The following is a 57,671-nucleotide window of genomic DNA, read 5'->3' as shown; positions in this document are numbered from 1 at the left end:
GCTCCCGACGGACCGGCCGCGGCCCGCGCTGCGCACCTCCGCGGGCGCCGAGCACCGGTTCCAGCTGCCCGCCGGCCTCACCGCACGGCTCGGGTGGCTCGCGGAGGCGGCCACGACGACGGTGTTCACCGTCCTCGTGGCCGCCTGCCAGGTGCTGTTCGCCCGCTACAGCGGTCAGCGCGACGTGGTGGTCGGCACGGCTGTGTCCGGTCGCGGCCGGGTCGAGTTCGAACAGCTCATCGGCTGCTTCATCAACACGGTCGCGCTTCGGTCCACAGTGGATGCCGCGCTGCCGTTCACGGAGTTCCTGGGGCACGTGCGCACCACCGTGCTGGAGGCGTTCGCTCACCAGGACGTGCCGTTCGAGCGCGTCGTCGCGGAGGTGCGCCCCGAGCACGACCCGAGCCGCACGCCGCTGGTGCAGGCGCTGGTGGTGCTGCAGAACACCCCAGCCGAGCCGCTGCGGTTCGCGGGTTCGCGGGTCGAGCCGCGGGTGTTGCCGCACGTGTCGTCCATCTTCGAGCTGACCGTCGAGTTCACCGAGCACGACGAGGGCATGGACGTGATGGTCGAGTACAACACCGACCTCTTCGACGCCGCGCGGATCGAACGCATGGCGGGCCACCTGCACGTGCTGCTGGACCAGCTCACCACCACGCCGGACCTGCCGGTCGGGGAGCTGTCCGTGCTGACAGCGGGCGAACGCAGGCAGCTCGCGGAGTGGAACGACACCGCCGCGAGCCACGACCTCGCTGTGCCCGTGCACGAACTCGTGGCCCTGCAGGCACAACGCGACCCCGGCGCCGTGGCGGTGGTCTGCGGGGATGGGGTGCTGACCTTCCGGGAGCTCGACGAACGGGCCAACCGCATCGCGCATCACCTCGTCTCCCTCGGCGTCGGCCCGGACGTACCCGTGCCGGTGTTCCTGGACCGCGGTGCCGACTTCGTGGTGGCACTGCTGGGCGTGCTCAAGGCCGGTGGCGCGTACGTGCCGCTCGACCCGGACAGCCCGGCGGCCCGGCTCGCGTTCGTCGTCGCGGACACCGGCGCTCGTGTGGTGCTGACTCAGCGCTCTGTCGCCGCACGCATGTCCGAAGTGGACGTCGAGGTCGTCCGGCTGGACGAGGACTGGGCCACGATCGCGCAGAACCCCTCCACGGCACCGGAAACCTGCGTCACGTCGACCGACGTCGCGTACGTCGTCTACACCTCGGGATCGACCGGCAGACCCAAGGGCGTGATGGTCGAGCACCGCTCGCTGACCAACCTCTGCCGTTGGTACCACGACTTCTACGACGTCACGCCGCGCGATCGGTCGTCGCACCTCGTCGCGCAGGGGTTCGACCCCGTCGCGCTGGAGCTCTGGCCGGCCCTGACCGCCGGTGCCTCGGTCGCGGTGGCGACGCAGGACGTGCTGGACGACCCCGCGGTGCTGGTCCGCTGGATCGCGGAGCAGGACGTCACGCTGTCGGTGATCATCACGCCGCGCGTCGACGCGGTGTTCGACCAGCTCGGCCACGTCGGCACGAGCCTGCGGGTGGTGATCGCGGGCGGTGACGTGCTGCGCCGCCGGCCGAGTGCGGAGTTCGGGTTCCTGATGGTGAACCACTACGGCCCGACCGAGGCGACGGTTCTCGCGACCGGGAAGGAGGTCGAGCCGGAAGGCGCCGTCGAACCCGGTGTGCTGCCGACCATCGGCGTGCCGGTCGCGAACACGACGGTGCACGTGCTCGACCCGCACGGTAACCAGCTGCCGGTCGGCGTGCCCGGAGAACTGCACATCGGCGGTGTCTGCGTCGCCCGCGGGTACGTCAACCGGCCCGAGCTGACCGCGACCCGGTTCGTGCCCGACCGCTTCTCCGCCGATCCGGACGCTCGGCTGTACCGGACCGGTGACCTCGTGCGGCGGTTGCCCGATGGTGAACTGGACTTCCTCGGCCGCGTCGACGACCAGGTGAAGATCCGCGGCTACCGCGTGGAACCCGGTGAGGTCGAGGTCGTGCTCGCCGAGCACCCCGAGGTCGCGGCGGCCGTCGTCGCGGCGCGGGAGGACGCGCGGGGACGCGTGCGCCTCATCGGGTACGTCGTGCCGGTCGGGGCGGACCCGGAGGTCTCCGCGCTGCTCGACCACCTGCGCGGTGTGCTGCCGGAGTACATGGTCCCGGCCGCGGTCGTTGTGCTGCCGGAGTTCCCGCTCACCTCGCGGGAGAAGGTGGACCACGCCGCGCTGCCCGAACCCGAGGCCGCCGCCGACCGGCACGTCGAGCCGCGCACGGAGGTGCAGCGGGTGCTCGCCGGGATCTGGGCCGACGCGATCGGCGTGCCGCGGGTCGGCGTCGAGGACAACTTCTTCACCCTGGGCGGCGACTCGATCGTCGCCATGCGGGTCGTGGCGAAGGCACGCGACGTCGGACTTCGGCTCAGCGCGCGGGACCTGTTCCAGCGGCCGACGATCTCCTCGCTGGAGCTCGTGGCCACCGGGGAACCGGTCGTCATGCGGTCCGTCCGGGTCGAGGGCCGCGCCCCACTGACACCGATCCAGCGGTTCTTCTTCGGCACCTTCACCCCGTCCGCGCCCTTCCACCAGCACGTGACGCTGGCACTGCCGGACGTCGCGCCCGCCGTCGTCCGCGTGGCGGTCGAGGCTCTGGTGGCACACCACGGTGCGTTGCGCACGCGGTTCGGTGCGGAGAACGGCGTGTGGTGGCAGGAGGAGACCACCGCGAGCGTCGAGTTCGTCGAGGAGGCGGACCCGGACCGAGCCGTCGCCATCGCATCTGCCTCGACCGACATCACCGAGGGCAGGCTGCTGGGAGCCGTGCTGGTACAGGGGAACCTGACGCTCGCGGCGCACCACTTGGCCGTGGACGGTGTGTCGTGGCGCGTGCTGATCGACGACCTGCGCAGCGCGATCGACCAGGCGCGGCGCGACGAACGGATCGTGCTCGGCACCGCCACCGACTCACCGGCGGCGTGGGCGAGCAGGCTCACCGGTCACGCGGCGGCGGGTGGCTTCGACGACGAACTGGCGCACTGGTTCGCGCTGAGCGACGCCGGCGTGACCCTGCCCGTGGACGGAACCGGGCCGAACACGGTGGAGAGCACCAGGATCGTCCGTGCCGGGCTCGACGCGGACACCACCGGGAAGCTGCTGCGCGAGGTGCCCGCGGCGTACCGGACCGAGGTCGCCGACGTGCTCGTGGCGGCACTCGCGCGGGTGCTGTCGGCGTGGACCGGCCAGCGGCGCGTGCCGCTGGGCATGGAGGGACACGGCCGCGAGGAGCTGTTCGACGACCTGGACGTCACGCGCACCGTCGGCTGGTTCACGACGCGGTTCCCGGTCGTGGTCGAGGCGGGCGGTGACTGGGGTTCCGCGCTGAAGTCCGTGAAGGAACGGCTGCGCGCGGTTCCTCGGCGCGGACTGGGTTACGGCGTGCTGCGTGACGCGGGCCGGGTGCCCGAACTGGACCCGCCGGTGGTGCTGAACTACCTCGGCCAGTTCGAGGACACCGTCTCGGAGATCGGGCTGCACCAGCACCCCGGCGACACCAGGCCGCACCTCGTCGACGTCGTCGGCACGGTGCTCGGCGGAAGCCTGGAGTTCCGCTGGTACTACTCGGAGAACGTGCACGACGAGCGGACGATCACCAGGCTCGCCAACGACTTCGTGGCCGAGCTTGCCGCCGCCGTGGCGCACTGCCTCGCGCCGGGCAACGGCGGGCGCACGCCCTCCGACTTCCCGCTGGCGGAGCTCGACCAGTCCACCGTGGACGAGATCGTCGGCGTGCGCCGGGACGTCGAGGACGTCTACCCGTTGACGCCCACGCAGAACGGCATGCTGTTCCACAGCCTGATGGACACCAGTGGCACCGCGTACTTCGAGCAGATCTCCGCGGTCCTGGACGGCGTGCGCGACCCGGCGGCACTGGCGGGCGCGTGGCAGCGGGTGGCCGACCGGATTCCGGTGCTGCGCACCGCCTTCGTGTGGGAGGACCTGCCGAGGCCGTACCAGGTCGTGTACGAGCACGCCCGGATCCCGGTGTCCGAGCTGGACTGGCGGGACCTGGGCGGAGCCGAGCTGGACGCCGCCGTGGCGCACTACCTGGACCAGGACCGGAAGGCGGGGCTCGACCTCGGCGAGGCACCGCTGGTGCGGGTCGCGATCATCCGGCTGTTCGACACCAGGGTTCGTCTGGTGTGGACGTTCCACCACGCCCTGCTCGACGGCTGGAGCGGGATGCAGGTGCTCGCCGAGGTGCTCGGGGAGTGCGCGGACGATCCCGTTCCCGTTCCCAGGCGCCCGTACCGCGACTACGTGGAATGGCTGGCGAACCAGGACTTCACCGCCGCGCGTGAGCACTGGCGTGGTGAGATCGGTGGCTTCGAGGCGGCCACGCCGCTGCCGTTCGACCGGCCCAAGTCCGGCCTGCACCGCACCGTGTCGTCGGCACGGCTGGTGGTCGAGTTGCCAGAGGAGCTCACCACCCGCGTGTACGAGACGGCGAAGCGGGCGCAGGTGACGATCAACACGGTCGTCCAGGGCGTGTGGGCGCTGCTGTTGTCGCGCTACAGCGGTGAGGCCGACGTGTGCTTCGGCGCGACCACGGCCGGGCGTCCGGCCGGGCTCGCCGGTGTCGACCAGATGGCGGGCATGTTCATCAACACCCTTCCGGTGCGGGTGGACGTCGACCCGGACGCCGACGTCGTCACGTGGCTGCGCGAGCAGCAGGCGGCGCAGGCGGCGGCCCGGCAGTACGACCACGTCTCGCTGACGGAGATCGTGGAGTGGTGCGACCTGCCGCGCGGCCGGGACCTCTTCGACAGCATCGTGGTGTTCGAGAACTACCCGGTCGAACCCGCCGCCGGCGACGTTCCCTCCATTGTGGACATCGGCTCGACGAGCGGCACCAACTACCCGCTCAACGTGGTCGTCTACCCCGAGGACGCGCTGTCGTTGTTGTTGCACTACGACCCGGCGTTGTTCGACCCGGCCACCGTGCGGCGGATGGCGGGACACCTGCGGACGTTGTTCGAGGCGATCGCGTCCGGTGGCGGACGGGTCGGCGAACTGCCCGTGCTCACCGAGGCCGAGCGGACCCAGCTGACCGGCTGGGCGAGCACGGGGCCTGCCCGGACCGGCGGCCGTCTGCACGAGGTGATCAGCGCCCGTGCCGCGACCGCGCCGGACGCCGTCGCCGTGGTGCACGACGGTGTCGCCACGACCTACGGCGAACTGGACGCCGCGGCGAACCGGCTCGCGCACCACCTGTCCGCGCTGGGCGTGGGCAGGGACGTGCTCGCCGGGGTGTCGGTGCCGCGCGGCACCGATCTGGTCGTCGCCGTGCTCGCGGTGCTCAAGGCCGGTGGCGCGTACGTGCCGCTGGATCCCGACTACCCGGCCGACCGCCTGACCACGATGCTCGCCGAGACCCGGCCCCGCGTGTTGCTGACGTTGCAGGACCAAGCGGACCGGTTCACCGAGTCCGATGTGGACGCCGTGCTGCTCGACCGCGAACGTGAGGCTGTCGCGGCACTTCCGGCGACCGCACCGGACGTCGAGGGTGACGATCGAGACCTGGCGTACGTGATGTTCACGTCCGGTTCCACGGGCACGCCGAAGGGTGTCATGGTGGAGCACCGATCGCTCTTCAACGTCGTGCAGGCGATCAACGAGACGTACGGCCTGACCGAGGACAGCAGCGTCCTGCAGATCTGCTCGATGAGCTTCGACGGTGGTGTGCAGGACATCTTCTCCACCCTGGTCGCGGGAGCCACGCTCGTGCTCTCCGGCCCGGACGCGCTGCACGACCCGGCGGCACTGGCGAGGCAGCTGCGCGCGGACGGCATCACGGTCGCCTCGCTGCCGCCGGCCGTGCTGGCCGCGCTGGACCCGGCCGAGCTCGACGGGCTGAAGTGCGTCGGCACCGGTGGTGACGTCTGCCCGGTCGAGCTCGTCGAGGCCTGGGCGCCGGGCCGCACGTTCGTCAACATCTACGGCCCGACTGAGTCCACTCTCGCGGTGACGCTGTTCCCCGCAAGGGCAGGTGCGGGACAGCGCAGCGTGCCGCTGGGCGAACCGATTCCCGGTGTGCGGCTGCACGTGCTCGGCACCACGCTCTCCCCGGTGCCGGCCGGTGTGACCGGGGAGCTCTACATCGGCGGTGCCGGCCTGGCGCGCGGGTACGCGGGCCGGCCGGACCTGACGGCGGAACGGTTCGTCGCCGACCCGATCGGCGCTCCCGGTGAACGCCTCTACCGGACGGGCGACCTGGTGCGGTGGCGGCCGGACGGGCTGCTGGAGTTCGTCGCGCGCGTCGACGACCAGGTCAAGATCCGCGGGTTCCGGGTGGAACCGGGCGAGATCGAGAACACGCTCATCCGGCACCCGCTGGTCGCCGAGGTGGTGGTCGCCGCGCCCAGGACCGAGTCCGGGACCAGGCAACTGGTCGCGTACGTGGTTCCGGCGCCGGACGCCACCGAACCCGTCGGCGACACCCTGCGCAGGCACCTGGCGAAGTCGCTGCCGGACTACCTGGTGCCGTCGGCGTTCGTGCGACTGCCCAGGCTGCCGCTCACCCCGAACGGCAAGGTCGATCGCAGGGCGCTGCCCCGGCCGTCGCGCGCCGACGTGCTCACCGCCGCCTACCGGGCTCCCGCCACCCCGACCGAGGAGGCGCTGTGCCGGCAGTGGGCCGAGGTGCTCGGCCGCGACGAGGTGGGGGCGGACGACGACTTCTTCGCGCTCGGCGGCGACTCGATCAGCAGCCTGCGCCTGATGTCGCGGGTGCGGCGGACGTTCGGTGTCGAGGTGACGCCGCGCGACCTGTTCGACGCGCCGACCGTGGCGGGGCTCGCGGAACGGGTCGTCGACCTGGTGCTCGCGAAGCTCGAGAACGACCTCGCGCTCGGCGCGAGCGGCCGGAACTGACGTGGGGGACGACATGGGCCTGACGCCCGAACAGGAAAAGCGGATCGCGTCGCTGCCGGAGCACCTGCGCGAGCTCGCGCGGCGCACGCTGGCGGGCGGCGCGGCCGAGTCCGCCGGCCTCATCCCGGTGGTGCGAGGGGACGACCTGCCGGCCTCGGCCGCACAGGAGCGGTTGTGGTTCTTCCAGGAGTTCGAGCCGGAGAGCGTCGAGTACAACGCCCCGCTGGTGCTGCGGCTGACCGGTGAGCTCGGCCTCAGGGCGTTGCGCCGCGCGCTGGACCTGGTGGTACAGCGGCACGAACCGCTGCGCACGACGTTCGCCTCGGTGGGCGGGCGGGTGCGGCAGGTGGTGCGTCCGCCCGCCGAGGTGCCCGTGCTCGTCACCGACCTGACCGGGACGGCAGGGAGGGAGGCCGCGCTGGAACAGGTGCTGCTCACCGAGGTCACCACGCCGTTCGACCTGCGCACCGGACCGCTGTTCCGGGTCGGTCTGGTTCGGCTCACCGCGACCGAGCACGTGCTGGTGCTCGGCATGCACCACATCGTCGCCGACGGCTGGTCGACCGGCATCCTGCTGAACGAGCTGACCGCCGCGTACTCGGCGGAGGTCCGGGGCGATCGCCCGGCTCTGCCCGACCTGCCGGTGCGGTACGCGGACTTCGCTGCCTGGCAGTGGGAACGCCTGCGCGGCGATGCCCTCACGGCTCAGCTCGACCACTGGCGCACGAAGCTCGCCGGGCTGCCTCCGGTGGACCTGCCCTCGGACCGCCCCCGTCCCGCCGTGCGCACGTCGGCGGGCGCGGTGCACCGGTTCGAGATCTCCGACGACGTCGTGCAGGCGTTGCGGACACTGGCGAAGCTGCGCGGGGCGACGCTGTTCATGGTGCTGCTGGCCGCGGCGAAGGTGGTGTTCTCCCGCTGCACGAGGCAGTCCGACATCGCGGTGGGCACGGTGACTGCCGGCCGCAACCGCGACGAGCTGGAGAACCTGGTCGGGTTCTTCGTCAACACCGTCGTCGTGCGATCCACTGTGGACGAAGAACGGTCGTTCGCGGACTTCCTCGGCTCGGTGCGGGACAACGTCACCGACGCGCTCTCCCACGACGAGGTGCCGTTCCAGTCCGTGGTCGAGGCGCTGCGGCCGGAACGCGACCCCAGTCGCCCGCCACTGGTGCAGGTGATGGTGAGCCTGCAGAACGCACCGGCCGGGCTCGGCGGAGCACCCGGTCTGGTGATCGAGGACGTCCGGCCGCCCGCGCTCGCCACGAGCCTCGACGTCACGATCGACTTCCAGGAAGGGGCGAACGGTCTCACCGGGTTCCTGGAGTACAGCACCGACCTGTTCGACAAGTCCACTGTGGACTGCATGGCGCGCGGCCTCGCGTTCGTGCTGGAGAACGCCGTGGAACAGCCGGACCGGCCGCTGCGCGAACTGCCGTGGCTGTCCGCCGCGGAGCTGGAGCAGCTGATCGAGGACGGCATCGGCGAGACCGCGGACTTCGGCTCGCCGCGCCCCGTGCACGAGCTGGTCGACGCGCGGGCCGAGGCCACGCCGGACGCGATCGCCGTGAGGTCCGGTGACGCCGTGCTGACCTACCGCGAACTGCGGACCCGCAGCACGAAGCTCGCCCGCCACCTCGCCGGACTCGGCGTGGGCCGGGGCACGCTGGTCGCGCTGTGCCTGCCCAGGGGCGTCGACGTCGTCGTCTCGCTGCTCGCCGTGCTCGAGGCGGGCGGGGCGTTCGTGCCGCTGGACCCCGCCCACCCCGCGGGCCTCCTCGCCCGGCTGCTGAGTGACGCGGGCGCTCCGGTGCTGATCACCGAGGACCGGCTGGCCGACCGGCTGCCGGACACCGGCGCGCGGATCGTCCGGGTGGACACCGCCGAGTGGGAGACCGAGTCCTCGGAACCGCTCGGCGTCGCGGTGTCGCCGGACGACCTCGCCTACGTCATCTACACCTCCGGCTCGACGGGCACGCCCAAGGGCGTTCTGGTCGAGCACGGCAACTGCCACCACACCGCGCACGCCTGGAACGAGCGCTACGGCTTCGACGTCCGCCCGCCGCGCTGCCTTTCGGTCTCGAACCCGTCGGTCGACCTGTTCGCCGGCGACGTGCTGCTGTCGCTGCTGTTCGGCGGCACCCTGATCATGTGCCCGCAGGACGTGCTGGGCGACCCGCGCGCGCTGGTCGCGCTGATCGAGGACAGCGGCGCCGACGTGCTCGCCACCGTGCCCTCGGTGGCCAGGACGATCACGCGGGAGCTCGTCGCGCGGGACCGGCGCCTCGACGGGCTGCGGCTGCTCGCCGTCGGCTCCGAGGGCTGGCAGGTGCGCGACTGCGCGGAGCTCGTAGAGCGGTTGTCGCCGGACACCATCGTGGTCAACGCCTACGGTGTCACCGAGGCGACCGTGGACAGCACGGCCTTCCCCGTGGCGGACGGCGTCGGCGCGGGCCCGTTCGTGCCGATCGGCAGGCCGCTGCCCAACACCAGGGCCTACGTGCTCGACCCGCACGGCCGCCCGGTGCCCGACGGCGTTCCCGGCGAGCTGCACCTGGCCGGTCCGGGAGTCGCGCGGGGATACCTCGACCGCGACGAGCTCACCGCGGAACGGTTCGTGCCGGACCCGTTCGCGGACGGGGGGATGTACCGCACGGGCGACCTCGTGCGCCGGTCGGCGGGCACCCTCACGTACCTCGGCCGCACCGACCAGCAGGTCAAGGTCAACGGCTACCGCGTCGAACCCGGCCAGATCGAGCACGTGCTCGGCGAACACCCCGGCGTGCGCGCGGCGGCCGTCGTCGCGCGGACTTCAGGTCGAACGCGCATCGACGCGTACGTCGTTCTCGCACCTGGCAAAGAGATCACGGTGCAGGACCTGCGCGCCCACCTCGGCGACCTGCTGCCCGCGCCCGCACTGCCCGCGACCATCACCGTGCTCGGTGAGCTTCCGCTGACCGCGAGCGGCAAGACCGACTATCTCGCGCTGCCCGAGCCGGACGCGGCCGACCGGACGGTGAGCCACACGCCCGCCGTCACCGACGCGGAGATCACGCTCGTGCGGGTCTGGGCCGAGGTGCTCGGCCTCGACCCGCGGGAGCTGGGCACCACGCACAACTTCTTCGACCTCGGCGGTGACTCGATACTCGGGCTCCAGGTCGTGGCGCGGGCGCGGGAGGAAGGCCTGCTGCTGACGTCGAAGCAGCTGTTCCTGCACCAGTCCATCGGCGAACTCGCCGCGCGGGCCGGAGTGGCCGCGGCGGACACCACCGAGCGGCAGGCAGCCGAGGGCGAGGCACCGCTCACGCCGATTCAGCGCAACTTCTTCGAGGAGACGCCGGCCGCGCGCGAGCACGCCGTGCAGTCCGTCTACTTGGAACTGGCGGAACGCGTCGACGCGGACGCACTGCGCGTCGCATTGGGTGCTCTGGCCGAGCAGCACGACTCTCTGCGGTTGCGGTTCGTGCAGCGCGAGGGGGAGTGGCGGCAGAGTTACAGCCGCACCGGCGAGCACGTCGTTCTCACGACGGCGACGGACGACGACCAGGTCGTCGCCATCGAGGACGCCCGTTCCGGTCTGCGGCTGGACGACGGACCGCTGATGCGCGCCGTCCTGGTCGAATCCGCTGAGACACAACGGTTGTTCCTCACCGCGCACCACCTGGTGGTCGACGCGGTGTCGTGGCGGGTGTTGCTGGCCGATCTCGAACGCGCCCTCCGCGGTGGCGAGCTCGGCCCGAAGTCCACCTCGTACGGCGAGTGGGCGCGGCGGGTCCGGGACAGTGCGACCGCAGGTGAGTTCGACGCCGAACTGGACCACTGGCGCGACGCCGAGCACGAGGGCACCGCGCTGCCGGTCGACGGGTCGGGCGAGAACTCGGTCGCGTCCGAGCGGGAGGTGACCGTCCGGCTGTCCGAGGCCGACACCTCGGCGTTGCTGCGCGACGTGCCGCCGGTCTACCGGACGCAGGTCGACGACGTGCTGCTGACCGCCTTGGGCGCGGTGCTGACCGAGTGGACCGGCGACGACACCGTGCGGGTGCTCCTGGAGGGCCACGGCCGGGAAGACCTCTTCGACGGCGTGGACGTCAGCCGCACGGTCGGCTGGTTCACCACGCTGTACCCGGTCGCACTCACGGTGTTCGACCGCGCGGAGTGGGGCGTGGTCCTCAAGTCCGTCAAGGAACAGCTCCGCTCCGTGCCGCGGCGAGGCTTCGGCTACGGCGCTCTGCGGTACCTGTCCGACCACGGCCTCGGGGCCGGTTGGCCCGCCGTCTCGTTCAACTACCTCGGCCGGTTCGGCGCCTCGGACGGCGGCCTCTTCGGGGCATGGCTGGACGCGCCGGGCAGCGACCGCGCACCGCACCACGCGCGGTCGTGCCTGCTGGACGTCACCGGGGTGGTGCGGGACAACCGCCTGGAGTTCCGGTTCTCGTACTCGGCGAACCTGCACCGCGAGGACACCGTGCGCCGCCTGGCGGACCGGTTCGCCGACGCGCTGACCCGCATCGTCGAGCACTGCGCCCTGCCGGGGGTGGGCGGCCCGACGCCGTCGGACTTCCCGCTGGCCGCACTCGGCCAGTCCACTATGGACAGGATCACGGTCGGTCGTTCGGTGGAGGACGTCTACCCGCTCACGCCCGTACAGCAGGGCATGCTCTTCCACTCCCTGTCGGAACGCGAAGCTGGCGACGTCTACCTCAGCCGGTTCAGCATGGTGCTCGACGACGTCACCGACCACGAGGCGCTCGCCCAGGCGTGGCAACGAGTCGCCGACCGCACGCCGGTGCTGCGCACCGAGGTCGTGTGGCAGGACGTGCCCGAACCGCTGCAGGTCGTGCGCGCGCCCGGACTCCCACTCCCGATGGAGCACCACGACCTGCGCGGCCTCTCGCCGGACGAGCGGCGGTCTCGCGTGCGGTCGTTGTGGGACGAGCACTCCGCCCGTGAGCTCGACCTCGGTACGGCACCGCTGATGTGGCTCGTCTTCCTGCGCTTGGACGACTCGCGCGTGCAGGTCTTCTGGTTCTCGCACCACATCCTGCTGGACGGCTGGAGCTTCGCGGGCGTGCTGTCCGACGTCTTCGAGCAGTACGCCGGGTCCGCGACGACCCCGAGGCGTCCGTTCCGCGACTACGTGGCGTGGCTCGCGGACCAGGACCTGCCTGCCGCGGAGGAGCACTGGCGTGGCGTGGTCGCCGGGCTGACCGCCCCGACGCCGTTGCCGTTCGACCGCGCCCCCGCCGGCGCGCACCGGTCCCGCACCTCCGGCCGGATCGAGGTCTCCCTGCCCGAAGGCTGTTCGGAGCAGGTGCTGCGGTTCTGCCGCGACGCACGGCTCACGCCGAACACCGTGGTGCAGGGCGCCTGGGCGGCGTTGCTGTCGCGCTACAGCGGGGAGTCCGACGTGTGCTTCGGCGCGACGGTCTCCGGGCGGCCCGCCGACCTGGCGGGGGCGGGCGACGTGCTCGGCTTGTTCATCACCACCGTGCCCGTCCGTGTGGACGTGACGGGAAGCGACGACCTCGCGGGCTGGCTGCGGTCGGTGCAGGACACCGTCGCCGGGTCGCGTCAGTACGAGTACGTGTCGCCCGGCCAGATCCAGGGCTGGAGCGAGGTGCCCGGCGGGGCGAACCTGTTCGACAGCATCATCGTCTTCGAGAACTACCCGTACGACGAGGCGGCGGCGTCGCGCAACGGGATCACCGTCCGCGAGTACACCGGTGACGAGCAGACCAGCTTCCCGCTCGCGCTCACCGCGCACCTGAGCGACTCGCTGCACTTGTTCCTCAACTACGACCCCGAGTTGTTCGACGACGAGACCGTCCGTGCGATGGCGGGACACCTCGTCGCCCTGCTGACCGCGTTCGCGGCAGGTGCCGAGGGTCCGGTCGCCGCGCTGCCGTTGCTGGACACGCGGGAACGCGAGCAGGTTCTGGTCGACTGGAACGGGCGGGCAGACTCGGCGGTGGCCGAGACGTTGCCCGCGTTGTTCGAGGCCAGGGTGCGTGCGGTGCCGGACGCGATCGCGGTCACCGACGGTGCTCGCGCTCTGACTTACGCCGAGGTGAACGCCGCGGCCAACCGGCTGGCCCGTCTGCTGGTCTCGTCCGGTGCCGGGCCGGGACGGTTCGTGGCGCTCGTGCTGCCGCGGTCCGCCGAACTGGTGGTGGCGGTGCTGGCCGTGCTGAAGGCTGGCGCGGCCTACGTGCCGATCGACCCGGACTACCCCGAGCAGCGCATCCGCGAGGTGCTGGCGGACTCCGCGCCGGCGGTGGTGGTCTCGGCGTCCGCGATCGAGGCGGACGTGCCGGTGGTGGTCCTGCCCGACGCGGACCTGGGTGATCAGTCCGATGTGGACCTCGACCACGCCGGCCTCACCCCGCGGCACCCCGCCTACGTCATCTACACCTCCGGCTCGACGGGCCGGCCGAAGGGCGTGGTCGTCCCGCACTCGAACGTCGTGCGCCTGTTCACCTCCACACAGCCGTGGTTCGAGTTCGACGAGAACGACGTGTGGACGTTGTTCCACTCCTACGCCTTCGACTTCTCGGTGTGGGAGCTGTGGGGGCCGTTGCTGCACGGCGGCAGGCTGGTCGTGGTGCCGCACGCGGTGTCGCGCACACCGCACGAGTTCCTGCGGTTGCTGGAAGAGGAGCGCGTCACCGTCCTCAACCAGACTCCTTCCGCGTTCTACCAGCTGATGCGCGCCGACGCGGAGAGCACCGGCCGCACCCTGTCGTTGCGGTACGTGGTCTTCGGTGGCGAAGCGCTCGACCCGCGCCGGCTGACCGACTGGTACGCGCGGCACCCGGCATCTCCCGTCCTGATCAACATGTACGGGATCACCGAAACGACGGTGCACGTCACCTACGCACCGCTGACCGAGGCGACGACCGGCGGCGTGATCGGCGTGCCGATCCCTGACCTGCGGGTCTACGTGCTGGACGAACGGCTCGCGCCGGTGCCGGTTGGCGTCGCGGGCGAGATGTACGTGGCGGGCGCGGGACTGGCTGACGGCTACCTGAACCAGCCCGGCCTGACCGCCGGCCGGTTCGTGGCGGATCCCTTCGGGGAGCCGGGAACCCGCATGTACCGCACGGGTGACGTGGCGAAGTGGACCCGCGCGGGAGAGCTCGAGTACCTCGGGCGGTCCGACGAGCAGGTCAAGATCCGCGGCTTCCGCATCGAACCCGGCGAGATCGAGGCCGTTCTCACCGCGCACTCCGCGGTCGCCGAAGCGGCGGTCGTCACCCGCGAGGACGGCTCGGGCAAGCGGCTGGTGGCGTACGTCGTCGGTGAGCCGTCGCTCGGCGAGTTGCGCGACCACGCGCGCGCCCTGCTGCCGGTCCACATGGTGCCGTCCGCGTTCGTCGTGGTGCCGGAGATCCCGCTGACCCGCAACGGAAAGCTGGACCGCCGGGCGCTGCCCGCACCGGAACAGGAGCAGACGTCGTACACGGCTCCAGGCACCGCCGCCGAACGCACGGTCGCGGACGTCTGGCAGGAGGTCCTCGGGGTCGGCCGGGTCGGCGCCGACGACGACTTCTTCGACCTGGGCGGCGACTCCATCCTGAGCATCCAGGTGGCGTCCCGGCTGCGGTCCGCGCTCGGGGCGGACGTGTCACCCCGGCAGCTGTTCGACACGCCGACGGTGCGGGCGCTCGCGGACGCCCTCGTGCCCGGCGAGGCCGGTGATCACCGGATCCCGAGGCTGGACCCGCAACCGGAGCAGGCGCCTCTGTCCTTCTCCCAGCAACGGTTGTGGTTCCTCGACGAGTTCGCGCCGGGCACCGCCGAGTACAACGTGCTGTTCGCCGTCCGGTTGCGCGGCGACCTGCGCGCGGACCTGCTCGCCGAGGCCCTGGAGGTGCTGACCGAGCGGCACGAGTCGTTGCGCACCACTTTCGACTACATCGGTGAACGCGCCGTGCAGGTGGTGCACCCGACCGGCGCGCTGCCGTTCGAGCGCTTCGCAGTGCGGAGCGAGGAGGAACTCCAGCTCCGGCTCCGCGAGGAGATGGCCCGTCCGTTCGACCTGCGCACCGGTCCGCTGGCGCGCGCGTCGCTGGCCGAGGTCGCGCCGGACGAGCACGTGCTCGTGCTGACGCTGCACCACATCATCACCGACGGCTGGTCGATGGGCGTGCTGGCCGAGGAACTGACCGCCTGCTACACCGCCGTGCTCGACGGACGCCGGCCGGAGCTGCCGCACCTCCCCGTGTCCTATGTGGACTACGCGGTGTGGCAGCGGGAGCGGTTGTCCGGGGACGCGCTGCGGGAGCAGGAGGACTACTGGCGCCGACAGCTGGCCGGGGTGACCTCGCTGGACCTGCCGACGGACCGTCCCCGCCCGCCGGTGCGGACCTCCGAAGGCGCGGCGTGCTCGTTCGAGATCGGCGCCGAACTGCTCGGCGGCCTGCGGGCGCTGGCCCGTGACCGGGACGCCACGCTGTTCCACGCGCTGGTGGCCGCCGTCCAGGTCCTGCTCGCGCGGTACTGCGGGCAGCGCGACGTCGTGGTGGGCACCGCGACCGCCGGTCGCGACCGCGCCGAGCTGGAAGGCCTGGTCGGCTGCTTCATCAACACCGTCGCCATCCGGTCCGACGTGGACGAGACGCTGTCGTTCGCGGACTTCCTCACGGCGGTGCGGGCGACGTCGCTGGAGGCGTTCGCGCACGGCGAGCTGCCCTTCGAACGGCTCGTGGACGTGCTGCGTCCCGACCGCGACCCCAGCAGGAACCCGATCGTCGAGGCGATGGTCGTGCTGGACAGCACCCCCGAGCACCGGCTGGAGCTGCCCGGCCTGCGGGCGCAGGAGGTCGAGTTCGACGGCGGCGACGCGAGCCACGACCTGAGCGTGGACTTCACCGAACGCGACGGGCGGCTGCTCGGCCGCATCAGCTACAGCACCGGCCTGTTCGACGAGGCCACCATCGCCCGGCTCGGCCGGCACCTGCTGCTGGTGCTGGAGAGCGCGGTGGGCCGGCCGGACGTGCCGATGCGGGAACTGCCGCTGATCACGGCCGAGGAAGAGCACCGGATGCTCACCGAGTGGGGCGGCGTTCCCGTCGACTTCGGGCCGCCGGAGCTGCTGCACGACGTCTACGACGCGATCGCTGCCCGGCACCCGGACGGTGTCGCGGTGCGGTGCGGCACCGACAGCCTGACGTTCGCCGAACTGCGCACGAGGGCCAACAAGCTCGCGCACCACCTGGTGAGCAAGGGCGTGACCGTCGGATCGCTCGTCGGTGTCTGCGCCGACCGCGGTGTCGACGCGGTGGTGGCGTTGCTCGCGGTGCTCAGGGCCGGGGCTGCGTTCGTGCCGCTGGAACCGGGCTACCCGGCCCGGCTGCTCACGGACATGCTGGCTGACGCGGGCGCCGAGGTGCTCCTCTCCGGCGACGGGCTGGCGGAGGAGCACGGCCTGACGGCTCGCCACGTCGTGCCGCTCGACGAGTCCGTTGTGGACCACTACCCGGACACGCCGCCCGTTACGGCGGTGACTCCGGAGGACCTCGCGTACGTGATCTACACGTCGGGTTCGACCGGGAAGCCCAAGGGCGTCATGGTGGAGCACCGCAACGTGCACCACCTGGCCCGCGTCTGGGACCACCGGTACGGCCTGAGCGGGACGCGCCCGAGCTGCCTGTCCGTCTCGGGCTTCGGCGTCGACCTGTTCTTCTCCGACTTCGTGTGGTCGACGCTGTTCGGCGGCACGATGGAGATCTGCCCGGCGGACCTCGTGACCGATCCGCCCGCGCTCGTGGACCTGTTCGAACGCACCAGGGCCGAGCTCTTCGTGACGGTGCCGGTGCTGGCCACGGCGATCGCCCGCGAGCTCGCGCGCCGCGGTACCCGCGCCGAGTCGTTGCGCGTGCTGGCGGTCGGCTCGGAGGCGTGGCTCACCGGTGAGTGCGCCGAGCTCCTGGAACGGGTCGGCCCGGACACGATCGTCGTGAACGCCTACGGGGCGACCGAGAACACCGTGGACGCGACGCTGCACGAGGTCTCCCGCGACCCGATCGGCGCCGGGCCGTACGTGCCGATCGGAAGGCCGCTCGCGAACACCGGAATCTATCTGCTCGACCCGCACGGCCGCCCGGTTCCCGTTGGTGTGACGGGAGAACTGCACATCGGCAGCGCCGGAGTCGGCCGCGGTTACCTCAACCGGCCGGAGCAGTCGGCACGTGCCTTCGTGCCCGACCCGTTCCGGACCGACCCCCACTGGCCGGACTGCCGGATGTACCGCACCGGCGACGCCGCGCGGTGGCGGCCCGACGGGGTGCTGGAGTTCCTCGCCCGCACCGACGACCAGGTGAAGATCCGCGGTCACCGGGTGGAGCTCGGTGACGTCGAGCAGGCGCTGACCGGGCACGCCGGGGTGCTGAGCGCGGCGGCGACGACCCGTGCCGACGGCGGCGCGGTCCGGTTGCACGGCTACGTGGTGCCGTCGGGCGAGCTCGACCTGGCCGACCTGCGCAGGCACCTCGCCGGGGTGCTGCCCGCGCACGCCGTTCCCGCGACGATCACCGTGCTCGCGGAGCTGCCGCTGACCCAGAGCGGCAAGACGGACCGGCGGGCACTTCCCGCGCCCGAGCTGGAGGACACGACCGGAACCCTCTACCTGGTACCGGAAACCCCCGCCGAGCAGACCCTGGCGGGGATCTGGGCCGACGTGCTCGGACTGCCCGGGCGGAGCGTCGGCGCGGGGCACAACTTCTTCGAGCTGGGCGGTGACTCGATCCTCGGCATTCAGCTGGTGTACCGCGCACGGGAAGCCGGTCTGCAGGTCTCGTCGCGAGAGCTGTTCCTGCACCAGACGCTCGGTGAGCTGGCCGCGGTCGCCCAGTCCGTCGAACGCGGCGGGCCGGGGGACGAGCCGGTGGTGGGTGAGGTGCCGCTGACGCCCGTCCAGCTCGAGTTCCTGACCAGCGGCCAGGTCGCGCCGCACCACTTCACCCAGTCGTTCCTCGCGGAGCTGGTCGAGGACGTCGACGAGCAGGCCCTGCGCAGGGCGCTGGACGCCGTGACGGCGCACCACGACGCGTTGCGCGCCCGGTTCGTGCACGAGGGCGGCCGGTGGCGGCAGTTCTACGCGCCGCCTGCACCGGTGGACGTGCTCGCCCGGCAGGACCTGACCGCGACCGCCGACCCGGAGGTGCGCGCCGAGGTGGACAAGCGTGCGGCGGAGCTCGACGCGAGCTTCGACCTCGCGACGGGTCCGCTGCTGCGCGCGCTGCTGTTCGACCTCGGCCCGGACCGGCGTCCCGTGCTGTTCGTCACCGCTCACCACCTGGTGGTGGACACGGTGTCGTGGCGCATTCTCGTGGACGACATCGAGTCCGCCTACCGGCAGGCGCTGGCGGGCGAGATCCGCCTGGGCACCAAGACCTCGCCGGCCGGGAACTGGGTGCGTGCCCTCACCGGGCACGTCGAGGACGGCGGCTTCGCGGACGAGGTGGAGCACTGGCAGGCACTTCCGCCCGCCGCCCCGTTGCCCGCCGACGGGCCGGGACCGGACGTGGAAGCCTCGACCAGGACCGTGTCGTTCTCCCTGACCGAACGGGAGACGCGCGCTCTGCTCACCCTGGCACCGGGCGCGTTCCGCAGCCGGATCAACGACGTGCTGCTGGCCGGCCTCGCCTGGGCACTGACGAGGTGGACTGGCGAGGACCGCGTCATCGTCGACCTGGAAGGCCATGGCAGGGAAGAGCTGTTCGACGACGTCGACCTGTCGAGGACCGTCGGCTGGTTCACCGCGATCTACCCGGTGGGGCTGCACGTGCCCGCGGGCGAGCCGGACTGGCCGTCCCTGGTCAGGAACGTCCGGCGGCAACTGCGCGCGGTGCCGGGCAACGGCCTCTCGTACGGAGCGCTTCGCCACCTGGGCGCACCGGGCATCCTGCCGGACCGCCCCAGCGCCGGGGTGCTGTTCAACTACCACGGCCAGTCCGGTGCGGGCGGCGCGGAAAGCCCGCTGTACCGCAGCTTCCACGATCCGGTGGGCGCACCCCGGCACCCGGCCGAGCGCAGGAGCCACGTGCTGGAGGTCGTCGGCGCGGTGAGCGACGGCGTGCTGGCGTTCGACTGGCTCCACTCGGCCGACGTGCACGAGGAGGCGACGGTCCGACGGGTCGCGGACGAGCACTTGGCCGCCCTCCGCGCGATCGCGCACCACCTCGACCCGGAGGCGACGGCGTGAACCCCTCCGAGTTGCTGGAACGGTTGGCGCGCAAGCACGATGTGCCGGGTGCCCAGCTGGTGATCCAGCAGGGCGGCGAGGTCGCCGAGGCCTGCCACGGTGTCACGAAGGAGTCCGCGTTCCCGCTGGGATCGCTGACGAAACCGTTCACCGCGGCACTCGTGCTGACGCTCGCCGACGACGGAGACCTCGCCCTGGACGAGGAACTGCCCAAGCTACCGGTGACACCGCGCCGGCTGCTCACCCACACCGCGGGCCTCGCGGCGAACGTCGAGCAGCCGGAGAAGATCTCGCGGCGGCGCTGGGTCGCCCGTTGCCGGCCGGACGACCTCGTGCACCGGCCGGGCGAGCTGTTCTCCTACTCGAACGCGGGCTACGTCCTCGCCGGGCACCTCGCCGAGGACGTCACCGGCGTCAACTGGTGGGACGCGGTCGAGTCGATCCTGTTGTGGCCGCTGGGAATCACGCCGTCCTTCGTGACCGGCCCCACCGTGCGCAAGCCGGTGCCGGGGCACAGCGGCGCGAGGGTCATCGCCGAACAGGCGTTGCCGGAACTGGAGGCACCGGCGGGCGGGCTCGCACTGAGCGCGGCCGACCTGGCCCGGTTCGCGTCGCAGCACAACGCCGCGATGCGCCGCGACCACCTGGCCGGACACCCGGCGGGCCCGTACGGCCTCGCCGACGGCTGGGGTCTCGGCTGGGCGGTGTACCGCGCCGAGGGCCGCACCTGGTTCGGCCACGACGGCACCGGCGACGGCACGTCGTGCCACCTGCGGTTCGAACCGGACTCCGGGACGGTGGTCGCGCTGACCACCAACGCGGCCACCGGTTCGGCGCTGTGGCAAAACCTCGTCGACGACCTGCGCGCGGACGGGATCGCGGTGGCCGACCACCGGCCAGTGCCGGACGGACCGGAAGCCTTCGCGGCCCAGGCCGAGGAGCTGACCGGCCGGTACGCCAACGGTGACGCGCTCGTCGACGTCACCCACCACGGCGGCGGGCGGCTCGGCCTCTCGATCGACGGTGGGCCCGGCGTCACCGTGACCTGCCACCGCGACCTGACCTTCACCGTGCCCGGAAGTCCCGCCACACCAGGGCGGTTCCTGCCGGGACGCCTGCTCCAGCTCGGTGGCCGGACCGCCCGGCCACTACCACCACCAGACGGGGGAACAGCACAGTGACGGCGACCGAGGCGGGAAGCGCGGTGCGGCCGGTGGTCCCGTTGTCCCGCAACCGCGACTACAACGTCCTGTGGATGAGCAGGCTCGTCTCCGAACTGGGCAGCGAACTCGCGCTGATCGGCTTTCCGCTGCTGATCCTCGCCACGACGCGGTCGGCGGTGGAGATCGGCCTGGTCGCGACCACCATGGCGGTGGCGCTGCTGATCGGCTCGGTGCCCGCGGGGTTCCTCGCGGACCGCTACGACCGCAAGACCGTGATGGTCGTGTGCGAGATCCTGCGGACGGTCGCGATGGGCAGCGTCGCCGTGGCGCTGTACTTCGACGCCTACTCGTTGCCGCACATCCTCGTGGTGGCGGCGATCGACGGACTGCTCGTGTCGGTGTTCGGTCCCGCGGAGGACGCCGCGCTGCCGAGCGTCGTCGCGCCCGAACAGCTTTCCCAGGCCGTGGCGCGCAACACCGCGCGCCCGTACATCGCGAACCTCGCGGGCCCGTTGCTCAGCGGCGTGCTGTTCACCATCGACCACATGCTGCCGTTCGCGCTGAACGCGGCCCTGCTCCTGGTGTCCTGCATCGCGTTGCTGACGCTCCGTCTGCCGAAGGGCGCGGCTCCGGTGGCGGAGGACGAAGACGGCGACGGCGCTCCGGTCGGGTTGCGCTGGGTGTGGCAGCACCGTCCTATCAGGACGACGCTGGTGTGGGTCGCCCTGGTGCAGCTGGTGTTCAGCGCGCTGGTCGTCATCGTGCTGGCCGTCTCCGGTGAGGACCGGGTCGGTCCCGGCGAGATCGGCCTGATGATGGCCTGCTTCGGTGCCGGTGGTCTGGTCGGCGCCGCGCTCGCCGCCCGGCTGCACGCCGCGCTGCCCGCGTCGGTGATCATCATCGGCTTCTCCTGGCTCGCCGCCGTGCTGATCCTCGTCATGGCCTTCACCCCCAGCGGCGTGCTGCTGGGCGTGGTGCTCGGCGTGGTCGCGATGTTCATGCCCGTCACCGTCACGACGGTGATGACCTACCAGATGTCCGTCACGGCCAACGAGCTGCGCGGGCGGCTCAGCGGCATGGTCGGTCTCTTCACCGGTGCCGCGGGTGCGCTCGGCCCGATCGCCGGCGGCGCGCTCGCCGGCACGGGCGACGGCACGACCGGCCTGATGGCGTGCGCGGCAACGGCCGCGGTGATCGCCGTCGGAGCCACCCTCAGCCCCACCCTGCGCCGTTTCCCGGCGCCCGGCAGGCAAGCGTCTTGACCTGCCTCCACCACCCGTTAAGGAGTTCGTGAGCACATGCAGGACACTCGGCCACCAGTGGTCACCGACGACGAGCTGGGCAACCTCACCCAGTTCGAGTTCCTGGCCCTCAGCAGTTCCCTGAACCTCGCGGACGGCCACGCCCGCCAGGACCTGACCCTCGGCCAGCAGCGGGTGGTCGACGACCTGCCGCAGCTCTGGGCCCAGGCGGTGAAGCAGCCGGTCGACGAGATCGAGCGTGAGGCCATCGGCACCTACTTCGAGCTCCTCGGCCAGCGCTCGTACCCGGCAGCGGAGGGACGCGTCCTCAGCTGCTACTCGTCGTCGGTCGCGATGGAGATCTTCGCCCGGTCGCTCGCGACCGTGACGGACCGGATCGCGTTGGTGCACCCCACCTTCGACAACATCCCGGACATCCTGCGCGGTGTCGGGCTGGAGCTCGTCGCCGTCGAGGAGGAGCAGCTGCACGGCGGCGACCTCGATGCGGCGCTGCTCGACTCGGTGGGGTGCCTGTTCGTCACCACGCCCAACAACCCCACCGGCAAGGTCGTCTCCCGCGAACGGCTGGCGCGGCTCGCCGAGCAGTGCGCCCGGCACGACGTCGTGCTGACGCTCGACACGTCGTTCCGCGGGTTCGACCCGGCCGCGCACTACGACCACTACGAGGTGCTGCGGGACAGCGGCTGCCGCTGGGTGGTCATCGAGGACACCGGCAAGCTCTGGCCGACGCTGGAGCTCAAGGTCGGCTGGCTGGTCTCCTCCGAGCACAACGGGCTGCCGCTCGGCAAGGTCTACTCCGACATCCTGCTCGGCGTCTCCCCGCTGGTGCTGCTGATGATCAAGCGGCTCGCCGAGGACGCGGCCGACGGCGGTCTCACCGACCTGCACCGGTTCATCGCGACCAACCGCGCGATCGTGCGTGACGGGCTCGCGGGCGTGCCGGAGGTGACCTTCCCCGACCCGCTGAGCCGCGCGAGCGTCGAGCGGGTGCACCTGGGCTCCCGCTCGGGTCTCGCCGTGTGGCAGGAACTGCGGCAGCACAACCTGTTCGCGCTGCCGTGCGGGCCGTTCCACTGGGCCCGTCCGGAGGAGGGCGGGAACTGCCTGCGGATCGCGCTGTCCCGGTCGGCGACCGCGGTGGAGGCGGCCACCCGGTTGCTGCGGTCGGTCCTGGTGGCCCCGTGACGTTCTTCCCACCCGCCTGGCGCCTCGGCGTCGTGCAGGAGGTGGCCCCGCCCGGCGTGCTCGACCTCGGGCCGGGCTATCCCGGTCCGGACCTGCAGCCGGTCGGACTGGTGCGGCACGCGTACGCGAGGGCGCTGGAGGAGTTCGGATCCGCCGCCCTCGCCTACGGGGACAACGCGGGAGCGCTCCCGTTGCGGGAGGCGCTCGCCCGGCGGGCGCACCTGCCCGATGCCGGCCGGGTGGTGCTGACGGCCGGCACCTCGCAGGCGTTGCACCTGCTCGGCACCACGCTGGCGGCACCGGGGCGGACGGTCGTGACCGACCGCCTCGGCTACGACTACGGGCGGGCGATCCTCACCAGTTGCGGGCTGCGGCTCGCGCACGTTCCCGCGGACGTCGACGGCATGGACCCCGGCGCCCTGGACGACGCGCTGGCCGCGCAGGACACGGCGTTCGTCTACCTCAACCCGACGTTCCACAACCCGACCGGGCAGGTGGTGCCCGAACGCAGGCGCCGGGAGATCCTGGAGGTGACGGCCCGGCGCGGGGTGCTCGTGGTGGAGGACGACGCGTACGCGGAGCTGGGCCTGTCCGCGGCCGCGTTCCCGCCGCCGCTGGCCGAGCTGGATCCCGACGGAGTGATCCGGCTGGGCACCTTCTCGAAGACCATCGGTCCCGGTCTGCGGCTGGGCTGGCTGACCGCCGGACCGGCCGTGGTGACCCGCTTGCTGAGCCACGGGTTGTTCCACAGCGGCGGTTCGCTCAACCACCTGGCGTCGCTGGCGGTGGCCACGATGATCACCGGCGGCGAGTACGACCGCCACCTGGACCGGGTGCGCGACGAGCTGCGCGTCCGTCGTGACGCGTTGCTCGGCGCACTCGGCGACCTCGACGTCACGACGCCGCACGGCGGGTTCTTCCTCTGGCTCCGGTTCGGTCCGGAGCAGGGGGAGGAGGAGCTGATGGCCGCCGCGGCCGCCGCCGGGGTGCGGGTCGCCGCCGGCTCCCGGTTCGGTGCGGGCCAGGCCCCGCGCATCCGGCTCTCCTACAGCCTCAACCGCCCCGCGGAACTCGCCTCCGCGGGCCGTGCGCTCCACACGGCCTGGGCACGCTCCGGGCTACTACACGAACGGATTTCCTCATGACCGCAACGAGTCTGCCCGCACCCACCGGCTACAGCCTGCCGCTGTCGCCGAGCGGCACGTCGGCGATGATCACGCCGCCGCCATGGCACTTCTCCGGTGACGTGATCATGGTCGACTACCGGGTGGACCCGGAGGCCGCCGCCCGGTTCCTGCCACCGGGACTGGACCTCGGTCCCGATCCGGGCGCGGCCGCGGCGGTGTTCGCCGAGTGGCAGTGGTGTTCCGAGTCCAGCGCCGAGCTCGCCGATCCGGCGACCTGCCAGTTCTCCGAGTTCCTGCTGCTGATCGGCTGCAGCCACGACGGCAGGCCCATGGCCCGCTGCCCGTACGCGTGGGTCGACCAGCCGGTGCCCATGGTGCGCGGCTGGATCCAGGGCATGCCGAAGCAGTTCGGCGCGATCCACCAGACCCGGCCCAAGCCCGTGGGAATCGCCGGGCAGCGGCCCGCACCGGGGGAACGCCTGCACGGGTCGCTCTCGGTGTCGGGCAGGCGGGTGGCCGAGGCGAGCGTCGAGCTGACGGGACTCGCGGACGAACCGCCGTTCCTGCACACCGTGCCGTTGGTGCACACGCGGTACTTCCCGGCGTGGACGCCCGACGACGAGCCGGTGAGCGACCTCGTGACGTCGGAGGTCACCGGGGTCGAGTTCACGCCGGTGTGGCGGGGCGAGGCCGACCTGCGCCTGTTCGACGTGCTCGACGGGGACTTCGCGGCGCTGGCACCGGTCGAGATCGGCGCGGGGTACGTGTTCTCCTACGCCGAGACGCTGCGCGGTGGGCGCCTGCTCGCCCCGGCGGCCGATCCGGGAAGATAGCCACCGGGGAGGTGGCACCGGAGTGAAGGCGATCTGGGGAGCGGTGCGGCGCACCGTGCCGGCCATGGTGCTCATGGCGCCCTCGTCGGTCGTGACGGTGCTGTTCCCCCTCGCCCTGTTCCTGGCCGCGCTGACGATCGTCGCGGGCGGGGTGGGTCTCGTCTTCCTGCCGCTGGTGCTGGTGGTGCTGCGGCTGTGGACCGACGCGCACCGGATGCTGGCGGGCCGTCTGCTCGGCCGGCCGGCGCGCAGGCGGTTCCGGCCGTTGCGGGGCGGGGTCTTCAGCTGGTGGCGCGGGGTGTTCGGCGACCGGACGACGTGGCGCGACCTCGCCTGGCTGCCGGTGCAGGTCGCGATCGGACTGCCTCTCGGCCTGCTGACGGTGCTGTCGCTGGGACTCGTGCTCGCGTCGTTCGCGGGCACGTTGTTCTGGTGGGCGCTGCCCGACTCCGACCCCGTGCAGCTGCTGCCGGGCGTGACGATCGCAGACTGGGGCACAGCGGTGCTCAGCGGCGTGCCGGTGCTGCTGGTCTCGGGCGCGGTGCTGGTGTTCGTGCTGCCGAGCCTCGCTCGCTGGTGGGCGGCGCTCACGCTCGCGGTGCTGGACCGCTCGGACGCCGAGCAGCTCGAGGAACGCGTCGAGGTGCTCACCGAGTCACGGGCGGGAGCGCTCGCCGCGCACGGCGCCGAACTGCGCCGCATCGAACGCGACCTGCACGACGGCATCCAGGCCCGGCTCGTGTCGATCGCGCTGCGGCTCGGCATCGCGCGCCAGACGATGGGCACCGAGCCCGAGGTGGCGAGCACGCTGCTCGCGGAGGCGACCGAGGGCGTCGAGGCGGCGATGGCGGAACTGCGCACCATCGTGCGCGGGATCCACCCGCCGATCCTCTCCGACCGGGGCCTCGCCGGCGCGGTGCGGTCACTCGTGGCCGACTGCCCGGTGCCCGCGCACCTCGACCTGGACGAGACCGGCGCGCTGCCGGCGGCGGTGGAGACGGCGGCCTACTTCGCGCTGGCGGAGGCGCTGACCAACGTGGCCAAGCACAGCGGCGCGAAGTCGGTGGACGTGCGGGTGTGCACGTTGGGGGAACGGCTGGTCGTCGAGGTGACCGACGACGGCAGGGGTGGCATCGACGAGGCGGGAGGCAGCGGCGTGGTCGGCATCCGGCGCCGCGTCGCCGCGCTGGACGGAGTGGTGGCGGTGGACAGCCCGGTGGGCGGACCGAGCAGGATCGTGGTGGAGCTGCCGTGCGGGCGGTGATCGCGGAGGACAACGTCCTGCTCGCCGAAGGGCTCGCGCTGCTGTTGTCGCGGGCAGGGTTCGAGGTGGTGGCGAGAGTCGTCGACGGAGAGAGCTTCGTCGAGGCCGCGGTCGAGCACCGCCCCGAGGTGGCGATCGTCGACGTGCGGATGCCGCCGACCTTCCGCGACGAGGGCATCCGAGCCGCCCTGGAGGCGCGGCGCCGCGTACCGGGCCTGCCGGTGCTGGTGCTCTCGCAGTACGTCGAGACCAGCTACGCCTCCGAACTGATGGCCGGCTCGGCCGGCGGCGTCGGGTACCTGCTCAAGGACCGGGTGTCGCGGGTCGAGGAGTTTGTCGACGCACTTGTCCGGGTCGCGAGCGGCGGCACGGTGATGGACCCCGAGGTGGTGCGGCAGCTGTTGACCCGCCGCGCCAGCGACCCGGTCGACACCCTGTCCCCGCGCGAACGCGAGGTGCTGGGGCTGATGGCGCAGGGACAGGACAACACGACCATCAGGAACCGCCTGCACATCACCGAGTCCTCGGTGCAGAAGCACATCGGCGCGATCTTCACGAAGCTCGGCCTGCAACCGGCCGACAGCGGCAACCGGCGGGTGCTGGCGGTGCTCGCGTACCTCAACAGCGAACGCGAGTAGCCCCTGTCCTGCAAGTCTCGGCCGCGACAGTCGCGGCCTCCGGGTCTCTCGACCGTGGCTCTCATCGAACGGACTTGCAGGACAGGGGCTGACCCGATCGGGGGTGTGGCCAGCTGCACCCCCAAGATCGCAGCGGACCCCGATGTCACGAGGCCGCCGGCCGCGTTGACTTGAGGCATGTTCGGCACAAGGGGAGACACGACCGCAACGGTCGGCAGGTCGATCGGCGACGCTGTCACGCTCGTGGACGTCACGATGAACTACGGCACGAAGTACGCCGTGGTGCACGCCGTCCGCCAGGTGGCGCTGGGGTTCGGCCGCGGCTCGATGACAGCGGTGATGGGCCCGTCCGGTTCCGGCAAGACCACGCTGCTGCACTGCGCGGCAGGGTTGATCAGGCCGAGCGCCGGACAGGTGTTCATCGGGGAGACCGACATCAGCAGACTCGACGAGGACTCGCTCGCACGGTTGCGCCGCAGCCGCATCAGCATGGTGTTCCAGGCGTACAACCTGTTGCCCGCTCTGACCGCCGAACAGAACGTGATGCTGCCGCTGCGTCTCGCGGGCCAGCGGCCGGGCTCGGCCCAGGTGCTCGAGGCGTTGCGCCAGGTCGGGCTCGCCGACCGCGCCAAGCACCGCCCGGGCCAGCTCTCCGGTGGTCAGCAGCAACGCGTCGCCATCGCCCGTGCGCTCATCACCAACCCGGAGGTGCTCTTCGCCGACGAACCGACCGGCGCGTTGGACGTCCACAACGGACGCGAGGTGCTGGGTGCGTTGCGGCACCTCGTCGACGTGCGGGGACAGACGGTCGTGATGGCGACCCACGACCCGATGGCCGCTGCGTGTGCGGACCGGGTCGTGTTCCTCAGCGACGGTGTCGTGGTCGCCGAACAGCGGCAGCCCACGCCCGAGTCCGTCGCCGCCAAGCTCGCCGCGCTGGGGGGCTGAGGTGTTCTGGATCTCCGTGTTGTCGGTGCGAACACGCTGGAAGCTGTTCACCGGCCTGATCGTCGTGGTCGTGCTCGGCGTGACGATGCTGGCGGCGACCGGTCAGATGTTGCTCGCCACCAGGGACGCCTCGCTCGTGCGCGACCAGATCGGCGCGGGGCGGTTCGAGGCGACGTCGGTCGTCGTGCGCGCCCAGCAGCGCGCGCACATCCCGACCGACGACGGCGACACCACGTACGACTACGCGCCGCTTCTGCTGGAGGCGCGCCGGATTCCCGCTGGCGTTTCATCCACAGTGGACGCTGTGCCGGGTGTCGGTTCCGTCCTGGCGGACCGCACCTTCTCGGCGAGTCTGGTCGGGGGAGCGGACGGCACGCGGGCAGGGCACGGGTGGTCGAGCGCCGCGCTCGCGCCGTACCGGCTGACCGCCGGCACCGAACCCCGTGCGCGCGACGAGGTGGTGCTGGACGAAGGCACCGCACAGGCGCAGGGCCTCGAACCCGGTGACCGCACCGAGGTCATCACGCTCGGCGGCGTCCGCGAGGTGAAGGTCGCCGGCGTCGCGAAGGGACCTGGCGGGGACGGGCGGTTCACCGACACCGCGGTGTTCTTCACCGACCAGACGGCGGCTGAGCTCTCCGGTGCGGGCGACCAGGTGGACGCGCTCGGCGTGTTCGGCGAGGCGGGTACCGCGCCCGAGGTGCTGGCCGAGCAGGTGCGCCAGACCCTCGGGGATCCGTCCCTGGTGGTCGTGACGGGCGTGGACAGGCTCGATCCCGCGACGGTCAGCGACTACACCAGCGCCGTCACCGACTCGGGTTCCTTCCTGGCGATCACCGCGCTCATCTCGGCGTTCGTGTCGGTCTTCGTCGTCGCGAGCACGTTCGCGTTCGTCGTGGCGCAACGCAGGCGCGAGCTCGCGTTGCTGCGCACGGTCGGCGCCACGCCGAAGCAGGTGCAGCGGATGATGATCGGCGAGTCGGCCATCGTCGGCGTGGTGGCGTCGCTGGCCGGATGCGTCCTCGGTGCCATCGGCGGGCAGGTGCTGGCCGGGCTCACCGTGAGTTTCGGCATCGCGCCGCCCGGCTTCAGCGCACCGGTCGCGCCACTGGCGTTGACGATCGCCTTCCTCGTGGGAGTGGGTGTGTCGGTGCTCGGCGTGTTCGCCGCGTCCCGTCAGGCGGGCAGGGTCGCGCCCGTGGAAGCGTTGCGGGAGGCCGATGTCGAGCAGAGCGTGATGACCCGCGGCCGGTGGCTGATCGGCATCGGGTTCTTCGGCCTCGCGCTGCTGATGATGCTGCTGATGGCACGCGTCGGCGGCGAGGCCTCGGTGGTGTTCGCGATCGTCCTGACCGAGGTGCTGGTCGTCGCACTCGCCGCGCTGGCACCGCTCTTCGTGCCGCCGCTGGTGTGGCTGCTGGCCCGGCCGCTGTCGGCGTGGACGGACGTGACGGGCCTGCTCGCGGGCGCCAACAGCCGTTCGGCCCCGCGCCGGGTCGCCGCGCTGGCGGCCCCGATCCTCATCACCGTGGCGATCGGCTCGTCGATGCTCGGCGTGATCGCCACGACCAGCGCGACGGCGGCGGCGGACGCACGCGCTCACCTGTCCGCGCAGTTCGTCGTGACGGCGGAGAGCGGGGCGGGTCTGCCGCAGGACACCGTCGACAAGATGCGGTCCGTGTCCGGTGTCGAGGGCGTGGCGGGTGTGGTGAAGACGAACGGCTGGGCACCGAACCTCGGTGAACCGGACCAGGTGACCATGGGCGTCACCGACCCCAGGACGCTCGGCACGGTGTTCAAGGTGGCACCGGCGTCGGGCTCGCTGGAGCAGTTCACCGGAGCCTCCGTCGTCCTGACCCGCGAGGCGTCGGGCCTGCTCGGCTGGACCGCGGGCCAGCGCGCGACGGTGTACCTGGGCGACGGCACCGCGGCCGAGGTCACCGTGGCCGCCGTCCTGGCCGCCGACGCGGGCCTGCCGGACATCGTGCTGTCACCGGACATCGCACGCGGCCACGTGCACGACCCGTTGACCAGCGAGGCCTACGTGACCCTGGCGCAGGACGCAGACGCGGGCGACGTGCGCGACGCGTTGGCCGGACTCGCGGGCGTGACCGTGGTGACGGCGGAGGAGTGGCTGTCGAGCCAGTCCCAGAACGCGCAGCAGGACAACCTGATCGCGATCGCGCTCCTGTTCGGCATGGCCATCCTCTACACGGGGATCTCCATCGCGAACACCCTCGCCATGTCGATGGGCGAGCGGACGGAGGAAATCAGGCTGATGCGCCGCATCGGTGCCACGGGCAGGCAGATCACCGGCGTGATGCTGGGCGAGATCATGGCCGTCGTCCTGGTCGGCGTGGTGCTGGGCCTGCTCGTCGCCGCCATCACCATCGTCGGCGTGTGGCGAGGCCTGGCGTCGACCGGCGCCGAAGCTGTCATCGGCGTGCCCTTCCTGCAGCTCATGGGCGTGGTGGCGGCGTGTGTGGCGATCGCCCTGGCCGGCGGGATGGTGCCGACGTTGCGCGCGCTGCGGGTAACGGCGGCGGCCCGGCCCGCCGAATGATCGTGGCGGTGCGCCGGCCTCCCTCCGGCGCACCGCCGCCCGGCCTGCGTGCGGCAGGTGTGAACTGTGGACGGACCGCGCACGGACAGCAGCGAGTTCTCCCAGATGTCCGAGCGGTCAAGCGTGAGATCCGTGGACCGCTGATCCCAGCCGCCTCGTCGACCTGCGGCTTTCTCCTGGCTGGCGCGAGTGGCCGAAAATTGTCGGTGCTCGCCGCTAACGTCCCTCCTGCACCGCTGAACCGGCGGATCGACTTGCTCGGGGGCAAGGGGAGGGATCGTTGTCAGACTGGGAAAGTGCGAGCACGGCGCGGGTGTTGTCACCTGCACGCCCGCGCAAGCTCGCCAAGGTGCCGTTCGTCGAGCTGGCGGACGGGCGGTTGCAAGGGGTGGTGTCCAGTGCGCAGCCGGTGCCCTCACCTTCGCCGAGTACCGCGAAAGCCTGAAGCCGCCGGCTTCGCTGACGTCGAGATCACGCCGACCTTCGAGGCTGCAGAGGGCATGTACTCCGCGATCGTGCGCGCCGCCAAGCTGGCTGCGATGAGCGTGGCGGTTTTGTGGAAGTACATCAGTCTCAATCCGATTCGGAGCGTGAAGGCTCCATCGGTTCCGAGGCGGAAACACAGCACTTGGACTCCAGAACAGATGATTCTCTTCCTAGAGCACGCGCGGCACCACCGCTGGTGCGCGTTGTGGGTTCTTGAGGGGGCGACCGGGTCCGCCGCTCGGAGTTGTGCGGTGTGGAGATTGCCGCCTTCGATCTGTTGAAGAAGGTCGTCCGCATGGCCGCCACCACGCAGGTCATCGCCGGAGGAAAAGCGGTGAAGGGCTCCGGCAAGAGTCAGAAGAGCCGCCGGCTGCTCGCGCTGGAAAGCTTCACCACAGGTGCGCACACCGCTGACCACGTTGTTGTCGCGGTTCTTGACGTCCACGAATCGCAGCGGATCACCGCGGTAGCGCGCTCTGTCAACGACGATGCCACGATCATCGCCGTCGTCCACGGCTCGGAAACTCACGAGACCGTCGACTATCCCGGTGTCGACCACGTCGTGAACGGCTGTCAGGTCGCCGAGTGGGTTCCTGATCTACCAGAGCCGCAGAGCAACGGAAGCGCGTTTGCCGACGACGAATGGTCGGTCGCGGAACGCGCGGTGACGAACGACGAGGTCGGCCGGTCTCCTCTCGACTGTGCACAGCAGGTACTCGCCGTGCTGCGACACGGTCGACGGCGCCGGGTCGAAGATCCAGCCGTGGCGGTGCTGCGTGACGACGACAGATTGCTCGTGGTCAGTCGGGAACGGCCAGTGCCTGATCTCACGCCAACGAGGGCTGCCGCTGAAGAAGCGTAGTGAAGTTACAAGCTCGACAAATCGTGCATACTACCCTAAAGCGGCTAGTTGCAAGTGTGGTGCGAACAGCACGACCAGCGAGACGGTGTGTGCCTGTGCGGAGGCGACCAATTGACGACCGCTCGTGACAGCCCTGCGGCACTGGTACTCGACCTGGTCGTCGATCTGGGCATCAGCCTGTCGGAACTGCGCGCCCGCGTGACCACTGCCCTGGAGAATCTCAGCGAAGACCACTGTTACGACGTTGTTCTCGTCGTCACCGAGCTGGTGAGCAACGTCTTGGACCACACACCAGGCTCTGGTCGGCTACGAATCCTCCGGCACGATGTCCCGTGCGAGATCGTGATCGAAGTTGATGACAGTTCTCCGAAGCAGCCGGTGCACGGGTCTTCGCGATTGGGAGGCACCCGTGGCCGAGGCATAGTTGTCGTGGACAACCTTGCTCGTGAGTGGGGCAGCCGCGTGCTTCCTGGACGCGGCAAAACGGTGTTCGCATCAGTTCCCTGCCCTGAGGACGTGGACTCAGGCGGCGCCTGCGGCTCCCCGGAACACGATGATCCCGGCTGACAGTGCCTGGGCAGTGCCGAGCGGCTCCAAGAGATCTCCAACCGCGCACGAGACCACGTCATGATCTTTTACTCCCCGTCTGGATCTGGTACTGCCCCAGGCGGAGAAACCAGCGGCACGTGACGCGGATTATCCGGGCCTCACTCGAATGGCGGCACTCCGTCGGTAGGGGGTCAGTTACACGCGTCGCCGACACGCGGCCGATCCGGTGGCACGAAGACTCTCAGCGGTGTCGAATCCGACGCGGTCGCAGTGCCGGTAAAGCCCAGGGAAATCGCTGAGGCGCATGAAGGTTCAACGTTCAATGCTCACCTGTCGGACGGTGAATCGCCTGCGGTTCCTGGGACTTCCCGGCGCGAGACGGAAGATGTCGCGGCCACATCGACGAACGTGTCGAACACAGCTGATGGCCAAAGCGCTGGCCGCGTCCGCGAGAGGGATGCGTGCGTGGATCGGGGAGCGGATCAGGCCCTGACAGGCGAGGCGCTCACCGCCGCCCCACGTGAGCGCGGTAGTCACAGCACCACGGGAAGTTCCACAAGCCCGTGGATGGGGACGCTCGCCCGCCACCTCAGGTCCGATGCGGGCATGGCCAGCCTCATGTCCGGATAGGTGGTGAGCAAGCTGCGGAACGCGATCTCGCCCTCGAGCCGTGCGAGGGGTGCACCCAGGCAGTGGTGGATGCCGTGCCCGAACGCCAGATGCCCGCTCGGCGGACGGGTGACGTCGAGCCGCTCCGCCTGCTCGAAATGGTCGTCGTCCCGGTTGGCGGCGCCAAGCCCGACCAGCACGGTGGAACCGGCTGGCACGGTCACTTCGCCCAGGACGACCGGTTCGGTCGTGAACCGGAACGTCGACATGTTGACCGGGCTGCGGAAGCGGAGGAGCTCCTCGACCGCGGCGGGCAGCAGCGACAGGTCTGCTTTGAGCCGCTCGAGCTGCTCCGGAGCGGTGAGCAGGGCCAGCACACCGTTACCGATCAGGTTGACCGTTGTTTCGTGGCCGGCGACCAACAGCAGGAACGCCATCGAGACCAGTTCCTGCTCACTCAGCCGGTCGCTGTCCTCACTGATCTCGATCAGCGCCGACAGCAGGTCCTCGCCGGGATCGGCCCGCTTGGCCGCGACCATTTCCGTGAAGTAGGCGGCCATCCAGCTGACGGTTGCCTGAGCCTCCTCCGGACCGGAGTCCGAGATCAAAGCGTTGGAGTAGCGGCGGAATTCGGCGCGGTCCTCCTGCTCCACTCCGAGTAGCTCGCTGATCACGGTGATGGGCAACGGGAACGCGAACACGTCCAGCAGGTCAACCTTGTCGCCCGGAGAGAGCCGGCCCAGCAGGTCGGCGGTGATCTCCTCGATCCGCGGCCGCATCAGCTCGATGCGCCGGATGGTGAACGCCCTGGTCACCAGCCGACGCAGCCGGGTGTGATCCGGCAGGTCCATCGACAGCATGTGCCGGCTCAAATCTGGCGCGCCGTCAGGCGCTGTGGCCGCGCCTGAGGAGGCACGGTTCTTCCGCACGGTCGGGTCGGCCAGCACAGCCTTGGCCTCCGCGTACCGACTGACCACCCAGACGCGGTGACCATGAGGCGTGACCACCTCGCGGGCCGGTGCCTCAGCTCGCAACGCGGCCTGGACGGAGTGCGGGTCCTGGAAGAACTCTGGCGTGAACAAGCTCGCGGACGCCGTCTCGGTGCCGGACATGGGTCTTCCTCTCGCCTGCTGGTGGACGGAACGACGGCCAGGCCGGTCATTACTCGGTCGTCCGCACGACGACCTTGCCTTTCGCGCGCCGTGATTCGACGCGGGCGAAGGCATCGGCGACCTGGTCGAAGTCGTAGATGCTGTCGACCTTCACACGCAGTGCGCCGTGGTCGATCAACGAGGCGAGCTCGCGCAGGTCGTCGGCGCTGGGACGCATGGACAGGAATTGGTAGGTGTAGCCGCCCCGGCGGGCGCGGCGTCGCAGGCCGAGGGTGGCGAGCCAGAGTCCTGCCTCCAGCAGAGCGGCTCGCCACGGGGCCATCGTGTAGTCGTGCCGGATCGACCCCGGGGTGGGAGTGGCTGACACGGTGACCAGGCGGCCACCTCGTGCCACGACGTTCGAGAGCGCTGCGGCCGACGTCCCACCGACCAGGTCCAGAACCTTGTCGAACCGGTCGCGGCCGCTGTCGACCGCTTGGGCGTGGTAGTTGATCACGTCGTCGGCGCCCAGTTCGCGCAGCAAGGACGTACTGCCGGCCGATGCCGTTGTGGTTACGGAGGCACCAGTGCGCGCGGCCAGCTGGATGGCGAACATGCCGACCGTGCTGGAGCCGCCCGTGACGAGCAGGCGGTCCTCCTGCCGGACGTCCAGCGCGTCGCGGATCGCTTGGAGGGCTGTCGTTCCGGCGAGCGGAACCGCTGCGGCGGTGACGAAGTCGAGGCTGCGCGGCATGGGCACCACCAGTTCTGCCTCGATGGCGACCTGCTCCGCGAGCGCGCCGAGCCGTGCCTTGTCCGTGCGGGCGAAGACGGCGTCGCCGACCGACAACGAGGTCACGTCCGTCCCGGCCGCTACCACCACACCGGTGAACTCGTTGCCGGGCACGAGCGGGAACCTGGCCGGATTGGCGAACCGGAACTTGCCGGACCGCTGGAGGAGGTCGACGGGGTTCAGGCCGATCGCGCGAGTCGCGACGACCACCTCGTGCGGACCTGGAAGCGGCTCGGGCCGGCTGCTGAGGCGGAGCACCTCCGGTCCGCCGAAACCAGTGAGTTCGTAGGCGAGCATGCCGAATCCAAACGGGACGTTGAGGGGATTGCTTCGTCGGTGGCGTGGTTCAGCTGCGCTGTGGGATGCCGGGAAGCCATCGCCGCAACAGCTCTTCGACCTCTGGGCTGGTCATCGGTGTGCCGAGATCGCAGGTGTCCGGCGCTGTACGCAGGCCGTCGATCACGATCCGCAGGTAGCGCGTCCAGGCGCCGGGGTTCACCTCACGGCTGTGCAAAGCGACCTCGCTGATCATCGTCAGGAGCAGGGGAACGTCCTCGGCGGTCACATCCGGTCGCAGCGATCCCTCGGATACGGCGCGGTCGACCAGTTGCCGCACGACGGGCATGATCCGATCGCGGATCCGGGCGAGGTAGCGCGTGCCGAAGTCGGCGCCGAGCTCGATGTCGCGCACACCGCGATCGATGGCGTGCAGCTCGGCGGCACGGTGCAGAAAGCTGACGAACCCCTCCCAGCCCGTCGGCGCGTCCAGTGCCGTCTCGATCGCGATGGCATGTTGCTCCAGACGCTCCTCGAGAGCAGCTTCCAGCAGGAGCTCCTTCGAGGGGAAGCGGCGGTGCACGGTACCGACGCCGACACCGGCCTGCTGCGCGACGTCGTCGTAGGTCGCAGACACTCCGCGTGCCGCGAACACTTCTCGGGCGGCCTCGATGACGCGCTGCCGATTCGCCTGCGCGTCGCGGCGCAGTGGGCGGTCGGATCCGGCGGAGCGCGTGGTGCCCATGCCGACACAGTAGCAAGTGGAACGGTCTATTCCACTTGCTCGCTTGAGCTCGCGTGGGAGTGGCTGCGGCGCTTGGTGTGCCGAGCAGGCGGAATGGCGCGTTCCACTTATGGGGACGTGATGGACATCACGCCACCTGTGCCGATGCCGCGCATCGACGGTGCTCGTTCAGGAGTCACGGATGGACGCATGGGACAGGTGCGCGATCGTCCGTTCGGTCATTCGCGGACCGGCTTCGGCCACGCTGAAACGCGTTATCTCGTGACGTCGCTCCACAATGGCTGGCGCCTGGTTCCTTCTTGCTGATCTGCAAGAACCACGTCCAGGCGACCGTCGGCTGGTTCAGCGGTGCGAGCCTGTCGATCGGCGGGGTCAATCACCGAGGCCGACACGATCATGGCATTCCTCGAAGGCCTGCGATTATGTCGATCGCGCCCCACCAGAACCGTTCTGCCACAACGTTTCCACGATCAATCGGCATAACGGCGGCCTCGGCATAAGACACTTTATGTCGAAGTCGGCATAAGTCGTCGCCTTCCCAGGTCATGAACGGACTGTTAAGCACGTCGGCCGGCTGTCAGTGGAAGGGCGGCTTGTGGGCGGCTCAGGACGAGCTCGAAGTAGCGTTCCTCGGACAGCTCGGCCTGACCGGGAGCCGGTGCCGTGGCAGCCAATCTCCAGGCGTGGTCAGCGTCGTCGGCCGCGCATGCGAGGCAGCTGATGCGGGCCTCGCCGTCTTGAACGATCGCGCGGAACTGGGAGTGGCCAAGTGTGTGCCGGCCGAGCTTGCACCTCGCTGGAAAGACGGCGACCAGTCCGCCAGTCGAGTCGTACCGGTAAGTGAGATTTCCGTCCATTTGGGACGGTTCGAGCAGCCGTCGATCCATGGCGCGAGAACCTACCACCCGATTCGCACGTATGTTCGATTGGATGCGTGGCGCTGCAGGTCCGCGGCGATCTCGGCGATCAGCTCCATCGACTCGCCCCACTCCGGGCTGCCATCACCGGTTCGCACATCTCCGGCCTCGACGAGCACCTCGTTCCCGACGTCATTGACGACCGCCACGAACTGGGCTCCCTCGCGGTGCCGGCTCTGGTGATCGTCGGCAGGCATGACGTCGTGTGCGGAGTTCGCTGGGCGGAGGAGCTTCACAAGCTGATCCCGGACTCCATGCTCGTCGTCCTGGAGAACAGCGGGCACCTCGGCAACGTCGAGGAACCTGACGCCTTCGCGGAGGCGGTTCTCGCCTTCGTCGGCGAGCGGTAGCTCCGGAGCCCGTCCGGCGCGGCGAAATGATCTATGTTCCACTCTGCCGCGTGGACGGGCGAACGCGGCTGGGCGCGGTGCTGTGGGTGTTGGTGGCGCAGTACTTCGTGCTGCTGTTCGTGGTGGAGGCACGCTGGGAGGTCCCGTACAGCTGGGCGCGCAACGCGATCAGCGACCTGGGCGCGGCCACCTGCTTCCAGTCGGAGCAGGTCGACCGCTGGGTGTGTTCGCCGTGGCACGTCGTGTCCGGCGTGTCCTGGACGCTCGCGGGTCTGTGCCTGGCCGCGGGAGCCCTGCTGGTTCGGCCGCTGTTCCCGGACGTGCGGACGGCCCGCGTCGGCCTTCTGCTCCTCGTCGTCACCGGTCTGGCCCTGGCCGTCGTCGGCCTGAATCCCGAGGACACCAGCCGGACGCTGCACATCGCCGGTGCGGTCGTCGCCATCCCGGTGGGCGAGGTCGCGATGCTGCTGACCGGCCTCGCCCTGGCACGCACCGCCCGGTGGCGCCTCCTGGGCCGCGTCGGCGCTGTCGGTGCGATCGTGGCGGCGGTGGCCCTGGTGCTGATGGCGGCGCAGGTCGGCGGTCCGGCGCTGTTCGGTCTGTGGGAACGCATCGCGGCGTTCCCGGTGTTGCTGTGGGCGGTCGTCTGCGGTGTGGCGTTGCCGGCCAAGGCCAGGACCAAGGTCTAGGACCAGTCCCAGCCCATGCCTAGCACGCCCGGACGCACATCCTTCGCCGTCAGGTGCAGCACCCGCCCCGGCGTGAGCGCGAGTTCGTCGCCGTGCACCTGCGTCGCGTCCACGCCGGGCTGTGCGAGGCCGTAGCAGCGGACCGGGAGGCACGGTTCGGTGAACTGCACGCTCGCTACGTACGTGCCTACGGGGTAACGGAACGCGCGCCGGTAGTCGTGTGACCGCGCGCCGTTCTCCGCGATGGTGAAGCGGTACTCCAGCAGGTGCGTCTGACCCGCGCGCAGGCTTTTGTCGAACAGCAGCTCCACGGCGATCACCGGCGCTCCGGGATGCCGTCGCACGCGTCCCAGCCTGCAGTCGCGCACGGCCTCCACGCCCAACGCGTCCGGTGGCGTGCCGGCGTCCGCGCAGTACACGGCCAGGTAGCGGTCAGGGCTGCCGGCGACCGCACGCAGCACCTGCCTGGTGTGGATCGTGCGGAGCGCGCCGTGCCCGTCCACTGTGGCCGCGTCGTCCTGCGACCACAGGCGCAGGTCACCGTCGGACGGGCCGACCAGCGCCCGCACGATCTCCGCCAGCGACTGCGCGGGTTCGAGCATCCGTCCGTAGTCGCGGGTCTGCTGCTGCTTCGACACCCATCGGCCACGCGGGCGCGGCGGTCCGAGCAGGGCCTCCAGAGAGTGTCTGGGCAGACAGAGGATGGTCTCGATGGCCTGGACCGCGCGCAGCGAGTCGGCGCGTTCCGGTCGGCTGCGGCCCAGTCGCCAGTAGCTCAGCGTGGACAGGCTGATGTGGATGCCCCGGCGGTCGAGACGGTCGCGCAGGCGTTCCAGGGTGAGGCCGCTGCGCCCGATGGCGGCCCGCAACGCCGCGTGGAACGGACCGGCGCGCAGCAACACGTCGACCTCGTCGTCGGGAGGAACGGCCACCGCACTCCCTCTCGACTGTGGAGAAAACAGTTTAGAAGGCCGATCACGCCCGATATGACCGACAAACGTAGGTATCCCTCCACAGTTTTGGCGGGCGTTCCACAGTGGTGGGTCACCTGCCGGAGGTGACCTTGACCGCGTCGGACCACCGGTATGTCATCGGCGCGGCGGCCCCTGCAAGAGCCGTCGAATCCCTGCCCTGTGCCGATTTCCCCCTGGAGGGCACATGTCAAGTCCGTTGTCCGCGCGGCGATTCGCCGCTCTGTTCTCCGTGCTCGTGGCCGGTGCCGCGGTGCTGGTCGCGCCGTCCGCGACGGCCGCACCCGACCTCGCCACGACCGTTCGCGCCACCATGCTCCAGCAGCACGGCGACGCGTTGAAACGTCAGTGGGACACGCAGACGTTGCGTGAACCGCTGTTCGAGCCGACTCGCACGTCCGATGCGTGGGTGTTCGGCAGCACCACCGTTCCATTGGCTCACGGTCAGGAACACGGGGCGCCGCACATGGCGTTGTTCCTGGCACGCAAGGAACGTTCCACCTGGCGGGTCGAGCTCGACGGCACCGCCGGATTCGCCGCTCTGGCCGCACAGGCGCCGTCCGGCGTGCTCAGCGATGGCGAGAAGCGGACGTTCGCGGCCAACCAGAGCAACCAGGCACTCGCGCCCACCGGACTCGGCCTGCCGTGGCCGGTGAACGTGGCGTGGTGGATGGGCGGTGGCCCGCACGGCAACAGCGGCAACAGCCGTCCGTTCAGCTCCATCGACTTCAACGGCGGTGACGGCCGCGTCCTGTCCGCGGGCAACGGCCGTGTCTACAAGAGCTGCGTCGTGGGCCGCAGCGCGTTGGTGAAGGTCGTGCACGACAACGGTTACAGCACCACCTACTACCACATGTACAACCTGACGACGCTCGCCGACGGCAGCGCCGTGCGCACCGGCACGTACCTCGGCAACATCGGCAACGAGCTGCCGTGCGGTGGTTCGAGCACCGGGGCGCACGTGCACTTCTCGTTGCTACGCGGCAACACCCACGTGAGCGTCAACGGGATGACGATCGGCGGATGGACCTTCTACGAGGGCTCGCAGGCGTACGGCGGCTATGCGCAGCGCGGCAGCACGCGCGTGAACGTCGGCGGCCGGATCACGAACTACGGCGGTGGCGGTACGACCCTGCCCACCGGCACGGTGGACGCGGGCCCGAACACCACGGTGAACCTGCGTTCCGGCCCTGGCCTGAGCTACTCGGTCGCGGGCACGGTCGCGGACGGCGCGACGGTGTCCATCGCGTGCGCCAGCCGCGGCGAGGCCGTCGAAGGAGTCTGGGGCCCCACGGATCTGTGGAACCGGCTCGAGGACGGCAAGTGGATCAGCGACGGTTTCGCCGACACCGGCTCGAACGAACCGGTGGCCCCGGCCTGCTGACCTGACGGTGCCGATCCTGCCTTCGGGTGGGATCGGCACCCGACTCAGGGCCCCATGTGCACGTACGGGGCCCACAACCAGGGACTGCGCGGATAACGCGCCCTCAGATCACGCGTCACCCGGTGGATCGCCTCGTGCGGCGGCACGCCCACCGCCAGCAGGCCGTACAGGGCCGCGGTGAGCTGGGTCGCGTCGCCGTCGGCGATCTCCCAGAGCGTGGCGATCACGTGGGTGAAACCGGCCAGCTGGAACGAGGACGCGACGTGGTGAGCCTCGTCCGCGAGGTAGAAGGCACCTGCGGCCGATCCGCACGCGGCCAGGAACACCATCTCGGCGTCGAGCGACAACGCCGAGATGTCCGGCAGCGACAACGTCCCGTCCTGGAGCACGAGTTCGCTGGCCGTCCTTCCGAACGGATCGGATCTCGTGTGGCATGCGAAGTGCGCCCAATCGTGTGTGGCGAGTTCCCTGAGCACGCCTGCCTTGGTGGCTGTCTCACCGGCCAGCACCTTGGTGCGGCGAAACAGGTCGGTGAGCGCGCTCGCGTCTGCCGTCGAATGCCGCAGCGGCAAGGTTCCCGGTGCCTGCGGAGTGGCGACGACGAGCAGACGCGGATCGGGACCGGCTCGGTGGGAACCGGGAGCAGGGACGTCCGCCGCGCTGAGGGTGTTCAGCGTGGTGGTGTACGACGACATCACGTGGTCTCCCACTCCCTGCGCGGGAACTGCCGTGTAGTCCCCGGCCGCGTGCAGCGGCAGGAAACTCAGCAGGCCCGCGGGGCACCACCACAGCCGGGGCGGGGTGTCGCCGCCGAGTTCGGCGCCCAGCGATGCCAGGACGGGTTGTGCGATGGCGGTCCAGAGCCATCCGAGCGTGTCGAGGATGACGGTGCCCGCCTCCCAGCGCGTCTCCGCGGACCCGTGCGGATCGTGCAACCTGCCGACAGCGGAGGTGAAGTCCCTGAACCGCCTCGCCACGGACAGGTAGTCGGCCTCCGGCAAGGGCAGACAGGTGGCCCTGCCGTCGGCCAGGACGACCGCGTCGCCTTGTCTCGTCGCGACGTTCACGACGACCACCAGCCGGTTCTCGGTCAACCGGTCGAGGTCTGGCACTCGTGGCCGCAGGAAGCTCTCGAAGCCCGGTATCGCCCGGACCTCGTCACGCACGCGCTCCCACTCCCGGACGATCCGCCGATGCTCGTCCCCGGCGCTACCGCGGGCCTCGGCCGAGACCGGGCCCACGCTTGCCCCGAGCACCGTCATCCTCTCGCCTAACTGGGCGAACTCCTCTCCCAGGTCCGGCCGCTGCGACAGCAGGTCCGACAGGTCGCGGCGAGTCTCGGTGAGCTGTCCCAGCAGGATTCCCCGTCCGCGTTCGAGCAGTTCCAGAGCCTTGTGGGGATCGCCGAGCCGCAGCGCGCAGGCCGCGGCCTCCGACGCGAACGGGATCTGCTCGGCGAGCAGGAACTCCTTGTCCGACCGGCCGAGACGATGGCCCACGAGCTGGGGCAGCAGGTCCACCGCTGCCTCGTAGTGCTCGAGCGCGCCTGCCCAGTCGTCCTCGAGGGTGGCCAGTTCCCCTGCCGCGGTGGCTGCCCGAATGCGTTGCGCGAGATCGACGTGGGACGCCCGGTAGATCTGCTGCTGAAGTTCGAGCGCCTCCGCGAACCCGAGTCCGTCTTCACGTCCTCGCACCACCAGGATGTGGGACAGCGCGCTCATCGCCTGCATGTGCAGCGTGTCGCCGGAGTTCGTCATGGCCACGGCTTTGCGTCCTGCGGCCTCCCCGTCGTCCAACGCCGACGGAGCTTTCCCGCGCTTGTGCAGATCCAGCAGCGTCGCCGCCAGGTTGATGTGCCACAACGGCCAGTCGGGGTGATCCGGCCGGCCGACGCGGATCGCTTCCCGGATCAGCTCGACGGCTTCGCCGGCGTCGTCTTGCGACGAGTGGTGTAGCCCGCGGCCTTGCAACGCCATGGCGAGATAGGACATGGCGGCCGGGTGCTCCCTGCTTCCAGGAGCACAGAGTGCGAGAGATCTCCGGCCCAGGTCCACGATCTTGTCGAGCTCGCGGGCGAAGTCGGCGTGGCGACCGGAGAACTCGTCGCCGCCGGCGGGAACGCTGTTCTCCGGAGTCCTGCGGGAGCCGCCCAGGAGCGGCTTGAGCTGCCGGGCGTGGTGCGTCCTCGCCTGCGCGAGCCTGAACATCGCTTCTGGTGTCGTGCGCCAGTTCTCCGGGTTCGACGCGGCCTCGTCGAGCACGTCGATGGCCTCCAGCAGCGCCGTGCTGTCTCGCGAGACCTCGTAGAGCCAGAGCAGGCAGGTGCCCATGCCCAGCTGGGTGACGGCGCGGGTGAACGATCCCGCCGCGGTGCACTGCGCGGCCACCCGAAAGATGGGCAGCACTTCGTCCAGCAGTTTTCTGTTCTGCGTTGTGGTGTAGGCGGTGACGAGAGTGTTTCCGCAAACGCTCAGAAGCCAGCCACGTGCGTCGTCGTTCATCGATGCGTCGTCCATGTAGGCCCTGGCCAGCCGAAGTGCCTCGTCCAACGCCTCGTGGTGCCCGGTGAGCACGAACTCCACCCGGTAGGAGTTGATGAGGCCGGCTTTCGCCCGCCGCGTGTCCTCGTGGCCGGGCGGCCCGGCGGCCGCCGCCACGAGGAACTTCCTGCCCTCCGCCAGGGCTCCCACGTCTTTGCCGAGTTCGCCGCGCAACGTGAGCGAGCGGCCCAGCTCCACGTGGATCGCCGCATGGTCCGGATGGTCCGCGCCCGCGTGTCCGGACGCGGTCCGCAGCAGGGCGATCGCGTGATCGCAGTCGGGGAGGCCGGCGGTGGCTTCGGCCAGTTCCTGGTAGGACAGCGCGGCGTTCATCAACGACATCACCACGGCAGGAGCGGAGGAATCCATCATCCGTGCGGCCGCGTGGTTCCAGCTTGCCGATTCCTTCAGGGCCTCAACGTCGTTCTGCGCCAACGCCTTTTCTCGCAGCACGTTGCCGAGGCAGGACACGGCCGTGACGTTGTCCGGTTTCTGCTGATGTGCGAGACGTGCCCATCGTTCGGCTTCGGAGATGTCATCACCCCGCGCGCTGTCGATGCGGGTGTGCGCACGTGTCTTGAGAGCGTTCGCGAGACTGACCATCCAGCCCAGGTCGTGCGGGGGCACACCGCTCAGTGCGGTCCTCAGTGCCTCGACCGCCTCGTCCAATGCCGCGCAATCGTCCTCGGTCATGTGCGTGATCCGTAGACACAGACCGAGCTCCGCCTGGCAGGCAAGACGTTCTTCAACGCTCACCGCGGCGTGCGAGCTCAGCGCGCGCAACACGGAAGCCCGTGCCCGCAACAACGACGGCTCTCGCCGGGCGACGTCCAGCGGCACGAGGGTCCGGGAGAGCGAGTCGAGCAGATCACGGTCGCGGCCGTCGTCCGGGTCGCAGTCGCCGACCAGCAGGCCGATGTACCGCGCGGCCTGTTCAGCCCGCTCGACCGCCGATGTGATCAGGCTGGACGAGATGAGGGCGCCGGCGAGTTCGAGCCGGACCCGCAGCCGGATGTCAGGGGTTGGAGTTCTGTCCTGCACTCGGTCCCACGCCGCGACGGCCAGGGTCAGCAGTGGTTCCGCGTACTCGCCCAGATGGTCTCTGCCGGTGCGATAGGTCTTGACGAGGTTGCCGCCGAACGTGGTCAGCAACGGAACAGCCTGCTCGTCGGTCGCCGAGGTCAGGGAGTCGATCGTGTGTGCGGCCCACGCGACGGCCTCACCGAGGGAGTCTGGATCTCGATCCTGTGCGTACTGCAGCAGTAGCACGTGCACCAGGTTGACCTGGAGCATTTCGGGCATGGCCCCGATGTCTCGCAGGATGGCGACACCGAGCCGGAGACGGTCGATCGCCTCGCTCAGCCGTGTGTCCTCGCCGGCCTGGTAAGCGGCGACGAGCTCTCCTGCCTCACGGCCCAGGCCGATGGCCTCCTCGAACAGCTCCTGCCCCGTGAGCTTCCTGGACAGCACGGCACTGATCTTGTCCGGAACCGCGTCTGGGCGCCGCTCCCACAGAGGCCGGAAATATTCTGCGGCGAGGTGGAAATCATCTCCGTCGTAGGACAGCAGAGCGACGCAGCGAAACCAGTGGAACCATCCGAGTGCCGTAGCGGTCTCATCATTCCCGCCCGTGTGATGGGCTTCGGCGAGTCGCACCGCGGCCGTCTCTGCTTCGGGGCCGAGCACGTGGCGTGGATCGGAAGTGTTCACGAACTGGCTGAGCCTGGCCAGCAGCTCGGTGAGTGGAGAGTTCGTCATCGTCCCGTTTTTCGAAGTGGCCCTTCAGACTGAGGCACCCGTAATATCATGCCGCAGAACCGGATCTTCAGGGGTGGACAGGCGACATGCAACATCGGGACGACCTCGGCGCATGGTGTGAGGCACTTCCCCTCCTGCGCCGCCTTGCCGCTGCTCAGGGGCGTGCGGCCGAAGTCGCGGAACTCGTGGGCAACGCGCGAACAGATGCCAGCACAGTGACACGGCTGGACGAACTGGGCCGCCAGTTGGGTATTCCCTCGGTCGGCCCGCGATCGACGGTCGGTGTTCCCGGTGTTTCCCCCGGCGCGCCGACCGACGGGTTGTTCGTGTGCCCGACGGCACGCTGCGGTCGTGACTGGGTGCGGGCTCCCGGAGTGGCCACACCCGAATGTCACCTCTTCGGTGAAACTCTGACCCAGGCGACTCCGCAGCGGCATCCCCGATGAATTCATTTCTGGGTGAGCTCGCCAAACAGCTCGCCGGCAAATGGTTGTCGCTGCTCGTGATGCCAGGAGCGTTGTTCGTCGCCTCCGTCGCCGTCGGATGGCGGATTCGCTTCGGAATGTGGCTCGCCGCCGACAGGTTCCTTGCGGACCTGCGTGACGGCCGGGTCACAGGCTTGGTGCTCGTCGCCGTCGCGGTCGGCGTTCTGCTCGTGTCGGCGTGGGCGGGAGTTCTGGCTCGGACGTTGGGGAGAGCGACGCACTGGTTGTGGCTCGGGCAGTGGCCGTTCCGCGCTGGCGTCCCACTTGCCCGCATTCGCGGCTGGCGCTGGAAGCGGGCGCACCGGAGCTACGAAGAGGCATTCCGGCAGGACAAGCCCGACCAGCTGCTGGCGCGCCTTGCGCAGCGGCGCAATCGCGTCTCACTGGCACCTCCGGCCAGACCGACCTGGATGGGCGATCAGATCGCCGCGCTGAGCACGCGCGTCCAGGTCGAGTACCACCTCGACCTGGAATTCGGCTGGCCCCGGCTGTGGCTGGTCCTGCCGGAGGAAGTGCGCACCGTGGTGGCGGAAGCCAGGGAGTCGTTCAACGGAGCGGCGGCGCTGGCCGGTTGGGGCGTCCTCTACACCCTCGCGGGAGTCCTCTGGTGGCCGCTGGGGGCGGCCGGGCTCGTCACGTTGGTGACCGCAGTGGTGCGCGGCCGGTCGGCTGCCTCCAACCTGGCGCAACTGATGGAGTCTGCTGTCGATCTGCACGGCGTGAGCCTCGCCTCGACACTCGGCATCACTGTCGAGGACAACCGTCTCACGCCCGACGTGGGCCGCCAGATCACCCGCGCGGTCCGCAAAGGGGCCTGACAACCCTGCTCGCTCTGGTCAGGAGCTCGTGCTCCTGATCGCTCTCAACGAACGCAGAACCTGATCTCGGCTGGGCCCGGCCGCTCGCAGCCTGGCAGAGCGGAGCTGATCACCGCAGCGCTGCCACCAGTTTCGTCGCCGTGACGCGCACCGCGGGTGTGTCGTAGCGATCGCACTCGGCCAGCGCCCGCACCCGGTACTCGCGGGCCTGCGCCGAATCCCCTGCGGTGTCAGCGAGTTCGGCGAGCCGGGCCAGGATCTCGACCCGGTGGTCGGAGAGCCGTGCCTCGCTCAGCGCCGCCAGCAGTTGTTCCCGTGCCTCGCCGAACCGGCCCGCGTCCATCAGCACCACGCCGCGGTTGTGTTGCACGCGAGCCGTTCCCGCGGTGTTGGAATGCCTGCGGAACAACGACTCCGCCTCGTCGAGGAGGTCCATCGACGCGATCACCTGGCCCGCGTCCGCGAGGGTCGTCGCCAGGCGGATCAGCAGCATCGACAGCAGTTCGTCGTCGCCGTCGGCCTTGCGGTGCTGGTCCACGCTGCGTTGCTGCACCTCGGCCGCTTCGGCGAGGTTGCCGGAGGTGTGCAGCATCAGGCCCAGCAGGGAGAGCGCGAGGTTCTCTCCGATCTGGTAGCCGGCCCGTTGGAACAGGGCTACGGACCGGCGGCTCAGCGACACCGCCTTCTCCGGTTCGCCGACCCGCCGCCGGATCGCCGAGCCGTAGTAGCAGTTCCACGCTTCGGTGAGGGTGTCGTCGATCGGCAGCGTCGCGGCTTCCTCGTGCACGGTCAGGGCCTCGTGCGGCTGCCCGCACAACGCGTACAGCGCCCACGACAGGTAGTTCAGCTGTTCGGCGGCGTCCTTGGCGTTGCCCAGTTGCCGGGCCGCGTGAGCGCCTGCGGCGAAGATCTCGCGCCAGAGTTCGCCGACGCCGTGCATGTCCGAGTACCAGTGCATTGCTTGGGCCAGCGCGAGAACGCGGTCGTGCTCGCCTTCCGTCGCGGCTGATCGCAGTGCGCCGCGCCAGTTCTCCAGCTCCAGGTCCAGCCATCGGGACGCGGATTCCTTGTCGTGCACCGGACCTGCGCGCCGGGCCGGTACGTCGTGGTCGAAGAACAGGGCGGCTCTGGTGGCGACGTCGAGGATCCAGTGCCGCAAACGTGTGCGCGTCTGCAGCACGGTGGCCGGGTCGTCGTCGAGCTCGAGTCGTTCGGCGGCGAAGACGTGCAGCAGGTCGTGGCGCGTGTACCGGCCGGGCGTCTCGCTGATGCCGAGCAGGCTCGCGTCGGCCAGTTCCTCCAGCGCCTCCTCGGCGTCGTCCACCAGAACGGCGGCCAGTGCGGCGCTCACCTCGGGGCTCGTGACCAGTGCGAGTCTGCGGAACAGGGTGGCTGCACCCGCACTGAGCTGGTGGTAGGAGATCTCGAACGCCGCCCGCACCTGCAGATCGCCCGCCCGCAGCACGGACAGCCGGCGTCGTTCGTCCTCCAGCTGTTCGGCGAGGTGGCCGATCGTCCACTGTGGTCTGCTCGTCAGGCGGTTCCCCGCGATGAGCAACGCCAGCGGCAGGCCCCCGCACAGCTCGGCGACCCGTTCGGCCGCCTCCGGTTCGGCATCGAGCCGCTCCGGTCCGGTCACGGCGCGCAGGAGTTCGACGGATCGGTTCAGCGGCAACAACTCCAGTGGGAGCCGGTGCCGGGCGTCCAGGCCGGTCATGGTCCGGCGGCTAGTCAGCAGCACCAGCGTGCCGGGGCTGGACGCGAGCAGCGGGCGCACCTGCGCCTCGTTCTCCGCGTTGTCCAGCACCAGCAACACCGTCCGGTCGCGCAGCTGCGAGCGGTACAGCGACAGCTTGTCGTCCGGGTCGCCGGGGATCTGGCGTTCGTCCACTCCGAACGAGCGCAGCAGCCGGTGCGCGGCCTTGTCCGGGGTCAGCGGCTCGGTGTCGGTGCCGCGCAGGTCGAGGAACACGCAGCCGTCGGCGAACCGTGCGCCGAGGCGGTGTCCCGCGTCGACGGCGAGCGCGGTCTTGCCGGCACCCGGTGCGCCGTGCACGACGGCGATCTGCAGGCGTGACGACGACGCGGCGTCCGCGGCGAACACGTCCAGGAGCGCCTTCTCGCTCTCCCTGCCGGTGAGCTCGATGAGTACCGGTGGCAGCGAGTAGGACGTCGCGGCGAACGGCGTCTCAGGTCGTTCCTGGGCCGCCACCACCCGGCTGGCGCGGGCGAGCGCGGTGAACTCCGCCGTCTCCTCGCCGAACAGCCCCAGTCCGTCCACGAGCAACTGCACTGTGCGGAACTGCGGACTGAGCGTGCGGCCGCGTTCCATGTCACTGATCGCACGCGTGCTCAGGCCCGTGCGTTCCGCCAGTTCTTCCTGCGTCAGTGGAACACGCGATCGGTAAAAGCGGAGGAAGTCCCCGAACGCCGTTGTGCTCACTGCGCACCCCCTTTTTTTCATCCCCACACATCATGCTTCCTGGTAGACGCCTGACGCATGTTCAACGCTGCTTCAGGACCGCACTTCTGCTGGTGGTTCTGCCGGTCGTTCAGCAAGGTGATCAGTCGACGCTCCGGTTAATTTCGAGGAGGTGTCTCTCGCCGCACCTCCGCGGAGAACCGATGTGGTTCCGCGCACTCGTCTTCTGCTCGCCGGTGGACTCTGGCTCGCCGCGCTGACGTGGCTGCTGTTCACCTGGTCGGATCACTATCCGATCGACCTGGACGTCTATCGGCTCGGCGGCCTCGCCTGGCTCGACGGCAGGCCGCTGTACGTCGGGTTCACCGGCCCGCCGCTCGACCCCCAGCTGCCCTTCACGTACCCGCCGATCGCGGCGGTCCTGTTCAGCGGACTGAGCTTCGTTCCGGCGTCGCTAAGGAACCCGGTGATGGTCGCCGCGGGATTCATCGCGATGACCGCGGTGTGCGTCGCGGTGGCGGGCAAGGTCCGTCCCTGTCTCAAGTGGATGGTCGGCCCGCTGGCCGCGATCGGCGCGCTGGCACTGGACCCGGTCTGGATGACCTACGGCTACGGCCAGATCAACCTGTTCCTGCTGGCGCTGGTCGTGATCGACGTCCTGCTGGTGACCGACAAGCGCCGGCGTGGCGTGCTGATCGGTGTCGCCGCGGCGATCAAGCTGACGCCCGCGATCTTCGTGCTGTACTTCATCGTCAAGCGCGACTGGCGGGCCGCGTTCACGTCGATGGCCACCTTCGCCGGCCTGGCGGTGGCGGGATTCCTGATCACGCCAAGGGATTCGCTTCAGTACTGGCTGCACTCGCTGCTCAACCCCGACCGAATCGGCGACATGTCGTTGTCCACCAACCAGTCGATTCGCGGGCTCCTGCGCGACCTCGGTCTCGCGCCCGGCGTGGAGACGCTGCTGTGGGCGTCACTCGCCGCCGCCGTGGTGGCCACCGCGGTCTTCGTGGCCCGGCGGACCCGCGACGACCTCGTCGCGCTGTTCGTCATCGCGGCCGCCGGACTGCTGGCCTCGCCGGTCTCCTGGTTGCACCACTGGGTGTGGTGCGTGCCGGTGCTGGTGTACCTGGGCCTGCGCGGCGACGCCTGGCCTGCCTTTGTCGCCGTGTTCCTGGTGTTCGTGACGCGGCTACACGAGTTCGACACCTACGTCTGGCTGACCGTCATGACGTTGGGAGCACTGGCTTTCATGCAGGCCACACGTTCGCCGGTTCGACCGCCGATCCCCGCGGCGGCCGTCCGTTCGGCCACTTGACGGTGACCGTGCGGCCGCTGCCCGCGACCGATCTGTACTTCCCGTTCATCTGACACCCCCTCGACATGCCCCTGCTGACGAAGATGTCCGGCCGGGGTCTGAGGGTGCTTCGAGATGACATTCATCCCAACGGGGCAACCGGCGCCTGCGTCGGACGTCGCGCCGAGGTCACCCGGCGGGTGCCAGCGGGCTCAGCGGGCCCGCCGACTTGATGACGCGCAGGACCGGGGCGGTCTCCATGCCGTTGATCGCGACGAGCGTGCCCAGCCGGTGGATCAGGTAGTCGTGCAGCGCCGCCGGGGTCGGGCACAGCGCGAGCGCCACCAGGTTGGTCCGGCCGGTCGTCGCCGCCACGAACGCCAGCTCGGCGTGCCGGGCGAGGGTGCCGGCCACCTCATCGAGCCGGGCGGGCATGACCGACATCCACAGCAGTGCCTCGGCGCGGGCGCCCAGGCAGGCCGGGTCTATCTCGACGTCGAAGAAGACCGCGCCGCTCGCCTGCAGATCGGCCAGGCGCCGCGCCACCGTGCTGGGGGAGCGTTTGGTGACGGTGGCCAGGTCGGCGTGGCTCGTGCGGCCGTCGCGGCCCAGCGCGGCCAGCAGTGAGGCGTCCTCGGCCATCAGGGGCTGGTCGGAACCGCCCGCGACGGCCGGTGGGCGCAGCAGCCGTTGCTGGTCCTCGGAGAGCGCGGTGGTGTGACCGCTCCACGCCGTCGGGCCGCCGAGGTAGGTGTGCAGGATGTAGTGCGCGGACACCGCGGTGATGCTGGTGGTGCGGGGAGTGTCGTGCAGCAGGAGCGAGTGGTTGTTCTCGCGCACGACCGCGACGATCTCGGTGCCGCCGGAGGCGAGCTTCACCCAGGACGTGTCGGACCGGCGGGCCAGGGAGTTCGCGATGTCCTGCGCGGCCTGGGGAGTGGCGCTGAACCGGGCCAGCCACAACGACTCACCGGTCCGCTGCGGGTCGGTCAGGCCGATCACCCGCAGGGAGGCCAGCGCGCGCAGGCGGCGGTAGCGGCGGGCCACGGTCTGCGTCGACACGTCGAGCGCCTCGGCGATGTGGCTGAACGGCGCGCGGCCGTTCACGTGCAGGGCGTGCAGCAGACCGCGATCGAGATCGTCCAGCTGGTACATGGGTTTCCTCGGCAGAGTTCAGGCGGGCGCCCACCACGGACGCCCGCCCGGATCGGATGGATCAGGCCGCCCGGCGGCGCTCCGTCATCAGTGCGGCGGTGGCGAGGCTGACCACGATGAGTGCGGTCGCCGTCCAGAACGCCGCACCGGCGCCACCGGAGGCCGCGCCGAGGTACACGCTGCCGAGTACCGCCACACCGAGCGTGCCGCCGAGCTGCTGCACCGCGTTGATCAAGCCCGCCGCCGAGCCGATCTCCTGGGGGCTCACCACGTGCAGTGCCGCGGTGAAGAACGCCGGGCTGAACAGGCCGACGCCCAGGCCGATGACGAGCAACGCGGCGAGCAGGAACACGAACCCTCCTGACTGATACGCCGCGATCGCACCCAGCAGCCCGGCCAGCACGACGACAAGACCCGCGTACATGACCTTGATGCCGAACTTCGGCACGAGGTGCGCGCCCGCGACCCACGACGAGATCGCGACACCGATCGACCACGGCAGCAGCGTCAGGCCGGCGCTGAGCGCGTCCCCGCCCTCACCCAGCTGCCGCTCCAGCACGACGACCAGCGTCAGACCGGTGGTCACGCAGAAGAACAGCGTGGACGTGAGCAGCGCGGCCGGGAACACCCGGCGGCCGAACAGGCTGACCTCGACCAGCGGAGTCCGGCCACGTGCGGCGGAAACCCGTTGGTGCACGCCGAAAAGCACGCAGACGGCGACGCCCGCGGCGATCGACAGCCAGCCCCCTGCGGTCAGGTTGATCGACGCGGACTCGACCAGCGGGTAGATGACCAGGCCGACACCGGCGATCGCCAGCAGGGTGCCGACCGGGTCGAGCCCAGGCCGCCGTGGCGCCTTGTTCTCGGCCATCTTCGGCACGATCGCCAGCACCAGCACGGACAGCGGCACGTTGACCAGGAACACCGACCGCCACGACGACCCGAACAGGTCGGCGTGCGTCAGCACCCCGCCCAGCACCGGGCCGAGCACGGCCGACAGCCCCATCACCGGCCCGATGCTGCCCAGTGCCTTGGACATCTCAGGACCCTGGAACATCGCCCTGATCAGCCCGATCACCTGCGGGATGACCAACGCGGCGGCAGCGCCCTGCACGGCGCGGAAACCGATCAGCAGATCAGCCGACCACGCGAGCGAGCACGCCACCGACGAGAGCGCGAAACCGAGGACGCCCGCACGGAAGACCCTCTTGCGCCCGAACATGTCGCCGAGCCTTCCGCCGGTGATCAGCAGCACCGCGAACGGCAGCGTGTACGCCGTGGCGAACCACTGGATGTCCGACGTGTCGCCACCCAGGTCGGCGTGCATCGTCGGCGCCGCGACCTGCACGATGGTCGCGTCCAACAGGTTCATCGCCTCGGCGGTCAGCAACGCGCTGAGCGCGAGCCAGCGCCACCGGTGAGTCGCCGCGACAGGCGGCGACGTGATGTCCGACATGGGATTCCCTCCACTTGTGTTGCTCGGGACCAGCATCGGGAGGGGGACGCCGCCGGTTCCAGCCAGAGCCGGGAGTTCGCCGATTCTTTCCATCGACGGCCTTCTGGTGGTGGATTCGCTCATCGGCCGTGGTGGGCCGCAACGCGACGAGCCAGCCCCGATGGTCCGGACGGCTCGGGACGGGGAGCTCAGCGCGTGGCATGTTCACGTGCTCGCGCGGCACGGCCGGACGATGGCGCTGCGGGCACCGTCCGGCGCGCTCGTCGCCGTGGCCGACTGCCCCTTCGCTGCCGTGCAAGGCTTTCCTGCCCGAAGGATCGTCAGGACGGCTGGGCCGCCTGCAGGAGCGGTTGCGCCGGACCGGACGCCTTGAGCGTCTGCAACACGGGCGCGGTCTCCAGCGCGCGGATGTCCGCCAGCGCACCGAGCCGGTGCGCCAGATACCGGTGCAGGTCGGCGGGGTCCTCGCACATCGCCGTCGCCACGAGGTTCGCCGGTCCCGTGGTGGAGGCGACGAACGCCAGCTCGACATGCGTGGCCAGCGCGGTCGCCACCTCGTGCAGGTGCACCGGCGCCACCGACATCCACAGCAGGGCCTGGGTCATGGTGCCGAACACCGCCGGGTCCACCTCGACGTCGAAGAAGATCGCCCCGCTGGCCTGCAGGTCGACGAGCCGGCGCGCGACGGTCGGCGGCGACCACCCGGTGGCGGACGCCAGCTGCGTCAGGCTCGCCCGCCCGTCGTGCTGCAGCGCGGCGACCAGTTCGCCCGCGGCGGTGAGCGCTTCTTGTGCCGTGGGCACCTCTTCGGGCAGCTCCACGCCCAGCAGCGACTGCTGCTCCTCGGTCAACGTGCTCGCGCTGCGCAGCCAACCGGTGCGGCCGCCCACGTAGGTGTGCAGCAGGCAGTGCGCGGACACCGCCGAGATGGTCGTCATCCGCGGAATCTCCCGCAACAGCAACGAAGGCCCGCCACCCGCCGTGTCCGACCGCACGATGGTGATGATCTCGGTGCCGCCCGCCGCCAGCTTCACCCAGGCGGTGTCCTCCCGGCGCACCAGCGCGTTCGCCAGCCGTTGTGCCGTCTGCGGACTGGCGGTCAGCCGCACGAGCCACTGCGACCATCCCGCCGGTTCCGGGCTCGCCAGCCCGACCACCCGCAGCCCTGCCTGGGCCCGCAGCCGCTGGTAGTGCCGGGCGACCGTCTGCGGCGAGGTGTCCAGCGCGGCGGCGATCCTGCTGAACGGCGCCCGCGCGTCGATCTGCAGTGCGTGTATCAAACCCCGGTCGATGTGATCCAGCACGCCATTGCCCCCGATGCGTCCGGCGATGGACCAAACCGCCAAATCATGAGCGAAGTGTGGCATCCCCCGCACACCGAGCAGCAATGTTGGTCACAGCCGGGCCGACGGTGGCATGGCCCCCAGGGTGGCGGCGCCTGCGCCGGCGTAGATCCGTCCAAAGTGGACCGTTCCGCTGTCTGCGCGATGCACCGGGTCGCCAAGAACGTGGTCGCCACCCGCCTGGAGGTCCAGGGCGCCTGCGCCACCGGCAAGGCCGCCCCGGTGGGCCTGTTCGTGGAGACGTTCGGCACCGAGGCCGTCGACCCCGCCGCATCCGTACGGCCACATGGCCTGGAACAGGAGCCGTGCCAGGCCTCCCGTCAGAGCTGGTCCGCGCTCACGTACAACGCCCGCACGGCGTCGGTGAGCTTCGCCGCGCTCAGGTCCGTCGTGACCAGGTCGCCGTTCATCGTGCCCCGGCTGGTCACCGCGAAGATCGTGCCCTTGCCCGTGGCCGGGTCGAACCCGCGCAACCACGGCCCACCGCTGGACCCACCCGCGAGGTCGCAGTCCGTCTCCCACGCCGACATGACCGAGTTGACCTTCAACGTCGCCGGCCGCGCGCACGACAGCAACGCCTCGCCGCGTTCGAGCGCCGACACCGGATATCCCAGCGTCGTCTGGTCGACCGGCGATGCCACTGCATCGAACGAGATGTCCTGCGTACCGGCCACGTCCTGCACGTGCCCGCCGTCCACCGGGTCGAGCGCGATCACCGCGTCGTCGTCCAGGCCGCTCATGGGGCCGTTGTAGGTGTCGGACCAGGCGAACGCACGCGCCACGAACACCCCGTGCGGCCGCGAGCCGTGGTCGTAGCCGGGCACGAACACGACGTTCAGGATCTTGATCGGGTTGTCCCAGCGGTCCAGGCCGCCGTTGACGCAGTGCCCGGCCGTCAGCACCACGTCCCTGGTCGCGCTCGGCACCACCGTGGCCGTGCAGGAGTGGTCCTCGCCCGTCGAGGTGGACATGAACAGTCGGCCGACGCCCGGCGGTGTCCCCTCGTACGGCTTCGAGATCTGCTCGGCAGGTGGGAGATCGCCGTCGCCGACGGCCTTCATCCGTTCCGGCGTCCAGTGAGCCAGGGCGGCGGTGCGGTCCGGTTCGGACACCTTCGTCACCACCTGGCCGGCCGCGGCCTGGGCCGGGGACGCCACCAGGGCCGCCGCGAGGATCACTCCGGACGTGCTCAGCGCTTTCCAGATCATGATCGGGTGACGTTCCACAACGGATTGAAGTTGCGTGGGCTGCGAGGATTTAGCCTGTGGAGGAAGAACCCTGGTCGAAGGCCACGCTCCGGGTGTGGGCGGGTGAGATGACCGTCGAGGAGATCGGTGCCGCACTGAAGGTCGGTGCCGAGCGGAGCGACCGGCTCTGGTGCGTGGACGCCGGTGGCGGCGACCTGCATCTGGACGACCTGCTGAAACTCGTCGAGGCGTTGCTCTCTGAGCACCGGGAATCGCTGGTCCAGGTCGCGGCCCGGTGTGACGTGGACCTGTTCGTCTCGTGGTCGCCGAAATCGGGGCAGGATTCCGTCTGCCTCGGCCCGAACCTGATCAAGCTGCTCGGTGAACTCGGCGCCCACGTCGTGATGGACACGTTCACCGACTAGCGGAACCGCCCGAAGAACCCGATCTTCCAGCCCTTCTTCGTGGCTCGCGTCCTGCCCTTGCGACCGTCTGGTGCTCGCACGCGAAGTGGGCGGCCGGACAGTGGCGGTGACGGCCGCCGCGTGGACCGCGCCGCTGATCATCGCGCCGCCGCTCTACAGCCGTGACGTCTACAGCTACCTGGCGCAGGGCGCGGTGGCGCTGCGCGGCTTCGACCCCTACTCGCGTGGCGCCGCCGTGCTCGACCTGCCGTTGCGGGGCAACGTCGCGGGCCTGTGGCAGGAGACGCCGTCGCCGTACGGGCCGCTGTTCCTGCTGCTGGGCAAGGGGACGGTGTGGCTGCTGCGGTCGCAAGGGCCGTTGCTCACGTGGATGTCGTTGCCGGCTACCGCGGCGGAGCTTCTCTACTTCTTGATCGGCCGGTACGTGCCCGGCTTCACGCACCTCGGCTTCCTCACCTTCTTCCGCGCGGCCGGCGTGGTCGTGCTCGCCGGGGTGCTCGTGCGGCAGTGGTGGCTGGCACGAGAGGGCGGTGTGGAAGCGGTGAGACGCGCCACGATCGCGTTGCTTGCCGCGTCACTGCTCGCGCCTTCGGTGCTGCCGTGGTACTTCACCTGGGCGCTCGCGTTAGGAGCGACGTTCGCGTGGAAGGACCGCCGGATCGCCGTGCTGGCGGGTGTTTCGGTGTGGATGGTGCTGGTCACCCTGCCGGACGGCACGATCGTCGCGCGCTGGACGTACGACTCCATGAACCCATGGGTGTGGTGGCCGTACCTGGCTGCCACTGTTGTGGCAGGGATGTGGGTCGGGCGGGCGCTGCTGCATCCGGCGCGTCAGCCTGCCCCGGTGGCTGGAGGAACCGGTGAGTGAGCAGCGTGTGCTGAGGTTCGCGCCGTTGGTGTTGTGCCTGTCGTTGGGCATCTACGCCGCGACGGCGAACTGGGGGATGATCGACCTCAAGGTGTACTGGAGCCTCGCTCCGAACGTGCTCACCGACGAGCTCTACTCGATCACCATGCCGTTCACCGCGGACTTCCCGCTGCCGTTCACCTATCCGCCGTTCGCGGCGCTGGTGTTCCTTCCGCTGTCGGCGTTGCCGTGGCTCGCGGCGAAGATCGTCTGGCAGGTGTTGTCGCTGGTCTGCCTGTGGTGGCTGGTGCGGACGGCGCTGAAGCTGCTGGCGGACAGGGCCGAGCAGCCGTTCGACGGGACGTGGCGGCGCCGCGCTCTGTTGTGGACGGCGATCGCGCTGTGGTTCGAGCCGGTGCGCAAGACCCTCGACTTCGGACAGATCAACCTCGTCCTGATCGCCGGGACGTTCGCGGCGATGGTCGCGACCCGGCAGGCCGTCGCGGGACTCGGTGTCGGTGTCGCCGCCGGGATGAAGCTGACGCCGGCGATCTCCGGGCTGTACTTCCTGGTCACGCGCCGGTGGAAGGCCGCGCTGTGGTCGGTGGGCGGCTTCGCGATCACCGTCGCGCTGGGCTTCCTGGTGTCGGCCAAGGACTCGTGGCGCTACTGGTTCGAGCTGCTCGGTGCGGCCGACCGGGTCGGGCCGGTGGGCTCGGTGATCAACCAGTCGTTGCGCGGCGCATTGTCGCGTTCGCTCGGGTACGACGTCGAGATGTCGTGGCCGTGGCTGCTCGCGGTGGCGGTGTCCGTCGCGCTCACCTGGTTCGCGTTGCGGGCCGCGGTGAAGGCCGGGGACACGCTGGCGTCCGTGATCATCGTGCAGCTCTTCGGGCTGTTGGTCTCGCCGATCTCGTGGAGCCACCACTGGTTGTGGGTGATCCCGCTGGTCCTCTGGCTCGTGCACGGGCGACGGAATCTGGTGCTCGCCGGGGTGTGGGTGGTCGCGGTGGTCTCGGACGTCATCACGATCCTGATCAACCTGCAGCCGTCCATCTGGGAGATCCCGAGACCCTGGCCACTCGCGGCGCTCGGCTGGGTGTACCCGGCGCTCGCACTGCTCACCCTGGCGTTGACGCCGAAGCTGCTCGACCCGATCCCGAAGGCAGAACGTGTTGCGACCTAAGCCCCTCGCGAAGCTGGAAGGGCGGCTCCTCGCCGTCGCCCCGTGGCTGCTGGCGATCTCGATGCTCGCACGCACGTGGATCATCGTCACCGGTTTCGGCACCGAGTCGATCGACCTGTACGTGTACTGGTCGCTGGCCCCGCACGTGCTCGAAGGCGACCTCTACCAGGTGGTCTCGCCGCACTCGCCGCCCGACTTCCCGCTGCCGTTCACCTACCCGCCGTTCGGCGCGCTGGTGTTCCTGCCGATGACGTGGCTGTTCTGGGGTGCCGCGCAGTGGAGCTTCCGCCTGCTGACCGTGCTGTGTCTGTACTGGCTGGTGCGCGTGGCGCTGCGGCTCGTCGCGGGGGAGTCGTGGACGGCCGACGCTCGGGTGTGGCGGCAGCGGGCGCTCCTGTGGACCGCCGTGCTGCTGTGGATGATGCCGGTCTTCCACACCTTCGAGTTCGGCCAGATCAACCTGCTGCTGGCAGCGGTCGTGCTGGCCGCGCTGGTGGCCCGCGACTCGCGCGTCGCGGGAGCGGGCATCGGCCTGACCGCCGGGTTGAAGCTCGTGCCCGCGATCTCCGGCCTGTACTTCCTCGCGACCCGCCGCTGGAAGGCCGCGGTGTGGTCGGTGGCGGCGTTCGCGGCGAGCGTCGGCCTCGGGTTCCTGGTGAACTTCGAGCAGGCCAGGCAGTACTGGTTCGTGCTGTTCGGCGACCCTGATCGGGTCGGGCCGATCGCGACCGCGCACAACCAGTCGTTGCGCGGCGCGTTGTCGCGGACATTCGGTTACGACGTCGGCATGTCCTGGCCGTGGATCATCGCCGCCCTGGTGTCGACCGTGATCGCGTTGTTCGCGCTGAGGGCGTCGGTTCGGGCGAGCGACTCGCTGATCGGCGTGCTGTCGGTGCAGTTCCTGGGGTTGCTGC

At 70.4% G+C, this 57,671-nt stretch carries 33 protein-coding genes and 1 pseudogene (2 of these 34 cut by a window edge); 24 read left to right on the top strand and 10 right to left on the bottom strand.

The genetic code is table 11. The features are described from left to right. From OG205_RS16145 to OG205_RS16080, 14 genes are all read left to right on the top strand, one after another. Positions 1-6,928, top strand: the 3' portion of a protein-coding gene (locus tag OG205_RS16145) for an amino acid adenylation domain-containing protein (protein ID WP_330277065.1). Its footprint begins 2,345 nt before the window's first position; 6,928 of the gene's 9,273 nt are visible here — the last part of the coding sequence; its start codon lies beyond the left edge, outside the window; the stop codon is at positions 6,926-6,928. 1 nt (position 6,929) lies between these two features. After that, positions 6,930-19,133, top strand: a complete 12,204-nt coding sequence (locus tag OG205_RS16140) for an amino acid adenylation domain-containing protein (protein WP_330277064.1) — start codon at positions 6,930-6,932, stop codon at positions 19,131-19,133. Further along, the gene (locus OG205_RS16135) at positions 19,130-20,314 is read left to right on the top strand and encodes a serine hydrolase domain-containing protein (RefSeq protein WP_330277063.1); all 1,185 of its coding nucleotides are present in this window, start codon (positions 19,130-19,132) and stop codon (positions 20,312-20,314) included. Before OG205_RS16140 ends, OG205_RS16135 begins: the two co-directional genes overlap by 4 nt. Further along, on the top strand, positions 20,311-21,558 hold the full coding sequence (locus OG205_RS16130) for an MFS transporter (RefSeq protein WP_330277062.1): 1,248 nt from the start codon (positions 20,311-20,313) through the stop codon (positions 21,556-21,558). The genes OG205_RS16135 and OG205_RS16130 overlap by 4 nt, the downstream gene beginning before the upstream one ends. A 36-nt stretch (positions 21,559-21,594) precedes the next feature. Next, positions 21,595-22,743: an enduracididine biosynthesis enzyme MppP gene (gene mppP / locus OG205_RS16125; RefSeq protein ID WP_330277061.1), complete on the top strand. Its 1,149-nt coding sequence runs from the start codon at positions 21,595-21,597 to the stop codon at positions 22,741-22,743. Beyond that, positions 22,740-23,888 (top strand): aminotransferase class I/II-fold pyridoxal phosphate-dependent enzyme, encoded by a 1,149-nt coding sequence (locus tag OG205_RS16120; protein ID WP_330277060.1) that lies wholly within the window; start codon positions 22,740-22,742, stop codon positions 23,886-23,888. Before mppP ends, OG205_RS16120 begins: the two co-directional genes overlap by 4 nt. Continuing rightward, positions 23,885-24,703, top strand: a complete 819-nt coding sequence (gene mppR / locus OG205_RS16115; RefSeq protein WP_330277059.1) for an enduracididine biosynthesis enzyme MppR — start codon at positions 23,885-23,887, stop codon at positions 24,701-24,703. The genes OG205_RS16120 and mppR overlap by 4 nt, the downstream gene beginning before the upstream one ends. Before the next feature lie 22 nt (positions 24,704-24,725). Continuing rightward, positions 24,726-25,967, top strand: coding sequence for a sensor histidine kinase (locus OG205_RS16110; protein ID WP_330277058.1), 1,242 nt, complete (start codon positions 24,726-24,728; stop codon positions 25,965-25,967). Further along, complete coding sequence (locus tag OG205_RS16105) at positions 25,955-26,605, top strand: response regulator transcription factor (protein WP_330277057.1); 651 nt, start codon at positions 25,955-25,957, stop codon at positions 26,603-26,605. The genes OG205_RS16110 and OG205_RS16105 overlap by 13 nt, the downstream gene beginning before the upstream one ends. Before the next feature lie 177 nt (positions 26,606-26,782). Next, positions 26,783-27,553: an ABC transporter ATP-binding protein gene (locus OG205_RS16100; protein WP_442916783.1), complete on the top strand. Its 771-nt coding sequence runs from the start codon at positions 26,783-26,785 to the stop codon at positions 27,551-27,553. Positions 27,554-27,578: 25 nt separating this feature from the next. Beyond that, positions 27,579-30,116 (top strand): ABC transporter permease, encoded by a 2,538-nt coding sequence (locus tag OG205_RS16095; RefSeq protein WP_330277056.1) that lies wholly within the window; start codon positions 27,579-27,581, stop codon positions 30,114-30,116. A 280-nt stretch (positions 30,117-30,396) separates the two neighbouring features. Then, positions 30,397-30,561 carry a hypothetical protein gene (locus OG205_RS16090; protein WP_330277055.1) on the top strand — a complete coding sequence of 55 codons (165 nt, stop codon included), beginning with the start codon at positions 30,397-30,399 and terminating at the stop codon, positions 30,559-30,561. A 294-nt stretch (positions 30,562-30,855) separates the two neighbouring features. Continuing rightward, complete coding sequence (locus OG205_RS16085) at positions 30,856-31,464, top strand: NAD-binding protein (protein WP_330277054.1); 609 nt, start codon at positions 30,856-30,858, stop codon at positions 31,462-31,464. Positions 31,465-31,575: 111 nt separating this feature from the next. After that, on the top strand, positions 31,576-32,031 hold the full coding sequence (locus OG205_RS16080) for an ATP-binding protein (RefSeq protein WP_330277053.1): 456 nt from the start codon (positions 31,576-31,578) through the stop codon (positions 32,029-32,031). 515 nt (positions 32,032-32,546) lie between these two features. Here the strand turns inward: OG205_RS16080 and OG205_RS16075 are convergent. From OG205_RS16075 to OG205_RS16065, 3 genes are read right to left on the bottom strand one after another with little or no spacing between them, the layout of a single operon-like run. Next, on the bottom strand, positions 32,547-33,734 hold the full coding sequence (locus OG205_RS16075; protein ID WP_330277052.1) for a cytochrome P450 family protein: 1,188 nt from the start codon (positions 33,732-33,734) through the stop codon (positions 32,547-32,549). 49 nt (positions 33,735-33,783) lie between these two features. Then, complete coding sequence (locus OG205_RS16070; protein WP_330277051.1) at positions 33,784-34,803, bottom strand: NADP-dependent oxidoreductase; 1,020 nt, start codon at positions 34,801-34,803, stop codon at positions 33,784-33,786. 49 nt (positions 34,804-34,852) lie between these two features. After that, entirely contained in the window at positions 34,853-35,527 is a 675-nt protein-coding gene (locus OG205_RS16065; protein ID WP_319974398.1) for a TetR/AcrR family transcriptional regulator, read from the bottom strand. Positions 35,528-36,461: 934 nt separating this feature from the next. Between OG205_RS16065 and OG205_RS16060 the strand changes: the two genes are divergently transcribed. Beyond that, entirely contained in the window at positions 36,462-36,794 is a 333-nt protein-coding gene (locus OG205_RS16060; protein WP_330277050.1) for an alpha/beta fold hydrolase, read from the top strand. A gap of 50 nt (positions 36,795-36,844) precedes the next feature. Further along, positions 36,845-37,483, top strand: a complete 639-nt coding sequence (locus OG205_RS16055; protein WP_330277049.1) for a DUF998 domain-containing protein — start codon at positions 36,845-36,847, stop codon at positions 37,481-37,483. Here OG205_RS16055 and OG205_RS16050 read toward each other — a convergent pair. Beyond that, positions 37,480-38,415, bottom strand: a complete 936-nt coding sequence (locus OG205_RS16050) for a hypothetical protein (RefSeq protein ID WP_330277048.1) — start codon at positions 38,413-38,415, stop codon at positions 37,480-37,482. The genes OG205_RS16055 and OG205_RS16050 overlap by 4 nt on opposite strands. Before the next feature lie 226 nt (positions 38,416-38,641). On the opposite strand from OG205_RS16050, the gene OG205_RS16045 reads away from it, so the two are divergent. Further along, on the top strand, positions 38,642-39,838 hold the full coding sequence (locus tag OG205_RS16045) for a peptidoglycan DD-metalloendopeptidase family protein (protein ID WP_330277047.1): 1,197 nt from the start codon (positions 38,642-38,644) through the stop codon (positions 39,836-39,838). A 44-nt stretch (positions 39,839-39,882) separates the two neighbouring features. On the opposite strand, the gene OG205_RS16040 is transcribed toward OG205_RS16045, so the two are convergent. After that, positions 39,883-44,136: a CHAT domain-containing protein gene (locus OG205_RS16040; RefSeq protein WP_330277046.1), complete on the bottom strand. Its 4,254-nt coding sequence runs from the start codon at positions 44,134-44,136 to the stop codon at positions 39,883-39,885. Positions 44,137-44,578: 442 nt separating this feature from the next. Here OG205_RS16040 and OG205_RS16035 point away from each other — a divergent pair, with 442 nt between their 5' ends. Then, the gene (locus tag OG205_RS16035) at positions 44,579-45,439 is read left to right on the top strand and encodes a hypothetical protein (protein ID WP_330277045.1); all 861 of its coding nucleotides are present in this window, start codon (positions 44,579-44,581) and stop codon (positions 45,437-45,439) included. Positions 45,440-45,548: 109 nt separating this feature from the next. Here OG205_RS16035 and OG205_RS16030 read toward each other — a convergent pair whose 3' ends face one another. Next, positions 45,549-47,882 carry an ATP-binding protein gene (locus OG205_RS16030; protein ID WP_330277044.1) on the bottom strand — a complete coding sequence of 778 codons (2,334 nt, stop codon included), beginning with the start codon at positions 47,880-47,882 and terminating at the stop codon, positions 45,549-45,551. A gap of 184 nt (positions 47,883-48,066) precedes the next feature. Between OG205_RS16030 and OG205_RS16025 the strand changes: the two genes are divergently transcribed. Further along, positions 48,067-49,179 carry a glycosyltransferase 87 family protein gene (locus OG205_RS16025; RefSeq protein ID WP_330277043.1) on the top strand — a complete coding sequence of 371 codons (1,113 nt, stop codon included), beginning with the start codon at positions 48,067-48,069 and terminating at the stop codon, positions 49,177-49,179. 168 nt (positions 49,180-49,347) lie between these two features. Here OG205_RS16025 and OG205_RS16020 read toward each other — a convergent pair whose 3' ends face one another. The 3 genes from OG205_RS16020 to OG205_RS16010 all read right to left on the bottom strand — a co-directional run bounded on the left by OG205_RS16020 (position 49,348) and on the right by OG205_RS16010 (position 53,073). Further along, a complete protein-coding gene (locus tag OG205_RS16020) occupies positions 49,348-50,313 on the bottom strand; it encodes an Lrp/AsnC family transcriptional regulator (RefSeq protein ID WP_330277042.1) in 966 nt (321 codons plus the stop codon). Between the two features lie 61 nt (positions 50,314-50,374). Beyond that, positions 50,375-51,769, bottom strand: a complete 1,395-nt coding sequence (locus tag OG205_RS16015) for an MFS transporter (RefSeq protein WP_330277041.1) — start codon at positions 51,767-51,769, stop codon at positions 50,375-50,377. A 320-nt stretch (positions 51,770-52,089) separates the two neighbouring features. Next, positions 52,090-53,073 (bottom strand): Lrp/AsnC family transcriptional regulator, encoded by a 984-nt coding sequence (locus tag OG205_RS16010; protein WP_330277040.1) that lies wholly within the window; start codon positions 53,071-53,073, stop codon positions 52,090-52,092. 123 nt (positions 53,074-53,196) lie between these two features. On the opposite strand from OG205_RS16010, the pseudogene OG205_RS16005 reads away from it, so the two are divergent. Next, a pseudogene (locus OG205_RS16005) lies at positions 53,197-53,382 on the top strand (methionine adenosyltransferase domain-containing protein); the annotation flags it as partial. Between the two features lie 50 nt (positions 53,383-53,432). Here the strand turns inward: OG205_RS16005 and OG205_RS16000 are convergent. After that, positions 53,433-54,320, bottom strand: a complete 888-nt coding sequence (locus OG205_RS16000) for a trypsin-like serine peptidase (RefSeq protein WP_330277039.1) — start codon at positions 54,318-54,320, stop codon at positions 53,433-53,435. Positions 54,321-54,376: 56 nt separating this feature from the next. On the opposite strand from OG205_RS16000, the gene OG205_RS15995 reads away from it, so the two are divergent. From OG205_RS15995 to OG205_RS15980, 4 genes are all read left to right on the top strand, one after another. Further along, on the top strand, positions 54,377-54,724 hold the full coding sequence (locus OG205_RS15995; RefSeq protein WP_330277038.1) for a hypothetical protein: 348 nt from the start codon (positions 54,377-54,379) through the stop codon (positions 54,722-54,724). A gap of 70 nt (positions 54,725-54,794) precedes the next feature. Next, positions 54,795-55,592: a polyprenol phosphomannose-dependent alpha 1,6 mannosyltransferase MptB gene (mptB, locus tag OG205_RS15990; RefSeq protein WP_330277037.1), complete on the top strand. Its 798-nt coding sequence runs from the start codon at positions 54,795-54,797 to the stop codon at positions 55,590-55,592. Beyond that, positions 55,585-56,757 carry a mannosyltransferase gene (locus OG205_RS15985; RefSeq protein WP_330277036.1) on the top strand — a complete coding sequence of 391 codons (1,173 nt, stop codon included), beginning with the start codon at positions 55,585-55,587 and terminating at the stop codon, positions 56,755-56,757. Before mptB ends, OG205_RS15985 begins: the two co-directional genes overlap by 8 nt. Beyond that, positions 56,747-57,671, top strand: the 5' portion of a protein-coding gene (locus OG205_RS15980) for a glycosyltransferase 87 family protein (RefSeq protein ID WP_330277035.1). Its footprint extends 353 nt past the window's final position; 925 of the gene's 1,278 nt are visible here — the first part of the coding sequence; it begins with the start codon at positions 56,747-56,749; its stop codon lies off the right edge, out of view. Before OG205_RS15985 ends, OG205_RS15980 begins: the two co-directional genes overlap by 11 nt.

Source organism: Lentzea sp. NBC_00516, assembly GCF_036346835.1.
GTDB lineage: Bacteria > Actinomycetota > Actinomycetes > Mycobacteriales > Pseudonocardiaceae > Lentzea > Lentzea sokolovensis.
Note: the sequence above shows the minus strand (reverse complement) of the source record. Positions and strands in the feature narration are given on the sequence as shown.

Coding starts and splice junctions, on each gene's coding strand:
- OG205_RS16000 (WP_330277039.1), bottom strand. CDS start 54,320: ATGATCTGGAAAGCGCTGAGCACGTCCGGAGTGATCCTCGCGGCGGCC.
- OG205_RS16045 (WP_330277047.1), top strand. CDS start 38,642: ATGTCAAGTCCGTTGTCCGCGCGGCGATTCGCCGCTCTGTTCTCCGTG.
- OG205_RS16015 (WP_330277041.1), bottom strand. CDS start 51,769: ATGTCGGACATCACGTCGCCGCCTGTCGCGGCGACTCACCGGTGGCGC.
- OG205_RS16075 (WP_330277052.1), bottom strand. CDS start 33,734: ATGTCCGGCACCGAGACGGCGTCCGCGAGCTTGTTCACGCCAGAGTTC.
- mppP (WP_330277061.1), top strand. CDS start 21,595: ATGCAGGACACTCGGCCACCAGTGGTCACCGACGACGAGCTGGGCAAC.
- OG205_RS16100 (WP_442916783.1), top strand. CDS start 26,783: ATGTTCGGCACAAGGGGAGACACGACCGCAACGGTCGGCAGGTCGATC.
- OG205_RS16035 (WP_330277045.1), top strand. CDS start 44,579: ATGAATTCATTTCTGGGTGAGCTCGCCAAACAGCTCGCCGGCAAATGG.
- mppR (WP_330277059.1), top strand. CDS start 23,885: ATGACCGCAACGAGTCTGCCCGCACCCACCGGCTACAGCCTGCCGCTG.
- OG205_RS16020 (WP_330277042.1), bottom strand. CDS start 50,313: ATGTACCAGCTGGACGATCTCGATCGCGGTCTGCTGCACGCCCTGCAC.
- OG205_RS16070 (WP_330277051.1), bottom strand. CDS start 34,803: ATGCTCGCCTACGAACTCACTGGTTTCGGCGGACCGGAGGTGCTCCGC.
- OG205_RS16040 (WP_330277046.1), bottom strand. CDS start 44,136: ATGACGAACTCTCCACTCACCGAGCTGCTGGCCAGGCTCAGCCAGTTC.
- OG205_RS16065 (WP_319974398.1), bottom strand. CDS start 35,527: ATGGGCACCACGCGCTCCGCCGGATCCGACCGCCCACTGCGCCGCGAC.